Source organism: Arthrobacter sp. Z4-13 (genome assembly GCF_054792705.1).
In genome coordinates, this window is the sequence record NZ_CP096459.1 from 2,569,362 (window position 1) to 2,626,660 (window position 57,299).

General features: G+C 65.8%; 49 protein-coding genes and 2 tRNA genes (2 of these 51 cut by a window edge). 18 read left to right on the forward strand and 33 right to left on the reverse strand.

Translation table 11 applies throughout. The features are described from left to right. Both M1E07_RS13580 and M1E07_RS13585 read right to left on the reverse strand, forming a co-directional pair. On the reverse strand, positions 1–1,004 hold the 5' portion of the coding sequence (locus M1E07_RS13580) for a cysteine desulfurase family protein (protein WP_461187195.1). The gene continues 226 nt to the left of window position 1, outside the view; only the first 1,004 of its 1,230 coding nucleotides appear in the window; it begins with the start codon at positions 1,002–1,004; its stop codon lies beyond the left edge, outside the window. 55 nt (positions 1,005–1,059) lie between these two features. After that, complete coding sequence (locus M1E07_RS13585; protein ID WP_461187196.1) at positions 1,060–1,725, reverse strand: helix-turn-helix transcriptional regulator; 666 nt, start codon at positions 1,723–1,725, stop codon at positions 1,060–1,062. A gap of 129 nt (positions 1,726–1,854) precedes the next feature. On the opposite strand from M1E07_RS13585, the gene M1E07_RS13590 reads away from it, so the two are divergent. Next, positions 1,855–2,235 (forward strand): hypothetical protein, encoded by a 381-nt coding sequence (locus tag M1E07_RS13590; RefSeq protein WP_461190401.1) that lies wholly within the window; start codon positions 1,855–1,857, stop codon positions 2,233–2,235. Here M1E07_RS13590 and M1E07_RS13595 read toward each other — a convergent pair. After that, positions 2,232–2,930 (reverse strand): hypothetical protein, encoded by a 699-nt coding sequence (locus M1E07_RS13595; RefSeq protein ID WP_461187197.1) that lies wholly within the window; start codon positions 2,928–2,930, stop codon positions 2,232–2,234. The genes M1E07_RS13590 and M1E07_RS13595 overlap by 4 nt on opposite strands. Positions 2,931–3,119: 189 nt before the next feature. Here M1E07_RS13595 and M1E07_RS13600 point away from each other — a divergent pair, with 189 nt between their 5' ends. The 4 genes from M1E07_RS13600 to M1E07_RS13615 all read left to right on the forward strand — a co-directional run bounded on the left by M1E07_RS13600 (position 3,120) and on the right by M1E07_RS13615 (position 6,276). After that, a complete protein-coding gene (locus M1E07_RS13600; protein ID WP_461187198.1) occupies positions 3,120–4,064 on the forward strand; it encodes a J domain-containing protein in 945 nt (314 codons plus the stop codon). Between the two features lie 22 nt (positions 4,065–4,086). Further along, the gene (locus M1E07_RS13605) at positions 4,087–4,554 is read left to right on the forward strand and encodes a tRNA (cytidine(34)-2'-O)-methyltransferase (RefSeq protein ID WP_461187199.1); all 468 of its coding nucleotides are present in this window, start codon (positions 4,087–4,089) and stop codon (positions 4,552–4,554) included. Between the two features lie 239 nt (positions 4,555–4,793). Then, a complete protein-coding gene (gene sigK / locus M1E07_RS13610) occupies positions 4,794–5,402 on the forward strand; it encodes an ECF RNA polymerase sigma factor SigK (protein ID WP_461187200.1) in 609 nt (202 codons plus the stop codon). 1 nt (position 5,403) lies between these two features. Continuing rightward, positions 5,404–6,276 (forward strand): anti-sigma factor, encoded by an 873-nt coding sequence (locus M1E07_RS13615; RefSeq protein WP_461187201.1) that lies wholly within the window; start codon positions 5,404–5,406, stop codon positions 6,274–6,276. An 89-nt stretch (positions 6,277–6,365) separates the two neighbouring features. On the opposite strand, the gene M1E07_RS13620 is transcribed toward M1E07_RS13615, so the two are convergent. The 4 genes from M1E07_RS13620 to M1E07_RS13635 all read right to left on the reverse strand — a co-directional run bounded on the left by M1E07_RS13620 (position 6,366) and on the right by M1E07_RS13635 (position 10,858). Continuing rightward, positions 6,366–7,145, reverse strand: coding sequence for a PIG-L deacetylase family protein (locus M1E07_RS13620; protein ID WP_461187202.1), 780 nt, complete (start codon positions 7,143–7,145; stop codon positions 6,366–6,368). A 3-nt stretch (positions 7,146–7,148) separates the two neighbouring features. Beyond that, positions 7,149–8,102 (reverse strand): electron transfer flavoprotein subunit alpha/FixB family protein, encoded by a 954-nt coding sequence (locus M1E07_RS13625; protein WP_461187203.1) that lies wholly within the window; start codon positions 8,100–8,102, stop codon positions 7,149–7,151. A gap of 14 nt (positions 8,103–8,116) precedes the next feature. After that, positions 8,117–8,917: an electron transfer flavoprotein subunit beta/FixA family protein gene (locus M1E07_RS13630; protein WP_461190402.1), complete on the reverse strand. Its 801-nt coding sequence runs from the start codon at positions 8,915–8,917 to the stop codon at positions 8,117–8,119. A 270-nt stretch (positions 8,918–9,187) separates the two neighbouring features. Next, the gene (locus tag M1E07_RS13635; protein WP_461187204.1) at positions 9,188–10,858 is read right to left on the reverse strand and encodes a S1C family serine protease; all 1,671 of its coding nucleotides are present in this window, start codon (positions 10,856–10,858) and stop codon (positions 9,188–9,190) included. 286 nt (positions 10,859–11,144) lie between these two features. Here M1E07_RS13635 and M1E07_RS13640 point away from each other — a divergent pair, with 286 nt between their 5' ends. From M1E07_RS13640 to M1E07_RS13650, 3 genes are all read left to right on the forward strand, one after another. Next, positions 11,145–13,190 carry a TPM domain-containing protein gene (locus M1E07_RS13640; RefSeq protein WP_461187205.1) on the forward strand — a complete coding sequence of 682 codons (2,046 nt, stop codon included), beginning with the start codon at positions 11,145–11,147 and terminating at the stop codon, positions 13,188–13,190. Positions 13,191–13,303: 113 nt separating this feature from the next. After that, positions 13,304–14,101, forward strand: coding sequence for a PspA/IM30 family protein (locus M1E07_RS13645; RefSeq protein ID WP_461187206.1), 798 nt, complete (start codon positions 13,304–13,306; stop codon positions 14,099–14,101). Between the two features lie 87 nt (positions 14,102–14,188). Beyond that, the gene (locus M1E07_RS13650) at positions 14,189–15,619 is read left to right on the forward strand and encodes a cryptochrome/photolyase family protein (protein WP_461187207.1); all 1,431 of its coding nucleotides are present in this window, start codon (positions 14,189–14,191) and stop codon (positions 15,617–15,619) included. A gap of 34 nt (positions 15,620–15,653) precedes the next feature. On the opposite strand, the gene M1E07_RS13655 is transcribed toward M1E07_RS13650, so the two are convergent. From M1E07_RS13655 to M1E07_RS13675, 5 genes are all read right to left on the reverse strand, one after another. After that, complete coding sequence (locus M1E07_RS13655; protein WP_461187208.1) at positions 15,654–16,586, reverse strand: cytochrome b/b6 domain-containing protein; 933 nt, start codon at positions 16,584–16,586, stop codon at positions 15,654–15,656. A gap of 141 nt (positions 16,587–16,727) precedes the next feature. Beyond that, positions 16,728–16,801 (reverse strand) — tRNA-Met (locus tag M1E07_RS13660). Between the two features lie 156 nt (positions 16,802–16,957). Further along, positions 16,958–17,031: transfer RNA gene (locus tag M1E07_RS13665), tRNA-Met, on the reverse strand. A 133-nt stretch (positions 17,032–17,164) separates the two neighbouring features. Further along, complete coding sequence (locus M1E07_RS13670) at positions 17,165–20,134, reverse strand: UPF0182 family membrane protein (RefSeq protein ID WP_461187209.1); 2,970 nt, start codon at positions 20,132–20,134, stop codon at positions 17,165–17,167. A 150-nt stretch (positions 20,135–20,284) separates the two neighbouring features. Beyond that, complete coding sequence (locus tag M1E07_RS13675; protein WP_461187210.1) at positions 20,285–21,511, reverse strand: YlbL family protein; 1,227 nt, start codon at positions 21,509–21,511, stop codon at positions 20,285–20,287. Positions 21,512–21,645: 134 nt separating this feature from the next. Here M1E07_RS13675 and M1E07_RS13680 point away from each other — a divergent pair, with 134 nt between their 5' ends. After that, positions 21,646–23,142 (forward strand): zinc-dependent metalloprotease, encoded by a 1,497-nt coding sequence (locus tag M1E07_RS13680; RefSeq protein ID WP_461187211.1) that lies wholly within the window; start codon positions 21,646–21,648, stop codon positions 23,140–23,142. A 6-nt stretch (positions 23,143–23,148) separates the two neighbouring features. Here M1E07_RS13680 and M1E07_RS13685 read toward each other — a convergent pair whose 3' ends face one another. The 3 genes from M1E07_RS13685 to nudC are packed head-to-tail and all read right to left on the reverse strand — an operon-like array spanning position 23,149 to position 26,970. Then, on the reverse strand, positions 23,149–23,760 hold the full coding sequence (locus M1E07_RS13685) for a YgjP-like metallopeptidase domain-containing protein (protein WP_461187212.1): 612 nt from the start codon (positions 23,758–23,760) through the stop codon (positions 23,149–23,151). Further along, positions 23,757–25,889 carry an ATP-dependent DNA helicase UvrD2 gene (locus M1E07_RS13690; protein ID WP_461187213.1) on the reverse strand — a complete coding sequence of 711 codons (2,133 nt, stop codon included), beginning with the start codon at positions 25,887–25,889 and terminating at the stop codon, positions 23,757–23,759. The genes M1E07_RS13685 and M1E07_RS13690 overlap by 4 nt, the downstream gene beginning before the upstream one ends. Positions 25,890–25,947: 58 nt before the next feature. Beyond that, on the reverse strand, positions 25,948–26,970 hold the full coding sequence (gene nudC, locus M1E07_RS13695; protein WP_461187214.1) for an NAD(+) diphosphatase: 1,023 nt from the start codon (positions 26,968–26,970) through the stop codon (positions 25,948–25,950). Positions 26,971–27,119: 149 nt separating this feature from the next. Here nudC and M1E07_RS13700 point away from each other — a divergent pair, with 149 nt between their 5' ends. Further along, positions 27,120–28,400 carry a macrolide 2'-phosphotransferase gene (locus M1E07_RS13700; RefSeq protein ID WP_461187215.1) on the forward strand — a complete coding sequence of 427 codons (1,281 nt, stop codon included), beginning with the start codon at positions 27,120–27,122 and terminating at the stop codon, positions 28,398–28,400. Here M1E07_RS13700 and M1E07_RS13705 read toward each other — a convergent pair. From M1E07_RS13705 to M1E07_RS13715, 3 genes are all read right to left on the reverse strand, one after another. After that, complete coding sequence (locus M1E07_RS13705) at positions 28,387–31,881, reverse strand: UvrD-helicase domain-containing protein (protein WP_461187216.1); 3,495 nt, start codon at positions 31,879–31,881, stop codon at positions 28,387–28,389. The genes M1E07_RS13700 and M1E07_RS13705 overlap by 14 nt on opposite strands. Continuing rightward, entirely contained in the window at positions 31,878–35,132 is a 3,255-nt protein-coding gene (locus M1E07_RS13710) for an ATP-dependent helicase (protein WP_461190403.1), read from the reverse strand. Before M1E07_RS13710 ends, M1E07_RS13705 begins: the two co-directional genes overlap by 4 nt. Before the next feature lie 92 nt (positions 35,133–35,224). Continuing rightward, complete coding sequence (locus M1E07_RS13715; protein ID WP_461187217.1) at positions 35,225–35,641, reverse strand: MGMT family protein; 417 nt, start codon at positions 35,639–35,641, stop codon at positions 35,225–35,227. Positions 35,642–35,704: 63 nt separating this feature from the next. On the opposite strand from M1E07_RS13715, the gene M1E07_RS13720 reads away from it, so the two are divergent. The 4 genes from M1E07_RS13720 to M1E07_RS13735 all read left to right on the forward strand — a co-directional run bounded on the left by M1E07_RS13720 (position 35,705) and on the right by M1E07_RS13735 (position 39,187). Then, positions 35,705–36,415 carry an exonuclease domain-containing protein gene (locus M1E07_RS13720; protein ID WP_461187218.1) on the forward strand — a complete coding sequence of 237 codons (711 nt, stop codon included), beginning with the start codon at positions 35,705–35,707 and terminating at the stop codon, positions 36,413–36,415. Positions 36,416–36,745: 330 nt separating this feature from the next. Beyond that, positions 36,746–37,681 carry a substrate-binding periplasmic protein gene (locus tag M1E07_RS13725; protein ID WP_461187219.1) on the forward strand — a complete coding sequence of 312 codons (936 nt, stop codon included), beginning with the start codon at positions 36,746–36,748 and terminating at the stop codon, positions 37,679–37,681. A gap of 16 nt (positions 37,682–37,697) precedes the next feature. Further along, positions 37,698–38,453 (forward strand): amino acid ABC transporter permease, encoded by a 756-nt coding sequence (locus tag M1E07_RS13730; protein ID WP_461187220.1) that lies wholly within the window; start codon positions 37,698–37,700, stop codon positions 38,451–38,453. Next, complete coding sequence (locus tag M1E07_RS13735) at positions 38,450–39,187, forward strand: amino acid ABC transporter ATP-binding protein (protein ID WP_461187221.1); 738 nt, start codon at positions 38,450–38,452, stop codon at positions 39,185–39,187. The genes M1E07_RS13730 and M1E07_RS13735 overlap by 4 nt, the downstream gene beginning before the upstream one ends. Positions 39,188–39,338: 151 nt before the next feature. Here the strand turns inward: M1E07_RS13735 and hemL are convergent, their stop codons facing one another. The 10 genes from hemL to hemE all read right to left on the reverse strand — a co-directional run bounded on the left by hemL (position 39,339) and on the right by hemE (position 50,554). Continuing rightward, positions 39,339–40,670 (reverse strand): glutamate-1-semialdehyde 2,1-aminomutase, encoded by a 1,332-nt coding sequence (gene hemL, locus M1E07_RS13740; protein ID WP_461187222.1) that lies wholly within the window; start codon positions 40,668–40,670, stop codon positions 39,339–39,341. 17 nt (positions 40,671–40,687) lie between these two features. Beyond that, positions 40,688–41,824: an LLM class flavin-dependent oxidoreductase gene (locus M1E07_RS13745; protein WP_461187223.1), complete on the reverse strand. Its 1,137-nt coding sequence runs from the start codon at positions 41,822–41,824 to the stop codon at positions 40,688–40,690. Further along, positions 41,824–42,804 carry a porphobilinogen synthase gene (gene hemB / locus M1E07_RS13750; RefSeq protein WP_461187224.1) on the reverse strand — a complete coding sequence of 327 codons (981 nt, stop codon included), beginning with the start codon at positions 42,802–42,804 and terminating at the stop codon, positions 41,824–41,826. Before hemB ends, M1E07_RS13745 begins: the two co-directional genes overlap by 1 nt. Positions 42,805–42,864: 60 nt before the next feature. Beyond that, positions 42,865–43,770, reverse strand: a complete 906-nt coding sequence (locus M1E07_RS13755) for a uroporphyrinogen-III synthase (RefSeq protein ID WP_461187225.1) — start codon at positions 43,768–43,770, stop codon at positions 42,865–42,867. Between the two features lie 60 nt (positions 43,771–43,830). After that, a complete protein-coding gene (gene hemC / locus M1E07_RS13760; RefSeq protein ID WP_461187226.1) occupies positions 43,831–44,829 on the reverse strand; it encodes a hydroxymethylbilane synthase in 999 nt (332 codons plus the stop codon). After that, the gene (locus tag M1E07_RS13765; RefSeq protein WP_461187227.1) at positions 44,826–46,118 is read right to left on the reverse strand and encodes a ferrochelatase; all 1,293 of its coding nucleotides are present in this window, start codon (positions 46,116–46,118) and stop codon (positions 44,826–44,828) included. The genes hemC and M1E07_RS13765 overlap by 4 nt, the downstream gene beginning before the upstream one ends. Further along, the gene (gene hemQ, locus M1E07_RS13770) at positions 46,115–46,816 is read right to left on the reverse strand and encodes a hydrogen peroxide-dependent heme synthase (protein ID WP_461187228.1); all 702 of its coding nucleotides are present in this window, start codon (positions 46,814–46,816) and stop codon (positions 46,115–46,117) included. Before hemQ ends, M1E07_RS13765 begins: the two co-directional genes overlap by 4 nt. Positions 46,817–46,930: 114 nt before the next feature. After that, the gene (locus M1E07_RS13775; protein WP_461187229.1) at positions 46,931–47,929 is read right to left on the reverse strand and encodes a hypothetical protein; all 999 of its coding nucleotides are present in this window, start codon (positions 47,927–47,929) and stop codon (positions 46,931–46,933) included. A 106-nt stretch (positions 47,930–48,035) separates the two neighbouring features. Continuing rightward, positions 48,036–49,457 (reverse strand): protoporphyrinogen oxidase, encoded by a 1,422-nt coding sequence (gene hemG / locus M1E07_RS13780; protein ID WP_461187230.1) that lies wholly within the window; start codon positions 49,455–49,457, stop codon positions 48,036–48,038. Positions 49,458–49,459: 2 nt separating this feature from the next. Continuing rightward, on the reverse strand, positions 49,460–50,554 hold the full coding sequence (gene hemE, locus M1E07_RS13785) for a uroporphyrinogen decarboxylase (RefSeq protein WP_461187231.1): 1,095 nt from the start codon (positions 50,552–50,554) through the stop codon (positions 49,460–49,462). A 158-nt stretch (positions 50,555–50,712) separates the two neighbouring features. On the opposite strand from hemE, the gene M1E07_RS13790 reads away from it, so the two are divergent. Then, positions 50,713–52,032 carry a glutamyl-tRNA reductase gene (locus M1E07_RS13790; protein WP_461187232.1) on the forward strand — a complete coding sequence of 440 codons (1,320 nt, stop codon included), beginning with the start codon at positions 50,713–50,715 and terminating at the stop codon, positions 52,030–52,032. A gap of 252 nt (positions 52,033–52,284) precedes the next feature. On the opposite strand, the gene moeB is transcribed toward M1E07_RS13790, so the two are convergent. After that, positions 52,285–53,484, reverse strand: coding sequence for a molybdopterin-synthase adenylyltransferase MoeB (gene moeB / locus M1E07_RS13795; protein ID WP_461187233.1), 1,200 nt, complete (start codon positions 53,482–53,484; stop codon positions 52,285–52,287). 82 nt (positions 53,485–53,566) lie between these two features. Between moeB and M1E07_RS13800 the strand changes: the two genes are divergently transcribed. Genes M1E07_RS13800 through M1E07_RS13810 form a run of 3 tightly spaced genes read left to right on the forward strand, consistent with a single transcriptional unit; the run spans position 53,567 to position 54,853 of the window. Next, positions 53,567–54,232, forward strand: a complete 666-nt coding sequence (locus M1E07_RS13800) for a TetR/AcrR family transcriptional regulator (protein WP_461187234.1) — start codon at positions 53,567–53,569, stop codon at positions 54,230–54,232. A gap of 50 nt (positions 54,233–54,282) precedes the next feature. After that, positions 54,283–54,507, forward strand: coding sequence for a DUF3107 domain-containing protein (locus tag M1E07_RS13805; protein WP_306634556.1), 225 nt, complete (start codon positions 54,283–54,285; stop codon positions 54,505–54,507). A gap of 43 nt (positions 54,508–54,550) precedes the next feature. Continuing rightward, on the forward strand, positions 54,551–54,853 hold the full coding sequence (locus M1E07_RS13810) for a hypothetical protein (protein WP_461187235.1): 303 nt from the start codon (positions 54,551–54,553) through the stop codon (positions 54,851–54,853). A gap of 62 nt (positions 54,854–54,915) precedes the next feature. Here the strand turns inward: M1E07_RS13810 and M1E07_RS13815 are convergent, their stop codons facing one another. The 4 genes in view from M1E07_RS13815 to thiO are tightly spaced (at most 46 nt apart) and all read right to left on the reverse strand, a layout consistent with a single transcriptional unit that may run on beyond the window. Continuing rightward, positions 54,916–55,254 (reverse strand): 4a-hydroxytetrahydrobiopterin dehydratase, encoded by a 339-nt coding sequence (locus M1E07_RS13815; RefSeq protein ID WP_461187236.1) that lies wholly within the window; start codon positions 55,252–55,254, stop codon positions 54,916–54,918. Positions 55,255–55,300: 46 nt separating this feature from the next. Next, positions 55,301–56,110: a thiazole synthase gene (locus M1E07_RS13820; RefSeq protein WP_461187237.1), complete on the reverse strand. Its 810-nt coding sequence runs from the start codon at positions 56,108–56,110 to the stop codon at positions 55,301–55,303. Between the two features lie 4 nt (positions 56,111–56,114). Continuing rightward, positions 56,115–56,351, reverse strand: coding sequence for a sulfur carrier protein ThiS (gene thiS / locus M1E07_RS13825; RefSeq protein ID WP_461187238.1), 237 nt, complete (start codon positions 56,349–56,351; stop codon positions 56,115–56,117). After that, positions 56,348–57,299, reverse strand: partial view of a glycine oxidase ThiO gene (gene thiO / locus M1E07_RS13830; protein WP_461187239.1) — the 3' portion only. 338 nt of this gene lie beyond the right edge of the window; 952 of the gene's 1,290 nt are visible here — the last part of the coding sequence; the start codon falls outside the window, past its right edge; it ends in the stop codon at positions 56,348–56,350. The genes thiS and thiO overlap by 4 nt, the downstream gene beginning before the upstream one ends.

Sequence of the window (57,299 nt, forward strand, 5' to 3'; positions counted from 1 at the left end):
ACTCCCGCGGTACAGGCGGACCCTGTTGACGATTCCACACCTGCCAAATCCAGGAGGAACAACAGGGAGTCCCCCTCGCAGCCCGGGAAGGTGAAGTGCGCATTGCCCGGGAGCCGGCCATCCCCGACTGCCCCGCGCAGGACTGCTTCCGGCACCCGCTCCCGGACGCCGTCGATCAGGCGGTCGCGAAGGGCTGCAATCCGGGCGGATTCCGGGCCGAGGTGCGTGACGGCAGACTCGGCCGCCGCCGCGAAGGCGGCGATCGAGGCAGTGTCCAGGGTGCCGGAGCGGACATCGCGCTCCTGGCCTCCGCCGTGCTGGACCGGAGTGAGTTTCACCGACCTTCCCAACAGCAGCGCGCCCACCCCTACCGGTCCGCCGATCTTGTGACCCGAGATGGACATGGCATCCAGGCCCGAGGCTTTGAAGTCAACGGGCAGCGATCCGAAGGCCTGGACGGCGTCGGAGTGGACTGGAACACCGGCGGCATGGGCCAGTTCCACGACGCGCGCGATGGGCTGGATGGTACCCACCTCGTTGTTGGCCCACATCACCGTCACCAGGGCGATGGTGTCCGGGTCACGGGAAAGTTCAGCTTCCAGGAAGGCAGCATCCACCACCCCGTCGGCGTCCACCGGCAGCCAGGTGACCTCTGCGCCTTCGTGCCGTTCCAGCCACTCCACGGTGTCCATCACTGCGTGGTGTTCGACGGCGGAACACAGGACGCGCCGCCGGGCGGGGTTCTCACCCGCCCGGGACCAGTACAGTCCCTTGACCGCAAGGTTGTCCGCTTCGGTGCCGCCGGAAGTGAAAATCACCTCGGAAGGATGAGCGCCCGCCGCTGCGGCGAGGGCTTCGCGCGCATCTTCCACGGCGCGGCGGGCCCTGCGGCCGGAGCCATGGAGGGAGGACGGGTTGCCGGTGCGGGCTAATTCACGCGTCAGGACAGCCAATGCCTCAGGAGAAAGAGGCGTGGTGGCTGCATGGTCGAGGTAAACGGGCACCCTGCAATTCTAGCCGCCCTGCCCGCCTGGCTCCTGGGCCCGGCTTTAGCAGCGCTCAGGCCGGCGGCGTGATCCGGGCACAGCAGTGGCCGGGAAGGTCTGCAGGCGCGACGCGGTCGGCGGAAGCGTCGAAGCGCGTTGCGGCGCCCCGGAGGAACGCACCGTTCATGGTGCAGACCACGCCCGGATGCTTGTCCGAAAGACGGTGGAAAGGGCAGTTCGTCAGGAGGAAACCGCCGTCACCATCCGGCTCCGGGCGGTAGCCCGCCTGCATCAGGAAGTCCTCCAGGGTTTCCGCCGTTTCAGCGAGGGAGCAGCCCTTCCGGAATGACTCCGCAGGCAATGAATCGGCCACGGGCTCGCCTTCGATGGTGGACCGTTCAATCGCTGCGGCCATCAGTTCACCGGCGAGGTCGTAGTTCCGGTCCGGTACTGACGCACCGATCTCGCCTGCAACAGGACGGTACATCTTAGCGGGGCGGCCCGAGCCCGGACCCGACTTCCCCGGCGGCTTGTGGAACTCAACCGCAAGCAGGCCGTCCTGCACCAGCCGGTCCAGGTGGAAGGAGACGGTACTTCTCGGAATGGCGGTAGCAGCGGCAACCTCATCCCGGCCTACAGCTCCAGGGGAAGCCGCGACAAGCTCGAAGAGCTGCCGGCGCTTTTCATCGCCAAGGGAGGCGAGTGCCGCCATCCTGTTCGCCCAGGAAAGTCTGCTCATTTGCCCACCGATCCAAAGTCAAGATGCATTGATTATAGACCCCCCGGGCTCTAAAATAGCAGAACCTACTTTTAGAAGGAGCATGTTGTGAAAACCACATCAGAATTGCGTACCAGCGGCACCACAAGCATGGAACCGGCCAGGCAGGCGTTCCTGTTGCTGCGGACCGTCTTCACCGTCGCGCCCATCATTTTCGGACTGGATAAATTCACCAACATCCTGGCCGACTGGACCGTCTACCTCGCACCGCAAGCCACCGCCCTGGTGCCGCTGCCCGCCCAAACCTTGATGTACGCCGTCGGGGTTGTGGAGGTTCTTGCCGGCATCGCCGTAGCGGTCCGTCCCCGGTTCGGGTCACTCCTGGTGGCAGCCTGGCTGTTCGGAATCATCATCAACCTGTTGCTGCTAGGAGCCTTCTTCGACGTGGCACTGCGTGACTTTGGACTGCTGGTAGGTGCCCTGGCCCTCAACCGGCTCTCCCGCCGGACTGCCAGGCCCTCCCGGAGTTAGTCCGAAGGCGGCAGGACCGGCAGGAACCTGCCCACGTCAGCGCGGGCCGCGGCCAGGGACGCTGGATCGGGACACGACACGGAAACGTAGACCGATGATTCCGCCGTGCCAAAAAGCCTGGCCAGCACCGCTGTAGCCCTGCCTCCGGCCCCCGCAGCCTGTTCCAAAACCAGCACCTCAACCGTGCGGCCCGGGGAGGCATCGTCCCCTCCCCACCGCATCGTGCCGGCTTTCAGGTAGTCCTGCTGGATGGTCGGATCCAGGTATTGAAAGAGGGCGACAGTGGACTCGCGGTCGTCACCGCGGGCCAGCACCGACTGGCTGGTCCGGACCTTCGCGGCCACCAGGCAGCCATCGGCCTTGAGATACTGGCTTTCGCCGGCGACATCGTCCTTCACCATCTTCCAACCGGGCGCGCCCTTTAATCCGTCCGAGATTCCCACCGGCACTCCGCGGGCAAGGATGCCGCCGGACGCGAAGGGCAGGTCCTGCGCGGCCACGGCCTCCGCGTCATGGCCCGGAGTGATCGTGGGTGTGGCCAGGACAGGAGCGCTTTCCACGGGTTCCGGGGCGGCTGGGTCGGGAACGCCAACGCTGCAGCCCCCGGTAACCGCGGCGGCGAGCACGGCAGCCATCAGCGGCACTGTTCCCGGCCGGACCCTGCGGGCCCGTCCCGCCGTCGTCGGCTCCCTCATGTCCACTCCACTACGTTCCCTGCGGCCCTGGCGGCCGTCATCCGCTACGAGTCTAAACGCCGCCTGCCCGGACAACCCGCGTGCCGGGAACCCTGGGCGCCGGCACGATCGTTGTCAGGGCAAAGGCAGATAAGCTGGCCCCACAGGGCTGCCCCCGCGGACTGGCCATATCAACAGAAGGATGAGTGCTTGACCGAGAGCAGCTCCCACTATCAGGTGCTTCGCGTGGCAGTCACCGCCAGCGAGAAGGAGATCAAGGTGGCCTACCGGCGGGCTGCCCGCACCGCCCACCCGGACCATGGCGGGGACGCCGCCGCTTTCCGCCGGGTGACCCGCGCCTACGAAACACTTATCGATCCACAACGCAGGAAGGCCTACGACCGCTCCTACGCGGCCGGCACTGCCGGGGAGAAGCCGGATTCGGAGCCGCACTTTGACGCGCCGCCGGCAGGCAGCAGGGCTTCGGCAACCGTGCACAGGACCGGCGGCACCCGCAACACTGCCGGGGACCCTCCGGTCTACGTTCCGCCTTACGGTTCCGCGGCCGACGGCGTGGTCCCCCTGATCCCACTAGCTGACGCCAGCCAGCAGGTTCACGGGATGCCGCGAAAACGGGGGATCTTCGGGGCCGAAGCACGGATCCAGCGGGAGATGCGCACCGTCCAGCTGCTGACCCGCCAGGTGCTGCCCGCCATCCCCGCGGCGCGTCTCATCAACGGGCTCCAGTCACCGGCGGACAACAGCCACATCGACCACGCGGTACTGTCCGGCTACCGGCTGGCGCTGATCAGCTCCATGCTTTTGCCCAAGGGCGCATATGCCTGGGACGGCCGGACCCTCAACCACGGGGCACGCTCCGTGGCCCCACCGCAGCTGGCCCACGTTGTACGGGCCATGCAGGACATTTTTCCTGAACTGAACGTCACCGGCTGGACGGTGGTGCACAGCCCGGGCGGGAACCTGCACGAGCCGGTGATAGACCAGCACCGGCGCTCGGCCGGTGCCCTGGAGACCGTCAGGATCGTCAACGCGGCCGGAATGGTCCGGGGCTTGAAGGATTTCCTCGCCTCCGGCCCGGCCCCCAACACGGTCAACGTTCCGGTACTGGCCAGGTTGCTGCGCGGTATGCACTGACGGGTTTGACTAGGATGGGAGCGTGTTCCGCATCCTCTTCCATGCCCCCGAAATTCCCGGCAATACCGGCAACGCCATCCGCCTGGCAGCCATCACCGGCGCCGAGCTGCATCTGGTGGAGCCCCTGGGCTTCGACTTCTCGGATGCGAAACTCCGCCGGGCCGGCCTCGATTACCACGACCTCGCCGTCGTCACCGTGCACGGGAGCATGGAAGAGGCCTGGCAGCACCTCCAGCCGGAACGCGTTTATGCGTTCACCTCTGACGGAAGTGCCAGCTACACGGACATCGCCTACCAGCCCGGCGACGTCCTGATGTTCGGCCGGGAATCGGTGGGCCTGCCGCCGGAACTGAAAACGGATCCGCACGTCACCTCCACCGTACGGCTGCCCATGCTGCCCGCGCTGCGCTCGCTCAACCTTGCCAACGCCGCCTCCATCGCCGTGTACGAGGCGTGGCGCCAGCAGGGCTTCGCGGGCGCGCGGATCTGACGCCGGACGCCCCTGCTTCGAGCGGCGGCCCTGCCGGCGGCACCGGTGAAACGACCCGCCAGAACACTTCCGGGCCGGGCCCATCCGCACTCGCTGCTGCACCGAATCACTCCTGAGAACAATCCACAGCGACCAAGGAGCGGCAGGTGACACTTCTCCGGGCAGATTTCAGGACAGCCCACCGCAGCCCCGGTGGGACGGCTGAGGATTCTTCCCCTGGAGACTTATGCTTGGTAGTGATGGAAACTCCCAACGCGCCTCATTCCGAGGCTCCGGCCACGGTGACAGACACGCCGCCCGACATCAGCCACCGCCTCGCTGCGCTGCTTGAACAGATAGCCCAGGGCGACCGTGCAGCATTCGCTGAGTTTTACCAGCTGACCTCCCGCCGCGTCTACGGCATGGCGCGCAGAGTCCTCATCGACGCCGAGCTCAGCGAGGACACCACGCAGGAAGTATTCCTGCAGGTCTGGCAAAACGCGGCGAAATTCGACAGGGCCGCCGGCAGCCCGCTCTCCTGGCTCATGACCATCTCGCACCGTCGTGCAGTGGACAAGGTCCGGTCGGCACAGTCGGCCACCGACCGGGAAGCCCGTTATGGTGCCAGCACCCAGGACATCGACCACGACAGCGTGTCGGATGAAGTGGGCAGCAGGCTCGAAGCGGAGGCCGTGGTCCGGTGTCTTGGCACGCTGACCGAGACGCAACAGGAATCCGTCCGCCTCGCCTACTACGGCGGCCTGACCTACCGTGAAGTCGCAGAACGCCTGAACGCCGCAGTTCCCACCATAAAGTCCCGCATCCGCGACGGACTGATTCGCTTGAAAACCTGCCTGGGGGTGAGTTGAAATGACCGAAATGAATAGTGGACGCAGCGGCCGTCCGGGTGCCTTTGGCGACACCGTCTCCGCTGACCTCGCCGCCGGCCGGGCCGTTGACCTGGCCGAGCTGTATGCGCTGGATGCAGTGACGGACGAGGAACGCCGGACCATCGAGGAGTACATTTCAACGGCACCGGCAGCGGAACGGGATTCCTTTTACGAACGTGTCCGCCAAGCCAGGGAAACGCTGACACGGACGTTCAAGGCGGAGGAAGAACCGCCGTCTGGCCTTTTCGACCGGATCGTCGCCCAGTTGCCCGCTCAACCGCCGGCCTGGGACGCGGGCCGGGATCCTTCCGGCGTAACCGCTCCGTCCGCCAACTCCGCGGCCTCTGACGCGACGGGTTCGGGTGACGAAGTCGCCAGGGCCCGGCAGCGCCGGGAGGAACGACGCCGACCTGCAGGGGCCCGCCGCTGGCTGGCCGGAATCGCGGCGGCTGCAGCGATAGCTTTGGGCGGCGTGGGGGTAGGGTCCTACCTTGCGGACCGGAACGACCCCCTCAACCAGGTGGTCCGGGCAGGAGACCTGCGGGAAGCCTCGGTGAATGTGGCCGGCGGCGGCACTGCCACCGTCCAGATCTCCTCGTCCGAGGACGCCGCGGTGGTCAGGATGAAAGACGTTCCTGCTCCGCCTGAAGGCAAGGTTTACCAGATGTGGCTCATTCCCAAGGACGGTTCAGCACCCGTCTCACAAGGCCTGATGGACGCGGAGGCACTGTCCAAACCTGCAGTAGTGGAGGGCATTTCCTCTGCCGCCGCACTGGGAATCACTGTGGAGCCGGTCGGCGGATCCGAGTCCCCCACCCTGCCCACCGTCGCTGCCGCCGCCTTGGACGCGTAGCACTGGCCTAAAAGAGCATCAAAAAAGGCGCGCCCCGCGGCCTTCCGGAAGGAAAGCCGCGGGGCGCCTTTGTATGTCCGGCCGGCCGCCTAGAAACCGGCGATGGTTCCGGGCCCGTTGACAGCAACTACGTGGAAAGCCTCAGCGCTGTGCCCTGCGGGAAGCCCGGCCCGTGCAGCATTGGCGTGCATGCCCTGCCGCACTGCTGCTTCCATGGCCTCGACGTCCGGGTGCTGGCTGACATGGACATGGATGGCCTCGAGCTTGGCCTCCACGTGCGCGGTGACATCAACGAAGTGGTTTTCCCTTTCGTCCGGCCCCGCGTACAGCCAGAGCCACGGAAGCTTGTACGCCTCCAGCCCGATCTCGGCGAGTTCGGGATAGGCAAACGGATTCTCCACCGCCGGATAGACGGCGCGCGTCACGGCCTCCCCCACCGCGAGGTGGTCCGGGTGGCTTTTCTGGATCCGCCGCCAGTTCCGTTCCGGATGCATGGCAAGCACGACGTCGGGACGCAGTTCGCGGATGAGCTTTACCACCCCCGCCATCACCTCATGCGAGGGTTCGAGGTAGCCATCGCGCTGATGGAGGTAATGGATATCGGAAACACCGACCAGTTCTGCGGCGCGGCGCTGCTCGGCGTCACGCATGGCAATGATGTCCGCCCGGTGCGCGGGATCAAAACCGCCCGCGTCGCCGTCGGTCATGATGCAGTAGCTGACCTGTACACCTGACGCCGTCCAGGCCGCGATGGTGCCGGCTGCACCGAAGTCGATGTCGTCCGGGTGGGCCGCAAAACAGAGGACCCGCCCAATCCGGTCCGTGGCCGGGTTGAACGGGCTCTCTGCCTGCGCAGCGAAGGCAGCCAATAATCAGCCTTTTCGCTTCTTGATCTCTGCCGTGGCCTGCGGGAGGACATCGAAGAGATCTCCGACGATGCCGAAGTCCGCGATCTCGAACACGGGTGATTCGGCGTCCTTGTTCACCGCGACGATCACCTTTGCCGTTTGCATGCCGGCCTTTTGCTGGATGGCACCGGAGATGCCCGCCGAGATGTACAGCTGCGGCGAAACGGTCTTGCCGGTCTGCCCCACCTGGGCGTCGTGGCTGATCCAGCCGGCGTCGGTCGCTGCGCGCGAGGCTCCCACGGCTGCTCCCAGTGCGTCTGCCAGTTCCTCCACGGGTCCGAAGTCGCCGTCGAGGCCACGTCCACCGGCCACCACGATGCGGGCATCGGTCAGGTCCGGCCGGCCGCTGGCAACCTTCTGCTCCCGCGCGGTGATCCGGGCCGCGGCATCAGTGCTTCCAACGGGAACGTCCACAGTGACGGTTTCCGGGGCGCTGGGTGCGGCAGCCGGCTCCGGGGTCACGTTGTTGGCTTTGAGGGTCAGCACGGACACGGGCGTGGTGGTTTTGCACGCCGTGTTGTACGAGCCCGCGAGGACGGACTTGTGGGCAGTTCCGTCAGTGTCCACGCCAACGACGTCGGTAATGACTCCGGCGTTGAGGCGGATTCCCAGGCGGGCGGCAACTTCCTTGCCCTCCGGGGAATTGTCGAGCAGCACAACGGTGGCTCCGGTGCTTTGGGCTGCGGCCGCAAGGTACGCGGCCTTGGGTGCCACCAGGTAGTCGTCCAGGTCCTGCACTGAGGGGCGGAGGACAGCGCTGACGCCGTACTCGCCAAAGGCGGCTGTTACCTCGTTGTGCAGTTCGCCGTTGAGGGCAACAACGCTTTCCCCAAGGGAACGTGCCAGGGTCAGCAGCTCGAGGCTGCTTTTCTTGAGCCCGTTGCCGGGGTTGTCAATAAAAACAAGTACTTTTGCCATGTCGGTGTTCCCTCTTAGAGCAGCTTCTGGGCAGCAAGGAAGTCAACCAGCTTGATGCCGGCGTCGCCTTCGTCGGTGATGATGGTGCCGGCGGTGCGCGGCGGCCGCTCCTCGGCGTTGGCCACAGTGGTCCAGGAACCTGTATGCCCCACCTGGGCAGGATCCACGCCGATGTCAGCGAGGGACAGGGTGGTGATGGTCTTGCGCTTGGCGGCGATGATGCCCTTGAAGTTGGGGTACCGCGGCTCGTTGATCTGGTCCGTGACGGACACCAGCGCGGGGAGGGCTGCCTCTACGGTTTCCGAGCTTGTGTCCGCATCACGGCGGGCGACAAGCCGTCCGCCGTCCACGTCCAGCGAGGAGGCGAACGTGACCTGCGGAAGGCCAAGGCGTTCGGCCAGCTGCGCCGGCACCAGGGAGGTTTCGCCGTCGGTGGAGGCCATGCCGGTGATGATCAGGTCCACCGGCGCGTCCTGGCCCAGGTACCGGACAGCGGCCGAAAGCGCCAGTGACGTGGCCGCCGCGTCCGAGCCTGCCAAGGCCGCATCGGTCAGGTGCACGCCCTCGGTGGCTCCCATCTGAAGCGACTTTTTGACGGAGTTGACCGCACCGGCGGGACCCATGCTGAGGGCGATGACCTGGTTGCCTGCCTTGCTGCCGCCGCGCGCCTCGGCGAGCTGCAGTGCCGCCTCCAACGCATATTCGTCAAGCTCGGACAGGATGCTTTCGTCACGGTCCGTTGTATAGCCCTCCCCATTGAGGTGGCGGTCGAACTGGGCGTCCGGTACATGCTTGACCAGGACGATGATTTTCAATGTCTTCTCCACTGTATCGACAGCAGCCTTCCATGCGTGTGGACAGCCAGCCGGGTAAGGTCATGGCCGCGGAATGCCCGGCATACGGGTAGGTCCTAGCTAACCATATAGGCGCACCCGTGAGGCGACTTCCGTTAACGCCTGTGTCAGCCGCCTGGGTCGTCGGCTTCCCGCTGGTGTTGCTTATGACGACGGCGGCGTCCCCGCCGAAGTGGGGACGCCGCCGTCGAACATTCTTTGGACCCTTTGGCTTGGGCGTGATGCCAGTTGCTAGCTGGCTGCGGCGCCGAGGGTGACGTCCAGGGTCTGTTCCGCACCGCCGCGCAGAACAGTGATCCTGACCTCGGAACCGGCGGACTGTTCCCGGACTGCGGCCGTCAACTGCTCCGGTTCACCAATGGCGAGGTCGTTGAACTTGGTGATCACGTCGCCCACCTTGATTCCGGCTTTCGCAGCAGCCGAATCGGGCTCAAGGGTGGCTACCTCAGCGCCTACCGAGAACCCGGAATCGTTACTCGAGGCAGACTTCTTTTTGACGCTGACGCCCAACTGCCCATGCGATGCCTTTCCGGTGTCGATGATCTCCTGTGCAACCCGCTTGGCGTGGTTGATGGGGATGCTGAAGCCCACACCGATGTTGCCGCTCGAGGAGGACAGTGAGTTCGACCCGGCCGAGGCGATGGCCACGTTGACCCCGATGATCTCGCCGCTGCTGTTCACCAGGGCACCGCCGGAGTTGCCGGGGTTGATGGCAGCATCGGTCTGGATCACGTTGATGGAGATGTCGTTCTGGGCCGTAGTCTGCTGGCTCTGGCCGCCGCCCGGAGGGGCAAACTGGAACCCGCCCTCGTCGTCGCCCTCCGCGTTGTCTCCCTCCTCGGGAGCCGCGGCCGAGGCAACGCTGATGGTCCTATTGAGTGTTGAGACGATTCCGTCAGTCACGGTGCCCGTCAGGCCCAGCGGCGAGCCGATGGCAATGGCGGTGTCCCCCACGTTGAGCTTCCCGGAGTCGCCAAGGGTTGCAGGCGTAAGGCCTGAGGCGTTATCCACCTTGATGACGGCAAGGTCTGACAAGGGATCGGTGCCCACCAGCTTGGCGGTGAGCACCCGGCCATCGCTGGTCCGGACTTCGAGCGCTGCGTTGGCGGATTGGCCATCGAGCGTAACGACGTGGGTGTTGGTGAGGACGTGGCCCTGGTCGTCCAGGATGATGCCCGAACCTGTACCGCCGGCGCTGCCGCTTGAAGCGCTGATGGTCACCACGCTGGGTGATGCCTTCACTGCGGCCGCCGTTATGGCGTTCACGTTCTCCTGGTTATTTACGATGACGGTTCCGGGTTGGCTGTTGCTGCTGGTCGCGGCTGCAGAACCGGAATTGTCAAAGAACTCATTGGCACTAACGGTCGCCACTCCCCCGCCCACCAGGCCCGCCGCGAGGATGCTGGCCACCAGGGTGCCGACGCCGAAAGAGGCCTTCCTTCGCGGAGCGTCCTTAGGGTTTGGAGCCAAACCTGCATAACCGCCGGGGGCCGTGTGCTGGGCGTTGTGCTGGCCTTGGCCGTAAGTGCCATAGTGAGGCTGGAACCCGTGGGGTTCATGGTGCATGGGCTGACCCGAAGTGTTCTGATTGGAAGCGGACTGCCCGTAGAAGGGCTGGCGCTGGGTATACGGCTGGCGCTGCGGGTACGCCGGGCGCGCGCCGGGAAGTTCCTGGGTGGGGTTCTCCCCCTGCTGAGGCTGATCCAGCCGTTCAGTGGGGTACTGGCGTGCACCGGGCTCTTCGTTGGCCGCGGCCGCCGCGGGGCCTGAGGCTGCCGAGTCATCTGCATCCCGAACCTCGCCGGCACTGTTCCCGGCAGGGGCGGGGTGCTGCTGCCAGGGATCCTTACGGTCCGGGCCGCCGCTCTCGGGAGAGGCGCCGGGGGTTTGGTTCTCAGTCATGGGACTTCCTTTCATCCTCGTCTGTATTAACTATGGACTCCCTCCCTGTATCAAGCTCGGATGTTTGCTGAGAGCTTGCTGAAGGCTTTCCCGGCGTCCGTTTCCGCAGTTCCAAGGCCGTTTCGCTGGTGGCATATTCGGCTTGATGGACTGCCTGTGGGGTGCACCATAGAATCAAGATGATTGCCACAGCGACCTGCGGCTACACACATGCGTGGGGGCGCTGCTGCATTCTGAGACGACCGGTTCGTCCCGAATCGGTGTCAGGCGTGCTGAAGGGTTGCACATGCGGTCAAAGTTCATACGTATTCTCGCCGTGATCGGCCTTACCGGCCTGCTGGCGGTGCCCGCCGGCGCTGCTTGGGCTGAACCGCCGGTCACCTTGGATCCCGCAACGAAGATTGTGGATTCAGCCGGAGTCCTGGGTTCCCAGAAGGGCGAAGTGCAGGAGGCCATCAAGAAGCTCGGCACCGACCACGCCATGGTGCTTCATGTCGTTACCGTCAAGAGGTTCGAAAACCCGACCGATCGGGAGGCCTGGACGGACGAGGTGGCCGAAAAGGCCAGTCTTGGTTCCAATGCCCTGATTTTTGCAGTGGCCACCGATTCCAGGCAGTACGTCCTGAATAAGGGCGGCAGCAAGATCACCAACGCCCAAATCGAAAACATCAAGAGCAAAGCCATCGGCCCGCAGCTGGCGAATGACAACTACGCCCAGGCTGCCACTAATGCTGCAGCCGCAATTGGTGATGCTGCCGGCGGTGGCAGCGGCAACGTCCCCTCCGATGGGAGCGCCGGCGCAGCCGTCCTGGTGGGAACGGGGGTTGTGGCTGCCGGTGGTGCCGGTGCCTACCTGTACTTCCGCAACAAGCGCAAGAAGGCTGCCACTCAGGCGTCCAGCGCGAGCTACGGTCCGCAGGGTGCCGAAGTTGATCCGCTGGCCTCACACACCATCGAAGAGCTGCGCCGCAAGAGTGGCTCCCTCCTCATCGAGGCGGACGACGCCATCAAGTCCAGCGAGCAGGAACTGATGTTCGCCCAGGCACAGTATGGCGATTCCGCCGTCGGCAACTTCACCAAGGCACTCGACGAAGCCAAGGGCCACATGACGGAATCATTCAAGCTGCAGCAGCAGCTGGACGACCACATTCCGGACACCGAAGAGCAGCAGCGTTCCTGGCTGGGCGAAATCATCCGCCGTTCTGAAGCGGCACTTGGGTCGCTCCAGGAGCAGAAGACGGACTTCGATTCCCTCCGCGAACTGGAAAAGAACGCCCCGCGCGCACTGGCAGCCGTCAACACCGGAGCCCGCGAAGCAGACGCCAAAATTATCAGCGCCGAGCAGTCCCTCACCACACTTCGCGGCAAGTATGCGGAGAGCGCGCTGGCACAGGTCTCGGACAACATCCTGCAGGCGAAGGAGCGGCTGGCCTTCGTTCAGAACGCTTCAGCCACCGCAGAGCAGAAACTGGGTGAGGGCGAAGGAAGCCTCGCCGCCGTAGCTGTCCGCGCAGCGGAAGAGAGCCTGCACCAGACGAACGTACTCCTCGATGCGATCTCAAAGCGCTCGTCGAGCCTGGACGAGGCCCGCAGCGGCCTCGAAGCGGCAGTAGTGGACACGTCCCAGGACCTTGCCCAGGCACGGGCCATGATCCAATCCGGCACGCACCAGGAGCTTGCAGGCCCGGTGGCCGCAGTGGAAGCTGCCCTGGCCCAGGTCAAGGCTGAAATCCAGGGCGGAAAGATCGACCCCATTGCCACGCTGCAGCGGGTAGAGACCGCCCATCAGTCGCTCGACCAGGCGCTCAGCGGTGTCAGGGACCAGCAGGAACAGGCGCGCCGGGCCCAGGCATCACTGCAGCAGACCATCATGTCTGCCCAGGCCCAGATCAGCGCCACCTCCGACTACATCACAGCCCGGCGCGGCGGTGTGGGAACAGAGGCCCGCACCCGTCTCGCGGAGTCGCAGCGGAACCTGGATTACGCGCTGTCCATCGCGCGCACCGATCCCGTTACTGCGTTGACCTACGCCCAGCAGGCCCACGCTTTGGCTGCCCAGGCAGCCCAGCTGGCGCAGGCCGATGTTGACCACTTTGACGGCTACGCCAACCAGGGTTACGGCCGCGGCGGCATGTTCGGCGGAGGTGGTGGCGGCGGACTTGGCGGCGCGATCCTCGGCGGCATCCTGATTAACTCCATCCTCAACGGCGGCGGTGGCGGCGGTTGGGGCGGCGGCCACAGCGACGGCGGCGGCTGGGGCGGCGGCGATTTCGGCGGTGGCGGCGACATGGGCGGCTGGGGCGGAGACTCCGGCGGCGGCGGCGACTTCTAGTACCTGGGAGATCAAGCCCGCGCCTGAACAAACCCCGGCTAACGGATAGATGCACCACCACAACTGTTCAGTGATTTCAGTGCTCACCAAAGAGCAGTACGAAAGGTAACACCATGGTTAAACAGTCCATTTTCGGCCGCATCGCACAGCTGGCCAAGGCGAACATCAACACTCTGCTGGACAACGCTGAGGATCCACAGAAGATGCTGGACCAGATGGTCCGCGACTACACCAACAACATTGCCGAGGCGGAGTCCGCCGTTGCGCAGACCATTGGCAACCTCCGCATGCTCGAGGACGACTACAACGAGGACGTCAAGAACTCCCGCGACTGGGGCAACAAGGCCCTTGCCGCCTCACGCAAGGCGGACGAATACCGCGCCAGCGGCAATACGGTTGATGCCCAGAAGTTTGACAACCTGGCCAAGGTGGCCCTCCAGCGGCAGATGTCGGCCGAGAATGAGGCCAAGGGCGCGGAACCAAGCATCGCTTCCCAGCGCGAGGTGGTGGACAAGCTAAAGACCGGCCTGGACCAGATGAAGGGCAAGCTTAACCAGCTGACCAGCAAGCGCAACGAACTGGTTGCCCGCTCCAAGACCGCGGCTGCTCAGTCGCAGGTGCATGACGCCATCAAGAGCATCGACTTTATGGACCCCACCAGCGAAGTGGGCCGCTTCGAAGAAAAGATCCGCCGCGAAGAAGCCAAGGTCCGCGGGCAGCAGGAACTTACCGAGTCCAGCCTGGATGCGCAGTTCAACCAGCTTGAGGACCTTGGAGAGCAGGTGGAAATCGAGGCACGCCTTGCTGCATTGAAATCCGGCGGTACGGCAAAGCCGGCCATCGGCGCGGGCGCCGACGGCTCAGCAGCCTCCGAATCCACGGTGAATGAAGCTGACTTCGACAAGCTCTGACGGTTGACGGGGGCGTCTCCCCTAGGGTAAGCAAGGCCGGGGCCACCACCCCGGCCTTGCTTATGCCCTTGTGTGTAGCGTGGTGGCATGGCTTCTTCCGATGCAACTTCCGTCGTCTGGCTGCGCGACGATCTCCGCCTGGACGATAACCCTGCACTGACCGAAGCGGCAGCGCTGGGCCTGCCCATGACCGTCGTCTTCATACTGGACGAGGAGTCAGCGGAGATCCGGCCCTTGGGTGGAGCAACCCGATGGTGGCTCCACCATTCCCTTGCCGCGCTGGCCGCCGCATTGGAGAACGCAGGTTCGCGCCTCCTACTTCGCCGCGGGCCGGCGGCAGCTGTCATCCAGGATGTGGTGTCCGAGACGGATGCTGCCCACCTGTTCTGGAACCGGCGATACGGACTGCCGGAGCGCACGGTGGATGCCGCCGTGAAAACGTGGGCGGACGGGAAAGGCCTTCACGGGTCCAGCTACCAGGCAAACCTCCTGTTCGAGCCCTGGACCATTTCCACCGGCGCCGGCGGACCCTACAAAGTGTTCACACCCTTTTGGCGGGCCTGCTATGCCAGGGGCGATATCCGCGAGCCTCATGAAGCACCGCATCAGCTTCCTTCGCCTGCCCCAGGCAAAGGAGGGGCGCGCCCTTCGGGCGAAGACCTCGAAAGCTGGAACCTCCTGCCGCACTCCCCCGACTGGAGCGGCGGTCTTGCCGACACGTGGGAACCAGGAGAGGACGGTGCCCGGCGCCGCCTGGAAGACTTCCTGGACGGACCGGCCGAGCACTACGGTACGGGCCGCAACGTGCCGGGGGTGGAAGGAACCAGCCGCCTGTCCCCGCACCTGCGCTTCGGGGAGATCAGCCCGTTCAGGGTATGGCGGGAGATCCGGCAGCGGTTCCCGCGCCAAGTACCGGCCGACGTCGGAATCTTCCGTTCGGAACTCGGCTGGCGGGAGTTCTGCTGGCACCTCCTGTACACCAACCCGAAGCTGGCCACCCGCAATTACCGGCCGGAGTTTGACCGCTTCGAGTGGCAGCCGCTCAGCACCGGCGAGCTGAAGGCCTGGCAGCAGGGCCGCACCGGCTACCCTCTCGTTGACGCCGGGATGCGGCAGTTATGGCAGACAGGCTGGATGCACAACCGCGTGCGGATGGCTGCCGCTTCCTTCCTGGTCAAGAATCTCCTGGCTGACTGGCGCATTGGCGAGCAGTGGTTCTGGGACACCCTCGTTGACGCGGACGCTGCCAGCAACCCCGCGAACTGGCAGTGGGTGGCCGGTTCCGGAGCGGATGCGTCCCCCTACTTCCGCATTTTCAACCCGGTGACTCAGAGCAGGAAATTCGACTCAGCCGGAAACTACCTGCGCCAGTTCGTCCCCGAGCTTGCCGGCCTCGACGGCAAGGCCATCCACGAGCCGTGGAAAGCCGGCGATGTAACGGGGTACCCAGAACCGCTGGTTGGGCTGTCCGAGTCGCGCGAGCGGGCTCTGGAGACCTACAGCAGGCTCAAGGACTAGAGGCCTCCAGCGGGTGCCGTCAGTTTGCCGCGGACTACCGGCTGACCTTGCCCATCAGGGACGCTATCGGGCGAAGGAAGATGGGGCGGGCAAGGAACCAGGCCGCAACCATCACCACTACCGAGGCGAGGAAGATCCAGAACCCGAACCAGCTGTCGTCGTCCCGCACGCCGTACATGTGGTTGAGGTTGCGCAGGGCCCCGGTAGCGAGCACCAGGAAGACGTGCACCACGATGAAGGCAACGAAGTAGATCATCACCGGGAAATGGACAGCCCTGGCCCATTCGATGGGGTAGGCCTTGTTGAGGCCGGCGGCTTTTTTGGGCCAGGCCGAAGACATGCGCAGACCCGTGATGAAGGCCAGGGGCGCCGCGATGAAGACTGTGACGAAGTAGGAGAGCAGCTGGAGGGCGTTGTAGTTCACCCAGCCGTTCTCGGTGGGCCAGTTCAGGGAGGCGTACTGAAGGGCCGCTGAGAGCGCGTTGGGGAACACGTCCCAGCTGGTGGGGACGATCCGCATCCATTGTCCCGTGGCGAACAGCAGCACCGTGAACACCAGTCCGTTGAAGATCCAGAGGGCGTCCAAGGCGAGGTGGAACCACAGTTCAAGGCTGATCTTGGTGGGCGGGTTCTTGGTCTTGATGAATCCCTTGTTGTTGCGGGTCCAGTGGCCGCTGGGGCGTGTGGTGGTCCGGACCTGCCACCCGGTCCGGATAATCAGCAGCAGGAAGAAAGCATTCAGGAAGTGCTGCCACGCAAGCCAGGCGGGGAATCCCACCGGGGCTTCCGCCGGCAACTCGGAATGGCCCGGATAGTCAGCTACGAAGGAAGCGACGGCGGGCAGTCCCATCAGCCACTTGGCGATCAACACCACGAGGACCACCGCGGCGAGGACCGCGGGGACACCCCAGTAGAGCCGGGACCGCTTGCCCGCGGCAGTGCCGGGCTTTTTCGTGGGTGTGGACATCGAGCAACATTCCTCTCGAGAATGACTGGCGGTGTGCTCACAATCTGTGAGGCTCTGCGAAAGAGAATACTAGGAACTACCGGCATTCAAGGAAAAAGAAGACCCCGCCCGGCTTGTCTGCCGGTCGGGGCCTTCTCATAGTTGCGGGGACAGGATTTGAACCTGTGACCTCTGGGTTATGAGCCCAGCGAGCTACCGAACTGCTCCACCCCGCGTCGCTGAAACAACACTACCCTACTTTCGCGGCTGGTTTTTACACGGCCCGAATCCAGGCCGGATTCCGGGCCCTCCCCGACTGGCGCAGGCACGCGGCTGGATGCTTAAACCAAAAAGTCCCGGACACTGTTTCCAGTATCCGGGACCTCTGTCAGTTGCGGGGACAGGATTTGAACCTGTGACCTCTGGGTTATGAGCCCAGCGAGCTACCGAACTGCTCCACCCCGCGTCGCAAGAACTACTTTACCGGCCGGTGAACACCAGGCCAAATCCCGGGGGCGTGATCTCCGTCTCGCCGGCTTGGCACCCGCTCCGGATGGAACGGGCGCCAAGTGCCGTCGTCGTGATCAGCTGCCTGGTGATCAGCTACTGGGCGAAGGCGCAGCTTCAGGCGTCCCTGTGGACGCCGGCGCCGGAGTTGCCCCGGGAGCGGGGGCCGGGATCTTGCCCTCCGCCTCCACTGCCTTCTGGAGGGCAGCCGCAAGGCGTTTCTGCGCCTCGCCGTAGGCTGCGAAGTCACCGGCGGCCAGCGCAGCCTGGCCGGCCTGGATGGCGGCGTTGGCCTCGTCCAGGGCCGTCTTCAGATCTGCCTTGGCATCCGCTCCCCCTGGGCTGGCCGGGGCGGCGGGACCCGCCGGCGTCTGGCCGTTATTGTCCGAGTCGCCGGCAGCAGCCCCAGAGTCACCGCCGAAGAGCTGTTTCAGCGCTTCATCGAGGGTTGGGGCGAAGCCGACCTTGTCGCCGAAGGCCACCAGGACGCGCTGCAATGTGGGGTAGGACGTCTCACCGGTGGACTTGAGGTAGACCGGCTGGACGTAGAGGATGCCGCCACCCACGGGTAGCGTGAGCAGGTTGCCGTTCAAAACGTCTGAAGCACCTTGGCGGAGCAGGTTCAGGGCCTGCGAAACGGTGGGATCGGAGTTGAACTTGTTTTGCGCCTGGCCGGGACCGGGGACCTGGATCTCCGGCGGGATCTGCAGGAGCCGCAGCTTGCCGTAACTCTCGGCCTTCACGCCCGCCTGGTTGCCGGCATCCGAGTCGGCGGACAGGAAGCCGTAGAGCACGTTGCGTGCATTTCCGTTGACGATCTGCGGAATGAACGATGACGTCAGCTGGAAGGCGGGCTTGTCCTGGTCCGGCATCTGCAGCGACATGTAGAACGGCGGCTGCTTGACGTCTGCGTTTGTATCCACGGTGGGATCGTTGGGCACGCTCCAGGCATCCTTCGTTTGGTAGAAGCTGGACGGGTCCGTTACGTGGTACTCCCCCAGCAGCTGGCGCTGGACCTTGAACAGGTCCTCCGGGTACCGGACGTGGCTCATGACAGCGCCGGACATTTCCGAGATCGGCTTCAGCGACGTGGGGAACACCTTCTGCCAGGACTTCAGCAGCGGATCCTTGTCGTCCCAGGCGTACAGGGTGACTGAACCGTCGTAGGCGTCAACTGTGGCCTTCACGGAGTTACGGATGTAGTTGACCGTGCTGTTGGGCAGCGCGACAGCACGGCCGGACGTGGTCTGGGAATCGGCAGTTGCGTCCGAAAGCTGCTCCTGCTGCGAGTACGGGTAGTACTGGCTGGTGGTGTAGCCGTCTACAATCCACTTGACGCGGCCGTCTACCACCGCCGGGTAGGCGTTGCCGTCCACCGTCAGGTACGGAGCGACCTTCTCCACACGCTCACGGGGATTGCGCTCATACAGGATCTGCGACTCCGGGTTCACTCCGTCCGAGAGCAGCAGGTCCGAGGACTGGAACTTGATGGCGTAGAGCACCCTGTTAAAGAAGCTGCCAACGTTCGGGCCGCCGTTGCCTTCGAAGGTGTACTGGGTCTCGCCCTCACCTGAGGGCCTGTCCTGCTCACGTGCCGGGGCACCGTCAGGTGCGCCCACGATCGAGTAGTCCGGCGAGGACTCGCCGAAGTAAATCCGGGGCTCGTAGCTCGAGTCGTCGCCCAGCACACCCGTTGAGGGAATTCCAGACTGCAGGAACTCGGGCTTGCCGTCCACGGTGAACTTGTTGCCCTTGGCCGCCACCACGCCGTAGCCGTGGGTGTACACAACGTGCTGGTTGAGCCAGCCCTGCTGGTTTGTAGCCACGTTGGTCGGGTTGAGCTCGCGAACGGCGATCACGGTGTCCTGGATTTTGCCGTCCACCTCGTAGCGGTCCACGTTGAGTGCTTCGGGGAACTGGTAGTACGGGCGGTACTGTTCCAGCTGCGAGAACGCGTCCGAGATCAGGTTCGGGTCCAGCAGCCTGATGTTCGCCGTGGTCTGGGCGTCCGGCGCAAGAGCGCCGGTGCTGGCGGTATTGGTGGCGTCGTAGCGGCTGACCTGGATTGCATCCAGTCCGTAAGCCGTACGCGTGTTGTCGATGTTGCGCTGGATGAATTCCTTTTCCAGGGTCTCTTCCGAGGGCCGGACCTGGAACTGCTGAATAACCCAGGGGTAGACGCCGCCGGCCAGGATGGAAGTGATGACCAGCATGGCCGTTCCGATGACGGGGAGGCGCCAGCGGCCAATCACCGCGGCGACGATGAAGAGGATGGCGACCAGCGCTGCAGCCACCGCCAGGATGGACTTCGTGGGGATGACGGCGTTGACGTCCGTGTAGAGGGCACCGGCCCAGCGTCCGTTGTTGCTCTGCACGGCCGAATAGCGGTCCAGCCAGAAGTTGATGCCCAGGAGCACCAGGAAGCCGGCACCGGTGACGGCGATGTGGATCTGTGCCGCACGGCTGGTGAAGACACCGCGTTCCATCAGCCTGATACTGCCGTAGAGATAGTGCGTGAGGATGCCTGCAATGCCGGCAATTACCACCACGCTGATCAGGAAACCGGTGACGAAGCCCAAAAACGGCAGCGTCATGAGGTAGAAGCTGATGTCCAGGCCAAATTCAGGGTCCTGCTTGCCAAACTGTTCCTGGTTGAAGAACAGCAGGACCTTCTGCCACTGGCTCGCTGCTGCACTTCCGGCAAAGAGGCCGAAGAGGACCGGCAAGCCCACCATGACTACCCGGCGGACAGGTTCAAGCTGTGCCTGGTAGCGGTTGAGGTTGTCGCGGATTTCCGAGTCCGGGGCGTAGACCGGCCTGGACTGGTAGGCGATGCGGATGGCGAAAAAGACCGCGAGGAACATAACGGCGAAGCCGGCGGCAAAGATCGCGATCCGGGCCAGGTTCTCAGTGATAAACACTTCTATAAAGCCGAGCTGCCGATACCAGAGGACATCGGTCCAGACGTTGGCAAAGAAAATGAAGCCCACAACCACCAGGGCAACAACGATCAGGGTGGGCGTGAGCGCCCCGCGTCTTGAAGGGGGTTTACCTGTGGACATTGTGCTGGCGGGACGGGACAAACTCGGTACCTCATAGCTGGTCGTCAGATTATTCGAAGCGTGCGTGCGAGCGACGTACTCACCGGTCAAACGCTGGTTTCGTCCGTCTTAATTGCCACGAGTGGCGGTAAAGCTTAGTTCCTGCCCAGTCTAGTTGGTTGTGCACGCCGGGAGGCCGGATGTGTCCCCGCCGGAACCGGCGAGCTCGACGGCGCGCCGGGCCTCCGCGAGGTTCTCCACCTTGACCACCTGCAGTCCGTCAGGAATATGGCCCATTACTTCCCCGCAATTGGCAGCGGGAGCGAGGAACATGGTGGCTCCCGCGGACCTTGCACCCAGCATCTTCTGCCCGATGCCGCCGATGGGCCCGACTACGCCGTCAGGGGTAATGGTCCCCGTACCGGCCAGGTGTTTTCCTCCTGTGAGATCCCCGGGAGTGACGGTATCGATGATGCCGAGGGAGAACATCAGCCCCGCGCTGGGCCCGCCTACTTTCTCAAGCGAGATCTCCACGTCGAAGGGGAAGGTGAACAGGTATTTGAGCATCACACCCAGGATGAAACGCCCCTCACCGTTGTCCTTCGGGGTGATCTCGTGCGTGACCTGCCGGCCCTCCCGTTCCACCACCACCGAGGCGGCCGCACCCTTTCCCGCCGCCAGTTCCTCCTGGATAACAGTGAGGGAAGTAATTTCCTTGCCGTTGATGGTCTTGAGTATGTCCCCCGGTTCAATTTTTCCGGCGGCGGCAGAACCTTCAGAAAGGTTTGCTGCCTGAAGCTGCTGCCCGAAGGGAATGTCCAGCTCGTTCAGGGCCGAGGCAAGAGCGTTCTCCTGCGAAGTGGTCATGGCCACCGAGCTCTGTTCCTCGGCCTCTTTTTTGGTGGTGCCGGTGGGGTAAATCAATTCCTGCGGGTACACGGCTTTTGAGCGGTCGAGCCAGGCGGAGAAAACGCCCATAATGCTCACCGGGCTGTTGGGGCCGCCGCTCACATACACCGTGGTCAGGTCGAGGTTGCCCGCTGCCGGATACGTTTCCCGGCCGGTGACACTGATCACCGGGCTTCCCTGGCTCTGACCCAGGGTGTTGTACGTAGGGCCGGGTGTTTCAATGACGTATGGGACCGGCAGGGTGCCCACAGCGATTCCGAGCCCCAGGGCAGCTACTCCGGCCACCATCATGGCCGATACTTTCCTGTCCCGGCGGGCCGGACCGCCTTGAGCTGGCGCAGTCCCAGCCGCCGGAAACGTTGCGGATTCGATGTTGCCCGCGTCAGCTGACGTGCCGGCATCAGAGCCGTCTGGTTCCCCGTGCGGGGTACCGGGGGAAAGTTCGGCAGCGTGTTCCTCAGAGGGGTGGCCGCCACGGGTTGTAGTCACTGAACCAACACTACGCGGTGCCCGGGGCGGAGTTCTTTGCCTACAGCGAACGGTAACGCGGTGCGGCAGACAGCCGACCACCACCGGGGTACCGTGAAGGTTGATCAACAGTCACACCGACGATCGGCGGGATCATGACCTCCAACCCACTCAATCCGTCCAACGGCGACGACACCCCCAAGGACCCGTTGACAGAGATGCTGCAAAACCTGATGGGCGGCCAGGGGATGGAGAACTTCGACCCCGCCGAACTCGCCAAGGCTGCCGGCCTTCCCAACGACCCCAACCTGCTGGCCCAGATGTTCTCCCAGGTCCAGGCCATGATGAGCGCACCGTCCGAGGGTCCCGTGAACTGGCAGCTGGCCCATGAGAACGCCCGGCGGGTCGCAGCCGGCAGTGCGGATCCCTCAGTCACCTCACAGCAGTCCCGCGAAGTGGACGAAGCCCTGCGGCTCGCCGAACTGTGGCTCGATCCCGTCACCGATCTTCCCGCTACTGGCCTGATAGGCCGCGCGTGGTCCCGTGCGGAGTGGGTGGAAGCCACCCTTGGCACCTGGAAGAGGCTGACCGAGCCGGTCGCGAACAGCATCGCCAATGCGCTCTCATCCGCTATGACAGAGCAGATGCCTGAGGAGATGAAGTCCATGATGGGCGGAGCCTCCTCCATGCTCCAGAACATGGGCGGTGCGATCTTCGGCATGCAGCTTGGGCAGGCCATCGGCGCCCTGTCCACCGACGTGGTGAGCTCTACTGATATCGGCGTGCCCCTCGCGGACCTTGAGATGGCCCTGCTGCCCATCAACGTCGCCGCCTTCGGCGCAGGGCTTTCCCTGCCCGAGAACGACATCCGGCTCTTCCTCGCTGTCCGCGAAGCTGCCCACGCCCGCCTCTTTGTCCAGGTGCCCTGGCTGCGCGGCCACCTGCTGGGCGCCATCGAGGCCTACGCCCGGGGCATCCACATTGATACTTCCCGCATCGAGGAACTCGCGCGGGATCTCGATCCCAGCAATCCCGAGGGGATCCAGGAAGCTCTTTCGCAGGGCGTGTTTATGCCTCAGCGGACACCTGCCCAGGATCAGGCCCTGGAGAAACTGGAAACAGCGCTCGCGCTGGTGGAGGGCTGGGTGGACGAACTCACTGCTGCGGCCACCGAGAAGGTCCTGCCATCCGCTGGTGCCCTTCGGGAAACTGTCCGCCGCCGCCGTGCCACCGGCGGTCCGGCCGAGCACGCGTTCGCCTCGCTGGTCGGCCTGGAACTGCGTCCCCGCCGGCTGCGGGATGCGGCCACACTGTGGGCCACCCTGAAGGAAGAACGCGGCATTGAAGGCCGTGACGCGATCTGGCACCACCCCGACCTGCTGCCCACCGCCGAAGACCTGGACGATCCCCGCGGGTTCAGCGGACGCCGGAAACTCGCGGAAGCCAGCGACACTGAGGTGGACGACGCCCTGCAGAAGTTGCTGAGCGGCGGCTTCGACGACGCCCCAAGCAGCGGAACGGAAGAATCCGACGGCGGGCAGGACGGTAAGCCTGCTGACGCCCCGGATGCTGATGGGCAGGAATCCAGCGGACCGCATGCTGGTGGACCGGATGCTGATGCTGATGGTCCGGATGGCGGGCCCAAGAGCTAACCACGCCTAGTCGGCGTCGTCCGTCCAGTGCTCCTGCCCTGGCCGGAGGGCACCGGTTCCGTCCCCCGTTTCGCCGCCCGACAGGCCGCGGGCCATGGCAAAGGAAACGCCCTCCAGGTAGGCCTTCGCCCGCGCAGTCTCCGGGTAGGCCTCCAGCAGCTTCCAGAATGCGGCGTTGTGACCGGCCACCAGGAGGTGTGCGAGCTCATGGAGCAGCACGTAATCGATGACCCACTGGGGCATGGGACGGAGTTTGTCTGAGAGACGGATGGTTCCTTCCGCAGGGGTGGCCGAGCCCCACCTTGAGTTCTGGTTGCTGACCCAGCGTACCGACGCCGGCGCAGCCTTGCCGCCGAGGTACCTTGCGGAGAGCTGGTCCGCGTGGGCCGCCAGGGCGGCGTCCGAGGCGGGGCGCTTCCTGCCGGAAGCTGAGCGCCGCTCCCCCTGGCGGTGCAGCTTGGCCAGCATCCGCTGGACCCATTCCTTCTCCTGGGCTGCCGTGAACCGCGCCGGGATGGCCACTACAGCGGTCCCGTTCTCCCAGAACGCCGCAACGGTCCGGGTCCGGCGGGCGGAGCGCCGAACCTCAACGGGGGCGCCGCCCTCGGTGGTGATCACAGGGACGTGCTTTCCACCAGGACCCGCAGGACGTCTTCCCCGTAGCGCTCCAGCTTGGATGGTCCAACTCCGGCCAGCGCAGCAAGTTCCTCCAGCGACGCCGGCCGGGCCTCCGCAATGGCAGTGAGTGTTGCGTCCGTAAACACCACAAAAGCGGGAACATCGGCAGCGAGCGCCACCTCACGCCGCCAGGTCCTCAGGGCGTCGAAGGTCTGTTCCTCGTAGCTCGGCGGGCAGGCGTTGCACCGGCCCACCTTTCGTTCCGCTCCGGTGGCCAGCATGCTGCCGCAGACCCTGCACACGGCCGGGGCGGCCGCCTTACGGCGGGGAGCCGGCCCCTTGCCCCTGATATTTGAGCCGGCGACGGAATCCGGGCGCAGGCCGTCCAGGAACCTGGAGGGTTTGCGGTTGGCGCGGCCGCCGGGAGTCCTGGCCGTGGACCAGGACAGTGCGAGGTGTTCCCGGGCGCGGGTGATCCCCACGTAGAGGAGCCGCCGTTCCTCGTCCACGGATTCAGGCGAGTCGGCGAAGGAGATGGGCATCAGCCCTTCGCTGAGCCCCACCAGGAACACGGCGTCCCATTCCAGGCCCTTGGCGGCGTGCAGCGAGGCAAGGGTTACACCTTGCACCGTGGGTGCGTGCTGGGCAAGAGAACGTTCCTGGAGCTCGTTCACAAACTCAGCAAGGCCAAACTCCGGGCCCCGGGTCTTGACGAGTTCGTCGGCGAGGGCAACAAGCGCCGCAAGGGATTCCCACCGCTCACGGAGCGCGCCGCCGTTGTGGGGGGCTGCGTCCGTGTAGCCAAGGGAAGCGACTATGTCACGGACCAACTGGCCCAGCGGTTCCGGGGACTCCGCGGAAACTGCCCGGGTGGCTGCCCGCAGCTGGAGGATGGCGTCCCGTACCTCCTTGCGGGCGAAGAAGCGCTCGCCGCCGCGCAACTGGTAACCGATGCCGGCGGCAGCAAGCGCCTGCTCGTAAGCCTCGGACTGGCCGTTGGTGCGGAACAGGACAGCCACCTCGCTGGCCGGCGTGCCGGCGTCGAGCAGTGCCTTGATCTTTTGCGCCACCGTGGCGGCTTCCGCTTCATCGTCGGAGCACTCGGTGAACTGGGGGGCAGGCCCGGCGGGCCGCTGTGCCACGAGCTGGAGCGGCGCAGCCCAGGCGGCATCAGCAAGCGTTCCCCCGCTGCGCCTGCCCGCGAGGAGATCGTTGGCGAGCTTGACCACTTGCGGCGTGGAGCGGTAGTCCCTGATCAGTTTCACCACGTTGGCCTGCGGATAGCGGGCCTTGAACTCCAGGAGGTGCTTCGGCGAGGCTCCGGTGAACGAATAGATGGTCTGACTGGCATCGCCGACGACGCACAGCTCGTCCCTTCCTCCCAGCCACAGCTCAAGGAGCCGTTGCTGCAGCGGGGAAACGTCCTGGTACTCGTCCACTACAAAGTGCCGGTACTGCTCACGGACGGTGGCGGCAACCTTTTCGTCCTCCTGCAGGATGCCCACCGTAATCAGCAGGACGTCCTCGAAGTCGATGACGTTACGGTCCGTCTTGACGTCCTCGTAGGACTGGAAGACCCTCGCGACGGCGGTGAGGTCGAAACCGCCTGGAGCGCCCCGGTCCTGCGCATTTTCGAGATAGTTGGCGGGGGTCAGCATGGATACCTTTGCCCACTCGATTTCCGAGGCAAGGTCACGGATGGAGGCCCTGTCCGTGCTCAACCGAAGCCGCCGGGCTGCCTCCGCGAGCATCTGGGCCTTGTGGTCCAGCAGGTTGGGCAGCGTCCCGCCAACGGCCTGCGGCCAGAAGAACTGCAACTGGCGCAGCGCCGCAGCGTGAAAGGTGCGGGCCTGGACGTTTCCTGCGCCAAGGTCCCGCAGCCGGCTGCGCATCTCCGCAGCCGCCCGGGCAGTAAAGGTCACGGCCAGCAGCCGCTGGGGAGTGTAGACGCCGGAGTGCACGCCATAGGCGATGCGGTGCGTGATGGCCCGGGTCTTGCCGGTGCCGGCGCCGGCAAGAACACACAGCGGGCCGCTTAGCGTGCTTGCCACCTCGCGCTGTTCGGCGTCCAGCCCGCCGAGGATGCGGTCCTCCAGGGAAGCCGCACCGTCAAAATTTTCTGTAGTCACTTTTGCTGCTTTTTCGTCTCGACTACCGCGTGCTGGAGTCTGATGGATAAGTAGGGCTTCAGGTGCCTGCCAGGTCCTGAATACGTCCGCCGAACCAGTGCTCTATCAGGGAGCGGGCAATCGACAGCCGGCTGGAGATGGTGATCTCACCGGCGAGCACGGCGTCCTGGAGTTCCTCACGGCTGAACCAGCGCGCCCTGGTGACCTCCACGCCGTCGGGCGTTGCCTCGGCGTCTTCAGTGACGGCGGTAAATCCAAGCATAAGGGAGGCTGGGAACGGCCACGACTGCGAGCCAAGGTACTGGCACGCGGTAACCCTGACTCCCACTTCCTCATGGATCTCCCGGACCACTGCCTGTTCCAGGGATTCCCCCGGTTCCACGAATCCCGCCAGGGTTGAATAATTCCTGGCGTCACGGGCACCACCGCCGCCAAGGAGCAGGCGGCCGTCCGGGCCCACTACGGTGACGATGATAGCCGGATCGGTGCGCGGGTAGTGTTCTGACGAATCGACCGGGCAGCGGCGCACCCATCCACCGGCTTCCACCTCCGTGGGCGAACCGCAGCGCGGACAATGTGTGTGGGTGGCATGCCAGTTGGCGATGGCGCTGGCTTCAACAAAGAGGGCCGCATGCGTCGGCGTGAGCCCGGCGGCGACGTCGCGGAAGCCGGCCCAGATCACATCCTTGGGGATTCCGGCAGTACCGGGGTCCACCGCCTCCGCCAGCACGAAAAGCAGCAGTTGGGTGCCCGGAGCCAGGTCTGAATCGGGCAGGGCGGAGCCAAGGTAAACCGCCAGCTGCGGTGCCGCACCTGCCGCCGCAAGTTCATCACGGAGTGCCCGGGCCCCCGAGATGTACAGTCCGCTGCCCTGAATCAGGCCCTGCCGGCCGGAGAGGACAACCGCCTTCGTGTCTGCCCTCGCGAGGAGTTCCTCCAGCATTCCTGGTTGTGTCCTGGCGAGGGATCCGCGGTCGACCAGCGCGGGAGGCACCGGGAGTACCGTATCCATCAGGTGGTTCGCCGGCAGCCGGGCTGCCTTGCCCCGTTGGACCGGTGTTACAGACTCCGCATGGCTCATGTGTCCACCGTACTGACTGGGACCGACAATTGATATTTGGGACATGTCCCCAACGTTGGGCTCATCCGCCTACCCGGTTTTGGACTATATCTGAAGACTCGCCGTCCTTGGACCGGTGTCTTGGACGGGACGCAATCTACCGTGGAACGGTGAGAAGAAAACCGATTGAACTGGCAGCCGTTGCTACCGCGGCAGTCCCCGGACTGACCCCGACGGCCGTTAGCTCTGCCCCGGACGATCCTGCGGACTTCGATTCCGCCCTGCTGCTCGACTCCGAGGGCAAGCGGTGGCGGGTTCGCTCGCCGCGGCATGCCGAGGCGAGCGCCCGGCTTGAGACTGAATTTCTCGTGCTGCGGGCATTCGCCCCGGCCATCCGCGCCGAACTGCCCTTTCTTATGCCCACGGTTGCCGGCAGCGTGCGGCTGGGGACGTTGAGCACGTTTGTCTACTCGCATTTGGCCGGCAGCACGCGCAGCGTCGAGGAACTGACCGCAGGACCGGACGCCCTCGCCCGCGAAATCGGCGCCGCCCTTGCCGCCATCCATGACCTGCCCCGTTCGCTGGTCAGCAATGCCGACCTGCCCAGCTACACCCCCAACGAGTTCCGCCAGCGCCGGCTGAATGAACTGGATCAGGCGGCAACCACCGGAAAAATTCCCCCAGCCCTGCTGCTCCGCTGGGAGCACGCGCTGGAAGACGTCTCCTTGTGGCGCTTCAACCCCAGCGTGGTGCACGGCGACCTGCACGAGGACAACCTCCTGGTGGAAGGTCAGCGGGTGACCGCAGTGACTGGATGGACTGACCTGAGGATCGGCGATCCTGCCGACGATTTCGCATGGCTTGTGGCCTCCAATGAGCAGGACTTCGTGGACGCGGTCCTGGCTGCCTATACGGCCAGCCGCCGGGACACCCCGGATAACCACCTCCTGCGTCGGGCGGCACTTTCCGCAGAGTTCGCCCTTGCCCAGTACCTGGTGAAGGGGATCGCCTCGGATGACCCCGGCATGATTTCGGAGGCCGAGGAGATGCTGGGCACCCTTGCCCGTGATATTGAAGAGCACGGCGGTCAGCCCATCAGCGTGGAGCCGCAGCCGGCGCCGGGCGCGCCTGCTAAAGGCAGTGCGCCCGCCGTGGGCAACGTCCCGGCTAATAGCAACGTGCCCGCCATGAGGGCGGCCGACGCCGGTCCGACGGGTGCGGTGCCTTCCGTTACGGTGGTCCCGCTGCCGGTCCCGGTCCCGGCCCCGGTCCAGCCGGCGGTCCACGTCACCCCCATCCCGGCAGAGTCCCCGGCCGACGCCGGCCAAGAGGCTGCTGCGGCAGGCAACGGGACGATGAATGACAGCGGGCAGACCAAGGGGGAGGACAGGAAAGACCTGGACGACACCTCCACCGCCGCCATCTCCATCGTCGACGTCACGAAGAACTAAGGGCAGCCGCCACGATTTCCTCCAGCTCTGCGGCTGTTCCGAGATCGTGGGGGCGCACTACCTCGTTGTCCGCCACGTAGAAAAAGGCCGCCCGTACTTCCTCAAGAGGTACCTCTTTCAGCCGTGCCCAGGCCAGGCGGTACGCCGCAAGCTGCACTGACTTGGTCCTTAGCTGCGCTGCGGACGGACGCCGTCCGGTCTTCCAATCCACCAGGTCCCACCGGCCGTCGGCATCCCGAAAAACCGCGTCAACGCGGCCACGCACTACGACGTCACCCACCCGGGTCTCGACCGGAACCTCCACGAAGGCCGGCGACCGGTTGGCCCAGGGGGATGCCTTGAAAGTTGCCACCATGGCATCGAGGTCATAGGCAGCATCGATGTGGTCGTCGGAGCCCGGAGGTTCGCCGAGGTCGAGCATTCCGGCGGTACCGAAGTACTCCTCCACCCATGCGTGGAACGCGGTTCCCTTCCGGGCTGACATGCCGGGTTCCCGTGGCACAGGCCTGCGGAGCCTGCCCAGCACCGCGGCGGGGTCCTCCCGCAGTTCCACCAGGGTTGATGCCGAGATGTGCCCAGGCAGGTGCACTTCCCGGCCGGCGGTCCTCCTGGCGCGGCGTTCCAGCAGCAGCGCCGCTTCCCGCGCCCATCCCCGTGCCGCACCGCTCAGCTCCTTGCGGGGGCCGGCCTGCCCTGCGGGGGCTTCCGCCTGGTGCAACACCGGACGTGCTTCGCCGTCCCGGTCCCCCAGGGCGGCAAGAACGTTGGCGGCGGCCGTCTCCATTGCCTCCCGCCGTCCGGGTGAAAGGCGCAGGCGGTTTCCGCTGCGTGGATCAACCGGCCCCTCAAGGGGGTCGTACGGCCAGTTGGCAACTTCGGCTTCAAGGGTGAGAGGGCTTTCCCCGGGGAGGGAGGCTTCCTCCAGGGAGCCTGGGTGGAATGTCGCGGGTGACCGCGGCGCACCACCTCTCACCTGTGTGAGTTCCTCAAGCTCTGCGAGGAACGGTGACATCTCAGCGCGCACTGCCCGCGAGCCGACCCACGCAGGGCTGGACGCCCAGAGGACGTGCTTGGCCCTGGTGTAGGCCACATAGGCGAGGCGGCGTTCTTCTGACTCCCCGTGGGCCTGGACATCCGACTTGAAGTCCTTCTCCGCGTCCAGCCAGCCTTTCTGGTCCGGCTGGTCGAGGTCCCATTGCGGAAGGTCGGCGCGGTCACCCCGGAGCGGCCAGGGCAGTGCTGCTGAACCGCTGCTCCAGCGGGAGTCCCTGTCACTGGGGAAGGCCCCGGCATTGAGCCCGGGGACGAAAACCACGTCCCATTCAAGGCCTTTTGATGCATGGACCGTCAGGAGTTGCACGGCCTCCCGGTTGACGTCGCTGGCGGGTGCTTCCAACCCGTTTTCCTCCACAGCTGCAGCCTCCAGCCAGGACAGGAAAGCGAGGATGTCAACGCGCTGGGACGTCCGCAGGAATCCCGCGGCGGCATCCTGGAAGGCGTCAAGGTTGCGGCGGGCCTGGTGGATGCTGATGCCGGGCCGCGCGGCCACTTCGATGTCCAGCAGCATGGCCCGCTCGACTTCACCCAGCAGGGTGGTGAGGTCATCACCAAGGTAGCCCCGGAGCTGCCGCAACTCGGATGACAGCCGGGCAAGCCTTTCGCGGGCGCCAGCGCTGAGCGACCGGCCGTTCGTGGACGTCCAGCCCTCCCGGGGCAACCAGTCCAGGGCTTCCACCAGGCTGGCAGCATCGGTCAGGTCGCTTTCGAGGACCGTTTCACCTGCTTCCTCCAGCTGCCCTTCAAGCGACGCTTCAGAAGCCTGTCCCCGCCGGCGGGCCAGCTGGCTGGACCAGTCGCGCAGCGCCATCAGGTCGGCGGGGCCGATGCGCCAGCGGGCACCCGCCAGGAGGCGCATCAGGGAGTCCGAGCGTCCGGGGTCGGCCAGTACACGCAGAGTGGCCACGAGGTCCACAATCTCCGGGGTATCCAAAAGCCCGCCAAGCCCAACAATTTCATACGGGATTCCCCTGGCTTCAAACTGGCGCCGGATGGTTTCCATCTGCGCGCGGCGGCGGCAGAGGACAGCAAGGGCCGGCTGTACGGCGGTTCCGTCGGATTTCAGCTCGAAGTCCGTCACCCGGTACCTCAGAACGTCCTCAGCCAGCGCGCACGCTTCATCTACATCCGTCCCGAAGCGCCCCAGCACCACTGTTCCCTCGACTGCATTCGGGCTGGGCTGCAATGGAGGGACGTCAGCTGCGGCAGAGCCTCCCCCGCCCGCCGGTCCCCGCCGGGCTTCTGCCTTGCCCAGGGACTCAGACATCACGTTGGCTGCCAAGAGGATGGACCGGCCGTTCCGCCAGGCCGTCGTCAGGTAGGACGTGGGGGCAGGAGCCCACTGCCCTGCCTCCGCTGGACCGCTGCGCACGGGGAATTCGCGGACAAAGTGGAAAAGCTGCCCGGCCGAGGCTCCACGGAAACCGTAGATCGACTGGTTGGGGTCGCCCACCGCGGTCACCGCATGCCCGCCGCCGAAGAGCCGGGAGAACAACACCAGCTGGGCATACGAGGTGTCCTGGAACTCGTCGAGCAGCACCACCTTGTACCGCTGCCGCTCCATATGGGCGGCCAAAGGGACATCCTGCGCCACTTTGGCGGCGAGCGCCACCAGGTCTCCGAAGTCAAGGGCCCCCCGCGCCCGCTTCGCTGCTGCGTACCGGCCCACCATGTCGGCCACACTCGCCCGGGTCCGAAGCATCCCGGCGAGCTCGGCCGCCGCCTGGGGCGGGTTCTTCTTTTTGCCCGCCTGATACGGCAGGGACTCAAATTCGGACAGCCGCGCCATCAGCCAGGCTTCCACGTCCTCTGGCTCCTGCAGGTGCTCCGCGCATTCCCCGGCAAGCTGGATGACGGCTTTCACCAGCGTGGATTTGGCAGCACGGAAGTGGGCGTACTCGCCGTCGTAGGCCTCCACCACCTCACTGGCCAGCTGCCAGGCCTGTGCGCCGCCGAGCAGGACCACGTCCCGCTCCACGCCCAGCCGCAGTCCGTAGTCCGAGACAATGCCGCTGGCAAAGGAGTGGTAGGTGGACACCTTGGGCTCGAGGGAATCGCTGCTGGCCACCTGTTCCGGGAACAGCCGGTGTCCGGTGTCCTGGCTGGCCAGCCGTTGCAGGGCCGCCAACTTGGCCCGTATCCGGGACGCGAGCTCGCCGGCGGCCTTGCGCGTGAACGTTACCCCGAGCACTTCCTCGGGCCTGACCCAGCCGTTGGCCACCAGCCAGACGACGCGGTCGGCCATGGTGGCGGTCTTGCCCGATCCTGCCCCCGCTATGACCAGCCGCGGCGTCAGCGGCGAACTGATGATGGCCGACTGTTCCGGGGTGGGGACGTTCTTCTCGCCCAGCAGCAGCGAGAGCTCTTCCGGAGTGAACCGCGGTTCCGGGACCCCGGCATCGGGCATACCTGTTTCCCCGCTCATTCCGTTACCTGCCTTCCCCGCACACACAACGGACACACTTCTGGGAGCCGGCAGCCGTGGCCGCCGTGGCTTCCCTTCGAGGGATCGTGCCGTGCCACAAATTCACTGCCGCCCATCACCGCAGCAGCCTCCTTCACCATGCCCATGGCCCAGTTGTCCTGCGGATCAAGTGCTTCCTGCTGCTGGATGCCAGGATTTTTTGCACCCGTACCAAGCTGGGCGAGTACTGCACCACCGGGCACCGAAGGGGTGCTCCCCCCGGGGCTTTCCCTGAAGCCACCGGCGAGGACTGCGGCCTGGTAGGAGCCAAGCTGCGGATGCGTGGCGAGTTCCGCCTTGCCCGGCTGCCGTTTTCCTGTTTTGAGATCCACGATGACCAGCCTGCCCTCACTGTCGATTTCCAGGCGGTCCACCTGCCCGCGGAGGACGGCCGCACGTGGCGCATGGTGGTCCACAACCACATCCGGCAGCGCCACCTCAAAGTCCTGCTCAACGCCCAGCAGGCTCCGGCCCTCGCTCCTCATGACCAGCACGTATTGGGCAAGCTTGCGCACCATCGCCTCCGCACGCTGGAAATCAAGCCTTCCCTCCCAGTTGTCCTTCATCCCCAGTGCGGGCCAGCGGCGCACCAGTTCGGCCACGTATTCTGCTCCTGACGCATCCGGAAGTTCCTGCGCGATAGCGTGGACCAGGGTGCCCAGGCTCCTCGCGAAATCGGTGGCCGCTTCGCCGCCCGCCGCCTGCACGAACCAGTCGAGCGGCGACTTCTGGACCGTCTCGACCTTCGACGGGGACACAAACACCGTTCCGCCGGGGGGAACCACGGCATCGGACGAGGTCAGCTGTGGCAGCCCCCACCAGCTTGCGGGATGAGCGCCGGCCACAGGAGGCTCGGCGGCCGCGAGCCGCGCGAGGACCCGCACCGCTTCCTCCGCCTCAGCGGCGTGCCGTCCGTCCAGCTGGGCATGTTGCCGGAGTTCTGCAACCAGCGCCCGCAAGGTCATGGGGCGTTCCACCGGGGTGAAGGCCCGGCCGTCCTGGCCGGGTTTGAGGGGGGAGACGTGATCCAGGAAGGAGGACGGCTGGTCGTCCTCAGAGGAGACGGCAGTGCAAATCAGGAGCTCACGTGCCCTTGACACCGCCGTGGAAAAGCTCCGCAGTTCGTCGTACCGGATGTCCCGCAACCGGCTCAGCGGGTCCCTCTGCAGCGCGTAACCCGTTCCGTGCTCAACTGCGTCGGCGTACAGGGTGCTGCCCAGCAGTTCACCGCGGAGCCGGGTGTTGGGCCACACGCCTTCCTGGAGTCCGGCCACCAGGACAACGGGCCATTCCCGCCCTGCTGCGCTGGCGGGAGTCATCAGTTCCACGGCGTCGTCCAGCTGCGCCCGGGCGGCCAGGGTGTCCATGGGGAGCTCCTGGTTCAGCAGGTACTCCAGGAACTGCTCGGGACCGGCGCCAGGCATCTGGTCGACGTAGCGTTCGGCAGTGTGGAAAAGCGCCATCATGGCGTCGAGGTCCCGGTCGGCACGGGCGCCATGCGGCCCGCCGGACAGCGCGGTTTCCGTCCAGGCAGCCGAAAGGCGGGTTGAATTCCAGAGCGCCCAGAGCACGGATTCAGCGTTGGCACCCGGTTCGAATGCGGCTTTCCGCCCCGCCTGGATCATGCCCGCTGTACGGCGCGCAGCCCTGCCTTCCATGCCGAGCGAGGACAGTGCTCCCGGTTCCAGCAAGGCTTCGACGAGCAGGTCGTCGCTGGCGCGCCCGCCCCCGCCCAGAAGCTCCTCGCGCCTCAGCGACTGCCGCAGGCGGCGCAGTTCGATGGACGTGGCACCGCCGATACGGGACGTCAAAAGGGATACAGCTGTTTCGGGGGTCAGCAGGGCCGTGTCCAGCGACACGGCGAACGCATCGAGCAGGGGCCGCACCGCCACTTCGTCCCGGACGGCGGCTTCAGCCACAGGCACCCGGGCCGGGATCCCTTGGCCGGACAGATAACGCTGCAGCTCGCTGACCTGCGCCCCGTTACGCACAATCACTGCGATGTCCGCCAGGTCCCTGCCGTTGTTGATGTGCTGATCCAGGATGCGCTGTGCCACATACCGCAGTTCATGCACCGCTGACGGCACCAGATGGGCTTCCACCGCTCCCTGTTCCCGGTTCCCCGCCGGCTGATCGAGCTGCCTGGCAAGCTGCCCGCCTGCCCGCTGCGAAATACGGGAAGCAACCCCCAGCCACGCATCCGCCAGCACCCGCCCATGCCGGTGTGCGTACCGGAGCGGCCGCTCCAGGGCGGGGGCATCCGGCGACAACAGCTGCGGCAGTTCGGCCACCAGATCAGGGCGGGCACCGCGGAACCCCTGGACAACCGTGTCCGGGGAGAAGGACACGTAGCAATCCTTTCCACGGGCTATGTCGGCCAGGAGCTCAAAGACGGCCGGGTTTGCCTCCTGCACGTCATCGACGATGATCACCTGCAGCCGCTCTCGCTCGGCTGCCAGGAATTCAGGGACGTCCTGGAAAATCTGGCGTGCGGCGGTGATGATCCCGGCCGGATCAAAAGCCTCAGGCATCCGCAGGTCCAGGACGTCACGGTATTCCGCGTACAGGGCGGCGGCGGCAACCCAGTCAGGCCTGTGGCACTGCCGGCCCAGCTGGGCGAGGTCCGCCGCGGTCAGGCCGGACTCGATAACGCGGTCAAACAGTTGCCGGACTTCCTGGCGGAAGCCGCGGGTCTCCAGGGCTCCATCGAGATCGTCCGGCCACGGCAGCTCCAGCCCTGGCAGGCGGTGGCCTTCGAGAAGCTCCTTGATGATGAGGTCCTGCTCCGGACCGGAAAGGAGGCGTGGCGGCCGTGAGAGCGGCAGTACTCCCTCGGCCTTGGCCCGCCGGAGGACATCAAAGGCATAGGACGCCCAGGTCCGGGCCGGAGTGGTGCTGAGGCTTCTGTCCAGCCGGGCGGTGAACCGGTCGCGAAGGGAGTCGGCCGCCAGCCTGGTGGGGGCCAGGATGAGCATCCGTTCAGGGTCCACCCCATCACGGAATACCCGCGTGACCGCGGCCTCGATCAGGACGGTGGTTTTTCCCGTCCCCGGAGCCCCCGGAACCAGGACAGGCCCGGATCCCTGTTCCAGGTCAACCGCGGCCTGCTGATCGGAGGTCAGCGACGGGGCGTGGGCGTCAAGCCGCCGCGGTGGCAGCAGTTTGAGGCCCGGAAGGCCGGGCTGGGCAAGGTGCCCGGCCCCGTCCTGCACGTCTTCAGCTGCTTCTGCGAACCCGGCGTCAAGGCCTTCTGCTGATTCCTGCCGGTACTCGTCGCGGGGACCTGTAAAGGGAACTGTTACTGTCACGCCGACATTCCATCATCAGCCACTGACAATTTCCGGAGCCGGCGCTCCAGCTCGCCGGCAACGGCGTCAATCTGCTCAAAATCCCTATCAGCCGGCGCCCACCGTGCCGCGGAAAGGTCGACCCGCCAGGAACCCTCCCCCGTCCGCAGATTCGCCTCGTAAGCACCTGCCAGCACGGTTCCTTCCCGAAGGTACTGATGGAGTGCTTCGGCTTCGTGGCCCTCGGGCGCCTGGCCGCTGGCTTTGAGGATCCGCCACCAGGGAACACCGCTGCCGTAGTGGCTCATGACTGAGCCCACCTGCCTGGGCCCACCCGATCCCAGGAGTTCAGCGACATCGCCGTACGAGACTGCGGACCCTGCCGGCACCAGCCTCACGATGGCCAGTACCGCCTCCACATACTCAATCCGCATTGATCCAATGTAGCCGCAGTGGCGCTCCCGGGAATTGTCGGTGGCTCCCGATAGCGTTGAGCCATGAGCACCTGGACCAGACTTCCCCGCGCAGCCTTTGACCTTGAAACCACCGGCCGCAACTCGCGTGCCGCGCGGATTGTCACAGCGTCAGTCACTGTTGTGGACCACAAGGGCGAGGTCATCACAGAACATGAGTGGCTGGCCGATCCCGGGGTTGAAATACCCACCGAAGCCAGTGATGTGCATGGCATCACCACTGAGCAGGCCAGGCGCGACGGCAGGCCGGCCCGCGAGGTGACGCAGGAGCTCGCGGCAGTGCTGCAGGCCCTTTTCGACGACGGTATTCCCGTCATCGCGTTCAACGCCAGCTACGATTTCACGGTGCTTGCTGCCGAGTCGGCCCGCTACGGGGTTCCGCAGCTTACCCGGTTTCCGGTCCTTGACCCCTACATCATGAACAAGCAGGTGGACCGTTACCGCAAGGGCAAGCGCACCCTCACGGCCTTGTGCGAAGAGTACGGTGTGGTCCTGGACAACGCCCATACGTCGGCCGCCGATGCCTTGGCTACCCTAAAGGTCCTGGATGCGATGGCCGGAAAGTTCCCTAAACTGAGTATGCCCGCGAGCCAGTTGCACCAGCTTCAGGTGGACTGGGCCGTGAGCCAGGCTGCCGATTTCCAGGGCTACCTCCGCAAGACCAAGCCGGCGGCTGTCATTGAAGGCGACTGGCCCGTGCTCCCGCCGCAGGAGGCTGCCACCAGCGGTTTCTAGCCCTGGGGCCGGCTCCCGGCGTCCGAGATAAATTTCACAGCCACGGGGGTTAATAAGGCAGCTTGTTTCCGTGCTCCCAAGATTCGACGCTGGACCCTTCCCAAGTCCCGGCGGAACTGCCTTAGTGGCGAGGTACCGAATTTCCTTCGTCAGGAAGCACTTGTCACCCGCCTTTCTTCGCGACACGGCAGGAAAGGCCGTAGTGAGACAATAAAGTTTTGCGGTCACCCCTGCCTTGGCCTTGCTTGATCAGCACTGGGCAGGTGCCAGGCGCCACCAGCGCAGCCTTGCGGCCCGGTTGACTTATGACTCAATGAAAGTGACAACCTGATGAAAATCAAAGCGATGAAGTGGCTGACTACCGCTCCCGTGGCACTCGCCCTCGCTGTTTCCCTCGCAGCATGCGGCTCAGGATCCTCGGAGCCCAGCGGAACGCCCACGGACGCCCTCGCCGGCAGTGACCAGCAGACACTGGACAAGTACACCACCGCCGACGTCACCCCGATCGATCAGATCGACAAGACAAAGCTCGGCCTCAATACTGAAGGCAAACTGGAGGTGGGCACACTTTCAGATGCCCCACCGAACATCTTCATTGACCCGTCCGGCAAGTTCACTGGTTACGACAACGAACTGCTGCGGGCCATCGCCGGCAAGCTCGGCCTTGAGGTCGAGTTCGTTGCCACGGACTTCTCGGCACTCCTTTCCCAGGTGCAGACCAAGCAGTTCGACGTCGGCTCCTCCTCCATCTCCACCACGGACGCCCGTCGAGAAAACGTGGGCTTCACCAACGGCTACGACTTCGGTTTCATGGCAGTAGTTGCCAAGACCGACAGCGACGTCAAGGGCTTCGCCGACCTCACCGGCGACGTCCGCATCGGCGTCGTCCAGGGCACCGTCCAGGACGACTACGTCACCAACACCCTGAAGATGGAACCCATCCGTTTCTCCGATTACGCCACCGTGTACGCCAACGTGCGCAATGGCCAGGTGGACGCCTGGGTCGCTCCGTCACAGCAGGCCACTGGGCAGGTCAAGGAAGGCGACGGTACCGTCATCGCCGAGTCCGTCGTCAACACGCAGAACTTCACGGCCTACGCTGTGGCAAAGGACAACCAGCCGCTGATTGACGCGCTGAACTCCGGGTTGGACGCCGTAATCGCTGACGGGACCTGGTCCAAGCTGACCAAGGAGTGGTACCCGGACCGCGAAACGCCGAGCGACTGGAAGCCGGGCAGCAAGGCTGCCACGGTTCCCCAGAGCTGATTGAGCCGGGACGTTTATGGATCAGCTGGCTGACACTTTCTTCAACTGGGAGGAAATGGCCAAAGTCATTCCCGCCCTCTTCATGGTGGGCTTGCCCAACACCCTGATATTGGCCGTAGCTTCCGGCATTCTCGGTTCCCTGCTGGGACTGGGGCTGGCCATGATGGGGATCTCCCGCAACGCGGGGGCCCGCTGGGCAGCGCGCATCTACACCGACATTTTCCGTGGCCTGCCCGCAATCCTGGTAATCCTGGTTATCGGCATTGGTCTCAGTCCGATAGCCCGGGATATCACCGGGTCCCGGAACCCGTACCCCCTTGGCATCCTGGCTCTGACCCTTATCGCAGCCGCCTACATCGGTGAGATCTTCCGTTCGGGTATCCAGAGCGTGGAGAAGGGCCAGTTGGAGGCATCCAGGGCCCTCGGATTCAGCTACGGCAGTTCCATGCGCCTGGTGGTGGTGCCGCAGGGGATCCGGCGGGTCCTTCCCGCACTGGTGAACCAGTTCATCTCGCTGTTGAAGGATTCCTCGCTGGTCTTCATGCTGGGCCTGGCCGCCTCCGACCGGGAAATCTTCCGGATCGGAAATGACGCCATGGCCAACACCGGCAACCTTTCTCCGCTGGTGGCCGCAGGGGTGCTGTACCTGATCCTGACCGTCCCGCTGACCCACTTCGTGAACTTCATCGACCACCGGCTGCGTACCGGCAAGCCGGAAAAGAAGGAACCGGATGAGCTGGCAGCACCTATCGGCAAGGGGGCACAGGCATGACGGAATTCGCTTCCGGAACCCTGACCGGCAAGAACCTGCACCTCTCATTCGGCCACAACCATGTTCTCCGCGGCATTGACCTGCACGTGGAAAAGGGCACCACCGCCTCCGTGATCGGTCCTTCCGGATCAGGTAAGTCCACGCTGCTGCGGGTGATGAACCGGCTGATTGAACCCGACCAGGGCGACATCCTGCTGGATGGCCGTTCGGTCCTGAAGGACAACCCGGATGAGCTCCGGCAGCGGATCGGTATGGTGTTCCAGCAGTTCAACCTGTTCCCTCACAAAACAGTGGTGGACAACGTGTCCCTGGCGCTGCGGAAGCTCCGGAAGCTGCCGCAGGAGCAGGCCCGCGCCGAGGCCCTGGAGCAGTTGGACCTGGTGGGCCTGAAGCACAAGGCTGATGTCCGCCCGGCCAACCTCTCCGGAGGCCAGCAGCAGCGCGTGGCGATCGCCCGGGCCCTGGCCATGAAGCCGGAGGTGATGTTCTTTGACGAGGCTACGTCTGCGCTTGATCCTGAGCTTGTCAAGGGCGTGCTGGCGCTCATGACGGACCTCGCGAAGGGCGGCATGACCATGGTGGTGGTGACCCACGAAATGGGCTTCTCCCGCAATGTGTCGGACACGGTGACGTTTATGGACGCCGGCGTCGTGGTGGAATCAGGACCTCCGCAGCAGATCTTCAGCGAGCCCCGCACGGACCGTTTGAGGGACTTCCTCTCGGACGTCCTCTAGCTCGTCCCAAAGCACAAAAAGAATCCCCGGCTGCACAGCGCAACCGGGGATTCTTTTATGCTCCGCGCCGAGATGGCATGTCACGGCAGTGCCGAAGACCGGGACTGCCGCGAAGTGCCATTTCGCGCGTGGATGGGGCGTCCGACGGCGGCTAGCCTTGGGCGGCTGCTGCTGCCGTTGCTGCGGCCGGAAGTGCCTCGAAGATGCGGTTCATGGCGGCGTCGTCGTGCGCGGCGGACAGGAACCAGGCTTCAAAGACCGACGGCGGCAGGTAGACGCCGGACTCCAGCATCGAGTGGAAGAACGGCGCGTAGCGGAAGCTCTCCTGTGCCTGGGCGTCAGCGTAGTTGTGCACCCCGCGGGCCGAGGTCCCGAAGGCCACCGAGAAGAGGTTCCCCGCAAACTGGATGGTGTGGTCCACGCCGGCAGCGTCCAGGGCGCTGGACAGGGCCGAGGAGAGTTCCAGCGACCGGACGTCAATGTAGGAGTAAACGTCGCGGGTGGCATGGGTCAGCGTGGCGACACCAGCAGCCATCGCCACCGGGTTTCCGGAGAGCGTTCCGGCCTGGTAGACCGGCCCGATGGGAGCGAGGTGGTCCATGATGTCGGCACGTCCGCCGAGGGCCGCCGTCGGCATTCCTCCACCAATGACCTTGCCGAAGGTGAGCAGGTCCGGGGTCCACGGCTCGACGGCATCCGGCGCACCGCCGGTAAGTCCCCAGTAGCCGGAGTACCCGGTGCGGAACCCGGTGAGTACCTCGTCGACAATGAGCAGTGCACCGTGTTCGCGGGTGATGCGGGACAGGCCGAAGTTGAAGCCGTCCTGCGGCGTTACCACGCCCATATTGGCCGGGGCCGCTTCGGTGATGACGGCGGCGATGTTGGGTCCGTGGGCAGCGAAGGCTTCCTTCACGGCAGTGAGGTCGTTATACGGCAGCACCAGGGTTTCGGCCGTGGTGGCCTCGGTGACACCGGCCGAGCCGGGCAGGGCGAGCGTGGCCACGCCCGAACCTGCCGACGCCAGGAGGCTGTCCAGATGCCCGTGGTAGCAGCCTGCGAACTTGATGATCAGGTTGCGCCCGGTGAAGCCGCGGGCCAGCCGGACGGCCGTCATCGTTGCCTCGGTGCCGGTAGAGACCATCCGGAGCCGCTCGACGGCGGGCACGCGTTCCTGGACGATCGCAGCCAGGTTCGCTTCGTCAGGGGTAGAGGCACCGAAGGACAGGCCGCGGTCCACGGCGGCGTGGACCGCCTCCAGCACGGCCGGGTGTGCGTGGCCCAGCAGCGCCGGCCCCCAGGAGCAGACCAGGTCAACGTATTCCTTGCCGTCGGCGTCCGTCAGGTACGGGCCCTTGGCGGAGACCATAAAGCGCGGAGTTCCGCCCACGGACCCGAAGGCCCGGACGGGAGAGTTGACTCCGCCCGGCATCAGCTGGCGGGCGCGGTCAAAGAGTGCCTCGTTGCGAGGATTGCTGGAAGTCATGGTTCCTATTCTCTCAGTTAGCCGGCAAGCAGTTCAGCCACCCTGGGCGCCACCGACGTCCCCAGCAGCTCGATGGAGCGCATCATGGCGGAGTGCGGCAACGGGCCGTTGCTGTACTTGAGGTCGAAGCGGTCCACGCCCAGGTTTTGCTTGAGCAGGACAATCTTCCTGGCGACGGTTTCAGGCGATCCGACATAAAGGGCACCCTCCGGCGCGCACAGGGCGTCAAATTCACCCCTGCCGGCAGGTCCCCAACCGCGCTCGGCCCCGAGCTTGTTCCGCAGTTTCAGCCAGTGCGGAAAGAGTTCCTCCCGCGCCTGTTCATCTGTATCTGCCACGTGGCCGGGCGAATGCGTGGCAACCTGCTGCATCGGGTGGCCGTACTTGGACATCGCTTCCCGGTACAGGTCGGCGAGCGGACGGAATGCGCCCGGCTGCCCGCCGATAATCGCGAAGATGATGGGATAGCCGTACTGCGCGCACCTCAGCACTGATTCGGGCGTTCCGCCAACACCGATCCACGTGGGCAGCAGGTGCCGTTCCAGGGGCGGGTACACGTTCAGGCCGGAAAGGGCGGGCCTCGTGCGGCCTTCCCAATGCACCGGCCTCTGCCCGCGCACTTTGTCGAACAGCTCGAGCTTCTCTTCAAACAGCAGCTCATAGTCCGCCAGATCCAGCCCGAACAGCGGGAAGGATTCCACGAATGATCCACGGCCCAGCATCACTTCAGCGCGGCCGTTGGAGATGGCGTCCACGGTGGAGAACCGTTGGAACACGCGGATGGGATCGTCCGAGCTGAGGACCGTGACTGCGGAACCGAGGCGGATCCGGGTGGTGCGGGCGGCAGCCGCGGCAAGGAAAACCTCGGGTGCGGACACGGCATAGTCCTTGCGGTGGTGCTCCCCCACACCGAAGGCGTGAAGTCCGGCGGCGTCCGCCAGCTCTGCCTGTTCCAGCAACTGGCGCAGTACTTGGGCATGCGACTGGGGGCTGCCGTCCCGGTGCTCGCCGACGTCGCCAAACGTATTCAGGCCGATCAGGATCCGGCCCTCGCCCACCGGTTCGGTGGGCCCCAGGACGGCAGAACCCGGTTCAGGCGCTCGACCCGCGGCCGGTTCCACTCCGGCTCCGGCTCCGGGCAGTGGTTCACTCATCACGACTCCTTCAGCCAGCCTGCCAGTTCAGCCGCCCAGTAAGTCAGCACCATGTGGGCGCCTGCGCGGCGGATGCCAAGCACGGACTCGGTAATGGCGGCGCGGCGGTCGATCCAACCATTGGCCGCAGCGGCCTCGATCATGGCGTACTCGCCCGAGATCTGGTAGGCCGCCACCGGAACCGGGCTCATGGCGGCGACGTCGGCAACGATGTCCAGGTAGCTCATGGCTGGCTTCACCATCACTATGTCCGCGCCCTCAGCCAGATCCAGTTCAACCTCGCGAAGGGCTTCGGTCCGGTTGCCGGCATCCATCTGGTAGGTCCGGCGGTCCCCCTTGAGCTGGGAGTCCACCGCTTCGCGGAACGGGCCGTAGAAGGCCGAGGCGTACTTTGCAGCGTAGGCAATGACGGAGGTGCTGGTGTGGCCTGCCTGATCCAGGGCGGCGCGGATGGCGGCGACCTGCCCGTCCATCATGCCGGAGGGACCCAGCATGTGGGCACCGGCGTCTGCCTGCGCCACGGCCATCCGTGCATAGATCTCAACGGTCCGGTCATTGTCCACGTAGCCCTCGGCATCCAGCACGCCGCAGTGTCCGTGGTCGGTGAACTCGTCCAGGCAAACATCGCTCATGATCACCAGATCGTCGCCGACCTCTGCCCGAACGTCCCGGATCGCCTTGTTCAGGACCCCCTCCGGGTCAAGGGAGGCGGTCCCCTCCGCGTCGCGGGTTTCCGGGATGCCGAACAGCATGATGCCGCCGAGGCCCAGTTCAACGGCCTCTGCGGCCGCCCGCTTGAGTGTGTCGGTGGTGTGCTGGACAACCCCGGGCATCGACGTGATGGGGTTCGGCTCGGTGAGGCCTTCCCGGATGAAGGCCGGCAAGATCAGCTCGGCCGGTGCAAGCCGGGTTTCAGCGGTCAAACGGCGCATGGCCGGGGTGGTCCGCAGGCGGCGGGGGCGTTGGCTCGGAAAAGTCATGCTGTGTCCTTCACGATGTCTATAAATCGGGTGAGTTCCAACAGGCGGGTTGGAGGCATGTCAGGGTGGCTGCCCGCCAGCGTTTCCCCCTGGGCGGAGTGCCGTTTCGACGGCGGCCACCAGCCCATGGGGCGAGGGCTCAACGGCGGTTGCTGCAACGGTGAGGCCCAGCGCGGCGGCCTGTTCCGCCGTCGACCGTCCAATCGCCACCAGGCGGCAGCCGTGCAGTGGCGAGAGGGCTGAAATCCGCCGGACGGCGCTGGGCGAGGCAGCCACCACTGCGTGGATCCGGCCGGCCGCGATTTCCGCGGCGGCTGCTTCCGGCGTCAGTAGGGAGTACGACGGCGGCGACTGCCCCGACCCCTCTTCCTCCAGCGGGATGGCCAGCCTGCGCTCCGCTGCCGCGGGATAGTCGACGGTGCAGTAGGCGGTCACTGCCGTGACTGTGCTGCCGGCCGCCGTCAGTCCCTCGGCGAGGCGCGCGGGTGCAATGTCCGCCTGGGGAAGCAGTACCTTGCCGGCGTCGGCCGGCCACACCTCGAGCAGTCCCGCGGCAGACTGTTCGTTCCGTGGCGTCAACGCCACTGGCAGGCCGGCGGCTTCGAGGAGCCTCCGGCAGGCAGGTCCTACCGCGGCCGTCCGGGTGCCGGCAGGAATCCATTGCAGCAGCGTCAGGCCGCGTTCACGCGCCTTGGCAATGAGTACGTGGACTGTGGTGGCGCTGCTGAGCACCAGCCAGTCAAACGCGCCGGCCCCGAGCGCATCGCAGGCCACATCCAGGGAGTGCTGGTCCGCAGCACGTTCGAAGTCAATCAGAGGCAGCAGGAGCGCCGCGGCGCCTGCCTCCTCGAGGGCCGCCACGAGGGGCAGCGAGCGTTCCGGGCTGCGCGTGATCAGGACCCGGACCCCGTTAAGCCGCTTCCCGCTCCCAGGCCCGGCGCCGCCGTCGGCTGTGCTGTCTGCCACGGTCAGGCCTCCCCGCACAGGGGGTGCCGGCCGCAGCGGGAAGGCAGTCCCATAGCCGGCTCAGGAAGCCTGCAGGTCTGCGATATCGGCGGCACCCGCGGCGAGGAGGACCTCGGCGAGTTCAATGCCCAGCAGGGTGGCCCCCACTTCCGTGAGCCCGTCGGTTGCCCGCTTGTCCCGGACCGAAGCGGTGCCGTCCACGGCACAGACCACGGCCTCCAAGTGGAGCATGCTGCCCTTCCGGAAGGCGTAGGCGCCCACCGGTGCTGCGCAGCCGGCTTCGAGCCGGGCCAGCAAGGCCCGTTCAGCGGTGACCGCGAGCCTGGTGTCCGGGTCATCCAGCGCGGCGAGTGCCTGCGCAAGGACGTCCTTGGATCCCTCGGCAAAACCCGGCCGGGGCGGAGCGTCGGCCGTGCGGCATTCGATGGCGAGCGACCCCTGGCCGGCAGCGGGAAGCATCACGTCAGTATCGAGAAACTCACTGACGGCGTCCAGCCGGCCGATGCGTTCCAGTCCGGCAGCGGCGAGAACCACTGCATCCAGGTCGCAGGATTTTCCCGGAACCACTTGATCCGTAGCGTTGCCCGGCAGCCCGGGCACCCTGCCCAGGCGGGTGTCCACATTGCCGCGGATATCCACGATGTCGAGGTCGGGCCGGGCGGCGCGCAGCTGGGCGGCGCGGCGCGGCGAGCCCGTTCCCACCGTGGCGCCGGAAGGGAGATCGGCAAGTTTGAGTCCATCCCGGGCACAGAGGACATCCCGGACGTCCACGCGCTTCGGTGTAGCCGCCAGGCTGAGCCCTACTGCAGCGCCGGTGGGCAAATCCTTGAGCGAGTGGATCGCCACGTCACACTCGTTGCGCAGCAGCGCATCGCGCAGGGCGGCGACGAATACACCCGTGCCGCCCATTTGGGACAACGAGCCGGTGAGGACGTCGCCGTCGGTCCTGATGTGGACCAGTTCCACCGGGAAGCCTCCGACGGCGGCCAGCTGGTCGGCGGTCTGCTGCGTCTGGGTGAGCGCGAGCTTGCTGGCGCGGGTTCCGATCCGGACTGTCACTGCTGCGGCGCTCCCCCGGCCGTGCCTGCCTGGTTGGCCACGGGCTCGCCTGCAACGGCTTCGCCCGGGTAGGGATCGTGGCCCTTGCCTACGGTGGTGTCTGCTCCGGCGATGGTGGGCTTTTCGCCCCGGAAGTTCGCGCAGCATCCCGGCCGGCAGACGTCGTACCAGGGGCCAAGGGCGGACACGGCCGGGCGGTCGCTGATGTTGTTGGCGACGGTGCGCTCGGAAATCAGGTCCACCATGCCGTTCACGAACGTGCGGTGCGTGCCGGGTGTCGGAACGCGGGTGGCGGCGAGACCGAGGTTGGCACAGGTCTCCAGGGCTTCCGTGTCCAGATCCCAGACAACTTCCATATGGTCGCTGACGAACCCGAGCGGCACGATGACGATGCCCTTGACGCCCTGGCCCGCGAGCTCCTCAATGGCGTCGTTGATGTCCGGCTCGAGCCACGGCACGTGCGGGGCGCCGGAACGTGACTGGTAGACAAGGGACCAGGGGGCGTTAAGGCCTGATTCCTTCTCCACACGCTGGATGACGGCGGCTGCGGTGGCAAGATGCTGGGCAACGTACGCCGAGCCCTCTTCAAATTCGCGGGGTTCATCCTCGGACCGGCCTGCCGCGTCCGCGTCCCGGGTGGGAATGGAGTGCGTGGCGAACAGGATCTGGACTGGCGCGTCTGGCGTGCCCGCGGCTGCGAGCTGTTCCCGAACCTTTGCCAGGCCTGCAACGGTTCCTTCAATGAAGGGCTCCACGAAGCCGGGGTGGTCGAAGTACTGGCGCACCTTGTCCACCTCGAGCCGGCCGTCCAGGCCGGTTTCCGTCAGTGCCATGCCAATGTCCTCGCGGTACTGGCGGCAGCTGGAGTAAGAGGAGTACGCGCTGGTGGTGATCATGAGCAGGCGGCGGTGCCCGGCGTCGTACGCGTCCTGCAGGGCCTGGGGGATGTACGGGGCCCAGTTGCGGTTGCCCCACAGCACGGGAAGGTTGATGCCCCGGGCGGCGAGCTCGGCCTCAAGCGCTGCCTTCAGCTCGCGGTTCTGCTGGTTGATGGGGCTGATCCCACCGTTGGCGCGGTAGTGGTGCGAAACTTCCTCGAGCCGTTCGTCCGGGATGCCGCGGCCGCGCGTGACGTTGCGGAGGAACGGAATGACGTCCTCCTGGCCTTCAGGCCCGCCGAAGGACGCGAGGAGGACGGCGTCGTAATTCTTCGGAGCCATCCGGCCGGCCTCGGTAACGGGGTTCACGGCGGTAACTTCTGCCGGATCCCGGGCATCCAGGGGGCTCATGCCAGCACCTCTGCAACTTCTGCCGGGGAAATGCGGCGTCCGGTGTAGAAGGGAATCTCCTCACGGACGTGGTTGCGTGCTTCGGTGGCGCGCAGGTGGCGCATGAGGTCCACCAGGTCCACGAGCTCGGGCGCCTCCAGGCCCAGGATCCATTCCCAGTCGCCCAGTGCGAAGGAGGAGACGGTGTTGGAGATGACCTGCGGGAAGTCGCGGCCCAGCAGGCCGTGGTCCCGGAGCATCTTGCCGCGCTCGGCGTCCGGCAGGATGTACCACTCGTAGGAGCGGACGAACGGGTAGACGCAAAGCCAATCGGCCGGAGCGACGCCCCGGGAGTACGCGGGGGTGTGGTTCTTGGCAAACTCGGCCTCGCGGTGCACGCCCATCGCGGACCAGACAATCTCCGTCCCGGTGAAGAGGGTGCTGCGGCGGATATCGCGGATGGCCTGCTGAAGGCCTTCAGGTTTGGGCCCGTGAAGCCACACCATCACATCGGCATCAGCACGCATGGCGGAAACATCGTAGCTGCCGCGGTGCGTCACGCCGGACTGGGCGAGCCGTTCCAGCAGGGCCTCGAAGTCGGCGGCAGCATCGGCGCTGCGGATCAGCGCCTCGGAGCGCTTGAAGACCGTCCAAAGGGTGAAAAACTGCTCGGCTGATTCTTCGGTTTTAGTGACAGATTCGGCAGAAGTGTGGCTCATGGTTACAAGTTTGCCCCTTCGTACCCGTCAAGTCGAAACCATCAAGTTCTACAGCCCGTAGAAGTGCTCAATGTCACAGCAGCGTCAGCTTTCCCGCAGGCCCTGACACCTGGCCTAGGGATTCCGCAGGCGGAAGAAGACCAGTCCGGCGGCACCTGCAACCCCTACGAGCCCCGAACCAAGCCACACCAGGGCGCTTTTCGGCTCCGGCTGCACACTGAGCTTCGCGCTGGTCCGCACGCTGTTGCCCGGGATGGCTGCGGCGTACGGCGTCCACCCTGGCTGGGTCTGCGGCACGGAGTAAATCCGCACGTACGCGGCCTGTCCGCCTGCTGCCGTTCCGGCTGCCGGGGCTCCGCCTGCCGTGGCAGCGGCTGCGGACCGATCCGTCCCTGTCGCGGGACCATTACCGGCCACGCTGGATTCGGGCGATGCAGACTTTGCCGTGGCCGCGGCTGCCGCTGCGGACGCCTCCGGAGCGGCAGGGGCGGCTGGGGCGGCAGGGGCACTTGCGGCCAGCGATTCCGGGACCTCGTTGGAAGCCGGCGGCGCAGCACCGGGAGCCGTCCCCGGCGATGCTGGAGCGGAGGTCGCAGCGGCAGACGCCTCCGGGCGGGTGGCTGCCGGAGTGCTGGATGCGGGGGCGCTGGCAGTCGGCACCGGGGACGCCGTCGCCGTGGGTGTGGGCTCAGGCGTTGGGTCCGGCTTCTGCGTGGCCCTGACGGCCGGACGCAGGGCTGACGGAACTGCTGAAGCGGAAGGAGTAACAACCGGGCTGGGACTGGCGGGCTGTTTGTTATCCGCGCCTTGTCCCTTCCCGGCAGGAGCCTTGCCGTTGGCATCCTTCCGGTCGCGGTTCCGGCCGGGCGCTTCCTCGCGTGCTGCAGCAGAGTGGCCCTTGAGCCGTTCCACCACTGGGAGGGATGCGGTATCCACGGCAGGCGCCGCCGGATCACCGGGGTCCGGAGATCCTTCGGTGGCTTGGGACGCCGGGACGCCTGTGGTTAGAACCAGTACCGCTCCGATTGCCGCGGCTGCTGCCCCGCGTCGGATTCCCCCATTGGTACCGGTCCGGGACATGGAAAGCTCGGACCTGTTGTAAAGCATAATCATCGACACTAACCATCCGGCCAGCCGATGTGAAAACCAGCGGAACCTGTATCGGCGGCCCGGAACAGCGGCGTTTTACGCTTTTTGGCGTACTGACCAGCGACGATGTTCAGCCGGCCAGATTCCGGATTTCCGTCATGGTGTCGGACACCACTGCGGCGAGTCCGTTCCCGGCCACCCAGCCACCCACCACGGCGAGGCCGCCAACGGCGTTGCACGCTTTCCGGATCGCCGTGACCTTGGCACGGTGTCCAACGGCGGCAAAAGGCAGGGCGCCGCGCCACCGCACAACGTCCCACTCCACAAGGTCCTGCCGGCCGATGCCAACATTCAGCAGGGCCGAGGCATCGTGAAGCGACGCTGCCAGGAGCTCATCGTCAGTATCCGGCCCACCGGGCCGGCTGCCGCCGCCGTCAACGCGGCCGTAGGAGAGCCGGAGGACGTGGCGTCCGGGGCCTGCGGCGGCGTCCAGCCAATCCCACTTGCCGGTGGCGTGGGTAAGGGCCTTTGCCTGAATGCCGGGGGTTTGAGGTGCAACGAGGATGCCGGTGCCGCGGGGACGGCGGTCCAGTTCGGGCTTGTCCAAAACCAGGGTGACGAGCTGCACGTCAGGCCCGGAACCGGGCTGCTTCCCCGCAATCGCCGGGACTGCTTGTTCCAACAGCCCGACGGCGGCCGGGCCGTCCACTGCCACTGCCAGCAGGCCGGCGGCGAACTTGTCCCCGAGGGCGTCAACGCGCCACCCCTCGGGGGTCCGGACAACAGACGTTGCGCGCGTGCCGGGCAGGAGCGTCACGCCCCGGCCACGGAGGTCACTGACCAGTGCATTGACCAGGGTGTGCATGCCGCCTTCCAGGCCCGCGACGGCGGAGCCGGCCTTGGCTGGTCCCCTGCTGTTGCGCCGCTGGGCTGCCACGGCCGCGGCCAGCGAGCCGTGCTGCCGAAGTCCGGCGCGCAGCCCGGGGGCCACCATGTCGACGTCGAGCATTCCCGGATCAGCAGAGTGGACGCCGCCCACCACGGGCTCAACCAGCCGCTCCAGGACCCGCCGCCCCATGCGCGCCCTGACGAGCGCGGACACACTGACAACGTCCGCGGCGGTCCCGATGGACGCCGGCAGGATCCTGTCGAGGGAAGCCCGGAGCGAGCCAAACAGGCCCAGAGAGCGGCGGACTTCGGGATCCCATGGGTTGGCCGGGATGCCCAGAACCCCTGTCTTGGGAAGTTCGCGCGGGCCGTCCGGCAACTGGACCCAGGCGCCGCCGGGCCGGGGCGCAACAATCCTGTCCGCAAGGCCCAGTTCCCCGGCAAGGCCCGCGACGGCGTCGGACCGGGTAGCGAAGGATTCGGCGCCGCTGTCCAGCGAAAGGCCCGCCACGACGTGACTGCCCACGCAGCCGCCCCACTCCGCGCCGGCTTCCAGGACCGTGACCCGGTGCCCGGCTGCAGCCAGCTCCCGGGCGGAAAGCAGACCTGAGATCCCACCGCCCAGCACCAGCGCGGATTGGGCTCCAGCCGGGTGACTTGCCATGGTTACTCCGGCGAGATGGAGTGGATGAGCTCTACAACCCGGGTGAGGATGGCAGGGTCGGTCTCGGGAGGAACGCCGTGGCCAAGGTTAAGGACGTGGCCGGGTGCGCCTGCTCCGGCGGCGACAACAGAGCGGACGTGGGCTTCGAGGATTTCCCAGGGGGCCGACAGGAGGGCAGGGTCGATGTTGCCCTGCAGCGGAACCGAACCGCCCAGCCTGCGGTTGGCCTCATCAAGAGGCAGGCGGTAGTCAACGCCCACCACGTCCACGCCCACGTCCCGCATGGCCACCAGAAGCTCGGACGTGCCGGTACCGAAGTGGATGAGAGGCGCGCCCAGGTGCCGCACGTGGTCGAGGGCACGCGTGGAGGCCGGAGCCACGAATTTTGTGTAGTCAGCCAGGCCCAGCGAGCCTGCCCACGAGTCGAACAGTTGCCCCGCGGAGGCGCCGGCCTCCAGTTGGGCCTGCAGGAACATGCCGGACGCGTCGGCGGCCCAGTTGGCAAGGGCGCGCCAGGTCTCCGGGTCTGCGTGCATCATGGTGCGGGGCCCGAGGTGGTCACGGGACGGCTTGCCCTCCACCATGTAGGCCGCCAGGGTAAAGGGAGCGCCGGCGAAGCCAATCAGCGGGGTGCTCCCGAGTTCGGCAACCGTGAGGCGGACCGCTTCACGGATGGGTTCAAGCGCCTCCCAGGTCAGCTGCGGCAGGGCGGCAACGTCGGCGGCGGTCCGCACGGGCTTGTCCAGGACCGGACCTACCCCGGGCACAATGTCCACACCCACGCCCGCCAGCTTCAACGGGATAACGATGTCTGAAAAGAAGATCCCTGCGTCCACGTCGTGGCGGCGGACGGGCTGAAGCGTGATCTCGGAAGCAAGCTCCGGCCGCAGGCAGGAGTCCAGCATCGCGATACCTTCCCGGACCTTGAGGTACTCAGGCAGGGAGCGCCCGGCCTGCCGCATAAACCAGACAGGGCGGCGGGACGGCTTTCCGCCCCGGTAGGCCGTGATCAGCGGCGAGTCCGCGGTGCGGCCATCCACCAGTGGATGGTCTGCAGCGAGGGCGCCGGCAGCGGACGTGGCAGGGCTGGAAGTCATGCCTTCGATTGTGCCCAAAAACAGCAGCAAAAGATAACGACAGGCTGTCACGCGAAGGGGCACCGCCCCTGCCGTGGCAGGAATCACAGCCTCGGCGCCCCGCTTCCGCGCCGGGCAGTTGTTCTACCGAGGAACGAAAAAGCTATGATTGACCTGCTGTGGTTCTTTTCTCATTGGTGGCTACACACGCCGACATCGATCTTGAGACCGTTGCTCAGTTGAGCAACGGTGCTTCCGGGATCGCCACATCCGCTCTCTCCGGATCGCCGGCAGTGACGGGTGCGGTGGTCCTTGCCACCTGCAACCGGTACGAGATTTACGGCGAAGCCTCCCACCCGGACGACGTCGAAGCCGCCCGCGCTGCCCTCGTCGCCCAGATCAGTGACGTGAGCGGGCTGAGCGAACCGCTCGTCTCCCGCTCCTTCAGCACCCGCACCGGCCCCGAAGTAAGCCAGCACCTCTTCGCCGTCAGCGCGGGGCTGGACTCCGCAGTGGTCGGAGAGCGCGAAATCGCGGGCCAGGTGCGCCGGGCACTCATTACCGCACAGCACGAAGGAACCGCCAGCTCCGGACTCGTCCGGCTGTTCCAGGCCGCGTCCAAGACGGCCAAGGACGTCGGCGCCCAGACTGCCCTCGGGTCAAGGGGGCTCTCCATCGTGTCCGTAGCCCTGGATTTGGCAACCGATCTTTCCGAGAACCCGGACTGGTCCACCAAAAAGGTGGTGGTCTTCGGTACCGGAGCCTACGCCGGCGCCACCATGGCGCTGCTGCGTGAGCGCGGCTGCACCGATATCTCCGTCTTTTCCTCTTCCGGCCGTGCTGAAGGCTTCGTGGCCACCCGCGGCGGCACCGCCCTCGACGCCGAATCGCTCCGTCCCGCCGTCGCCGCCGCCGACGTCATGATCGGCTGCAGCGGTTCCGACACCCGGGTGGAAGCCGACGAACTCGCCCTGGTGCGCGCGAATTCGCCGCAGCCGCTGATCGCCATCGACCTCGCCCTGACCCATGACTTTGACCCCGGCGTGGGCGAGCTGGACGGCGTTGAGCTGCTGACCCTGGAGTCCGTGCGCCTCGCGGCACCGCAGGAACAGGCTGAATCACTGACGCAGGCAAGCGGCATTGTCAGCGGCGCCGCCAAAGCCTTTGAGCAGGAACGGGAGGCCCGTTCCGTGGATTCCGCGATCGTTGCACTGCGGCGGCACACCATGAATGTCCTGGACGCGGAGATGGAAAAGGTCCGTGCCCGGCACGGCTGCACCGCCGCAGCCGAGGAAGTGGAGTTCGCACTCCGGCGCATGGTCAAGCAGCTGCTTCACGTCCCCACGGTGCGCGCCCGCGAACTGGCAGCGAATGGCCAGCAGGACGAGTACGTGGCTGCCCTGGAGGCCCTCTACGGCATCACCGTCGAGCAGCCTGCAGCCCGCGCCGTCCCGCAGGCTGAATGCCCGGTGGACCACAGCGGCCTCGAGAGCGCCTGAGCCGCAACGCCCCATCAGCTCCTGCGGCATTCCCGGCAACGCCCCATCAGCTCCTGCGGCATTCCCGGCAACGCCCCATCAGCTCCTGCGGCATTCCCGGCAACGCCCCATCAGCTCCTACGGCATTCCCGGCAACGCCCCATCAGCTCCTGCGGCATTCCCGGCAACGCCCCATCACTTTCCACGAAGAAGTGATGGCTCGTTGGTCCAAAGGGTGCGAAACGTGATGGCGCGTTCGAGTGGGGTTCCGGGTCAGTAGACGGGCTTGTCGGGTTCCACCTCGCGCACCCAGGCGAGGATCCCGCCGTCGAGATGGCTGACCCGCTGATAACCAGCCTTTTGGGCCGCCGCCAGGACGTTCGCCGAGCGCGTCCCCGCCTTGCAGAGGAACACAATGTCCCGGTCCTGCGGGAGCTCCTGCCACGCCTCCCCCGCAAGGATCCGGCCCTGCGGAATGAGGACGGCGCCGTCGATGCGAACGATGTCGTATTCCCCGGACTCCCGCACATCCACCAGCTCAAAGTCCTTCAGGCCGGCATTCCGGGACGCGAGCATGGTGGCCAGCTGGGTTGCGGTAACGGTATGTTCCGTGTCCGCCTGTGCCGCCGGAGTAACGCCGCAGAACGCCTCGTAGTCGGTCAGCTCGGTAATGGGCTTCGCCGCCGGATCCTTGGAGACGCGGATTTCGCGCCAGCTGCCGCCGAGGGCGTCGAACAGGGCCACGCGGCCCAGCAATGAGCGTCCGACGCCGGTGATCAGCTTCACTGCCTCAGTCACCATGAGCGACCCCACGGCAGCGCAGAGCATGCCGAAGACCCCGCCCTCGCCGCACGACGGAACGGACCCTGCGGGCGGCGCTTCAGGGTAAAGGTCCCGGTAGGTCGGCCCGTGCTTTTCCCAGAAGACGCTCACCTGCCCGTCAAAACGGAAGATGGAGCCCCAGACGTAGGGTTTGCCCAGGATGGCGGCGGCGTCGTTGACCAGGTAGCGGGTGGCAAAATTGTCGGCACCGTCCAGGATCAGGTCATAGCCGGCGAACAGCTCCAGGGCGTTGGAGGCATCCAGCCGGACGTTGTGCAGCCGGACGTCCACCAGCGGGTTGAGGGCGGCAATGGCATCCCGCGCCGACTCGATCTTGGGCCGTCCCACGTCGGCCACGCCGTGGATGACCTGGCGCTGCAGGTTGCTCAGGTCAACGGCGTCGTCGTCAATGATTCCGAGCGTTCCCACCCCCGCAGCGGCAAGGTAGAGCAGCGCCGGCGAACCGAGTCCGCCGGCGCCGATCACGAGTACTTTTGCGTTCTTGAGCCGCCGCTGCCCCAGCGCGCCGATCTCCGGAATGATGAGGTGCCGCGAGTAGCGCTCCACCTCGTCAGGAGTGAGCGCACCCGCCGGTGCAACCAACGGATCCAGTGAAACAGTGGAAACATTTGCGGTGAATGTCGAAGCCATACTTCAATGTATGCCCCGGGATACCGCCGGGTCATATTACCCCGAAGTAGAGTGGGGGTAACGCAAGGGAAAGAAGGACAACTTGGTCCATGAAGCACGGGCTGACCGCCCGTCCGCAGCCGAACCGCAAATTGCTTCGCGCCCCGCCGGGCAACGGTCCGCCCGGCTTCCAAGGGACGAGCGCCGGGCACAACTCCTTTCCGCAGCACAGGAAGTCTTTGTTGCCAACGGCTATCACGGCGCCGCCATGGACGAAATCGCCGAGACGGCGCACGTCAGCAAACCTGTCCTGTACCAGCACTTCCCCTCGAAGCGGGAACTGTACCTGGCCCTGCTCGAAAGCCACCTGGCATCCCTCACTGATCTGATGCTGGGGGCGCTGAACTCCACCACGGACAATGATGAACGGGTGCAGGCCGTCATGCGTGCCTATTTCCAGTTCATCGCCAACGATGACCAGGCCCACCGGCTGGTTTTCGAATCGGACCTCATCAATGATCCCGATGTCAGCTCACGGCTGGAAACCTTCAACCGGACATTTGCGGATGCCATTGCCCACGTCATCGCAGAGGACACCAAACTTCCCCACCTTGAGGCCGAACTGCTGGGGCGCGGCCTTGCCGGCATGGCCCAGGTCAGCGCCCGCTACTGGCTCGAAACGGACGGCAACCTGGACCTCGATGTGGCCAGCGACCTCATCTACCGTTTAGCTTGGCGCGGAATCTCTCGCTTCCCCAAAGAGTCCTAGACTACAAATAAGACATAACCCGAGAACGTGTACTGGCTGGGAGGCCCCCTGTGGAAATTAAGATCGGTGTGCAGAACGTTGGCCGCGAAATTGTGCTGGAGTCAAACGATGATGCAGACTCAGTGGCCAAGGTCGTCCAGGAAGCCATCAGCAACGGCGGCGACCTGCGCCTGAAGGATGACAAGGGACGCCTGATCATTGTTCCCGGCAAGGCCCTGGCCTACGTGGAAATCGGTGCCGAAGAAGTCCGCCGTGTAGGTTTCGGCCAGTTCTAGCCCCCGGGCCCCGCTGAGGGGCTGGCATTTTTCAAGGAGAGCCATGCTTTCGCTGACCATCGTGGTGCTGGTGACAGCCGCCGCAGGTTTTATTGTCTGGGCCAACGACAAGCGGCACACAAAATACGGGCTGGTCCTTCCCGCCGCCGTTAGCGTGGGTGTGGGAGCTGTCAGCTGGATCGTCCTTATGGCCGCGGGTTTTGGCTACCGGCCGGGAATGACGTGGCTGCCGTGGGTCCTTCCCATGGTTCTGGGGGCAGCAGCGGCGGTTGCCGTGGTCCTCTATCTGGGGCGCACAAGGGCCAGGCATGACCTGGAACGGCTGACAGAGGCCCTGAAGCTCTAAATTGATCAGCGAGCCATAGAAGCACCCCTGTGACCACTGCCCCGGGCAGTGGTCACAGGCCGTTAAGGGCCGGCAGGATGCTTCGCAGGCTCAGCAACCGCCTGGAGCGCGGCCGCAGCTTCACGTACTGCCTCCGCCGCACCCACGTCGCGGGCTGTGACCTCTCCCCCGGCGTCGTGGGAGGTGTAGCGGAGGAACACCCGGTTATACCGCCAGTCCAGGTCAGGGTGGTGGTTTTGTTCCTCGGCGAGTCGACCGACGGCGGCAATCAGCTCAAGTGCGGCAGCCGCCGTCGGCAGCTTGTACACGGTCACCAGCGCACCCTCGCGGTACCGCCAGTCCGGCAGGACGGCCAAGGCGTCCTCGAGCCGCTCGGGGGAAAGAACGTCCTTGCCGGCCATAGCTGCTCCTCGACTGAAGTTTGGCGCCAGCGGCTCAGGGAACGGGCTACAGGAACTCGGCCCGGCCCTCCATGGCCGAGGACGCCAGTGCATGTTCACGGCGCGGTATCCTGCCGGCCGTCTTGGCCAGCCTACCGGCGATCACCGCGTGTTTGAAGGCCTCCCCCATCAGGGCAGGGTTCTGCGCCCGGGTCACGGCCGTGGCCAGCAGCACGGCATCGCAGCCCAGCTCCATAGCCAGGGCGGCATCCGAGGCAGTGCCGATGCCGGCGTCCAAAACCACCGGCACCGAGGCCCTGGACACAATCAGCTCAATGTTGTGCGGATTCAGGATGCCCAGTCCCGTGCCGATCGGCGCCCCGAGCGGCATGACTGCGGTGGCTCCGAGGTTCTCGAGCCGCAGCGCAAGGACGGGGTCGTCATTGGTGTACGCAAAAACCTTGAAGCCCCTGTTGACGAGTTGTTCCGTGGCGTCCACCAGTTCGACGGCGTCCGGCAGCAGGGTTTGTTCGTCGGCGATGACTTCCAGCTTTACCCAGTCGGTTTCCAGTGCCTCACGGGCCAGTTCGGCGGTCAGCACGGCGTCCCGCGCAGTGAAGCAGCCCGCCGTGTTGGGCAACACACGGATGCCGTGATCCACAAGCAGCTGGAAGAGCGAGCCCGTCTCCGCGGTGGAATACCGCCGCATGGCCACCGTGGTCAATCCGGTACCGGAGGCCAGGAGGGCGGCGCCCAGGCCGTCAAGGCTCGGCGCACCGCCGGTGCCCATGATGAGCCGGGAGGTCAGTGCGACGCCGTCAATCACCAGCGGATCGTCGTGGCCGGCCATGCTGGGGGTAGTGATGGTTTCGGTCATCGTGTCAGCCTCCCTGCACTGCCGTGAGGAGCTCAATGTCGTCGCCGTCGGCGAGCGCGGTGGCGAACCACTGGCTGCGCGGCACTACCTGGGAATTGTGGGCCACGGCCACGCCCAGTTTCCCGCCGTCGGCGGCCTGGCCGTCGGCTCCGAGGGGGCGCCCGGTGACCTGGCTGACGAGCACGGTGATGGAGGTACCCTCGGGCACAAGGTGCCGGCTTCCGTTCAAGGTGATGTTCATGCTGTTTCCTTTGCTGGCGGTGTGTGGCTAAGGCGGGCGGTGGGCGGGTGGCTGGTGCCGGAAAAGCGGCCTGGATTGAAGGCCGCCCATCGGGGGTCCTGGCGCCCGTCCAGGAGTTCCCGGCAGACGGCGGCGGCGGCCGGCGCCAGCAGGACCCCGTGTCTGAAGAACCCGGTGGCGATGATGAGGCCGGCAATGTATTCGGAGTCCCGGGCCTCCCCGCCCGCCACGGGCACCCGCCCCAGCAGAGGTGCGTTGTCCGGGGTTCCGGGGCGGGCCCGGGCTGTGGATTCCAGCAGTTCAAGTTCGGCGACGGCGGGGACCAGCACCTGCGCGTCGCGGAGGAGCTGGTACACGCCCCCGGCGGACACGGCATCGGCGGCCGACGGCGAATCCTCACGCTGGGTTGCCCCAATCACCACTGTGCCGTCCCGGCGGGGCACGATATAGACCGGGAAGCCGTGCACCAGCCCGCGGACGGTGGACATCACCAGAGGCTGCAAGTGATGGGGAACTGCGAGGCGCAGGATGTCCCCGTAGACGGGCCGCAGCGGCAGGTGCAAATCTTCGGGCAGTGCTTCCAGCGCTGCCGCGTGCAGCCCGTTAGCCACTACCGTTTCGGCGGCCAGCACGGTTCCCCCGCCAGCCAGGCGTACGCCGGCAACAGCTCCGTCCTGCCACAACAGCCCAGCAGCGTTGGCACGGACCGCATAAGTGTGACTGCCGTCGTCGTCCGCCAAGGCCGCCTGCAGGCAGGCCACCAGCAGCCGCGGATCCACCTGATGGTCTGCAGGGGTATCGAGCGCGCAGGCAATCCCGGGACTCAGCAGGGGCTCGCGCTGCCGCGCGGTCCGGACGGTCAGCGGTTCAACGGAAAGGCCGTTTGCCTGCTGGACTGCGCGCAGGTCCATCAGTGCCCGTCGGTCGGCGGCGTCGGCACCGACGGCA

Coding starts and splice junctions, on each gene's coding strand:
- M1E07_RS13585 (WP_461187196.1), bottom strand. CDS start 1,725: ATGAGCAGACTTTCCTGGGCGAACAGGATGGCGGCACTCGCCTCCCTT.
- M1E07_RS13590 (WP_461190401.1), top strand. CDS start 1,855: ATGGAACCGGCCAGGCAGGCGTTCCTGTTGCTGCGGACCGTCTTCACC.
- M1E07_RS13595 (WP_461187197.1), bottom strand. CDS start 2,930: ATGAGGGAGCCGACGACGGCGGGACGGGCCCGCAGGGTCCGGCCGGGA.
- sigK (WP_461187200.1), top strand. CDS start 4,794: ATGGAAACTCCCAACGCGCCTCATTCCGAGGCTCCGGCCACGGTGACA.
- M1E07_RS13615 (WP_461187201.1), top strand. CDS start 5,404: ATGACCGAAATGAATAGTGGACGCAGCGGCCGTCCGGGTGCCTTTGGC.
- M1E07_RS13625 (WP_461187203.1), bottom strand. CDS start 8,102: ATGGCAAAAGTACTTGTTTTTATTGACAACCCCGGCAACGGGCTCAAG.
- M1E07_RS13635 (WP_461187204.1), bottom strand. CDS start 10,858: ATGACTGAGAACCAAACCCCCGGCGCCTCTCCCGAGAGCGGCGGCCCG.
- M1E07_RS13640 (WP_461187205.1), top strand. CDS start 11,145: ATGCGGTCAAAGTTCATACGTATTCTCGCCGTGATCGGCCTTACCGGC.
- M1E07_RS13645 (WP_461187206.1), top strand. CDS start 13,304: ATGGTTAAACAGTCCATTTTCGGCCGCATCGCACAGCTGGCCAAGGCG.
- M1E07_RS13650 (WP_461187207.1), top strand. CDS start 14,189: ATGGCTTCTTCCGATGCAACTTCCGTCGTCTGGCTGCGCGACGATCTC.
- M1E07_RS13655 (WP_461187208.1), bottom strand. CDS start 16,586: ATGTCCACACCCACGAAAAAGCCCGGCACTGCCGCGGGCAAGCGGTCC.
- M1E07_RS13670 (WP_461187209.1), bottom strand. CDS start 20,134: ATGTCCACAGGTAAACCCCCTTCAAGACGCGGGGCGCTCACGCCCACC.
- M1E07_RS13680 (WP_461187211.1), top strand. CDS start 21,646: ATGACCTCCAACCCACTCAATCCGTCCAACGGCGACGACACCCCCAAG.
- nudC (WP_461187214.1), bottom strand. CDS start 26,970: ATGAGCCATGCGGAGTCTGTAACACCGGTCCAACGGGGCAAGGCAGCC.
- M1E07_RS13705 (WP_461187216.1), bottom strand. CDS start 31,881: ATGAGCGGGGAAACAGGTATGCCCGATGCCGGGGTCCCGGAACCGCGG.
- M1E07_RS13715 (WP_461187217.1), bottom strand. CDS start 35,641: ATGCGGATTGAGTATGTGGAGGCGGTACTGGCCATCGTGAGGCTGGTG.
- M1E07_RS13720 (WP_461187218.1), top strand. CDS start 35,705: ATGAGCACCTGGACCAGACTTCCCCGCGCAGCCTTTGACCTTGAAACC.
- M1E07_RS13725 (WP_461187219.1), top strand. CDS start 36,746: ATGAAAATCAAAGCGATGAAGTGGCTGACTACCGCTCCCGTGGCACTC.
- M1E07_RS13730 (WP_461187220.1), top strand. CDS start 37,698: ATGGATCAGCTGGCTGACACTTTCTTCAACTGGGAGGAAATGGCCAAA.
- M1E07_RS13735 (WP_461187221.1), top strand. CDS start 38,450: ATGACGGAATTCGCTTCCGGAACCCTGACCGGCAAGAACCTGCACCTC.
- hemL (WP_461187222.1), bottom strand. CDS start 40,670: ATGACTTCCAGCAATCCTCGCAACGAGGCACTCTTTGACCGCGCCCGC.
- M1E07_RS13745 (WP_461187223.1), bottom strand. CDS start 41,824: ATGAGTGAACCACTGCCCGGAGCCGGAGCCGGAGTGGAACCGGCCGCG.
- hemB (WP_461187224.1), bottom strand. CDS start 42,804: ATGACTTTTCCGAGCCAACGCCCCCGCCGCCTGCGGACCACCCCGGCC.
- M1E07_RS13765 (WP_461187227.1), bottom strand. CDS start 46,118: ATGAGCCCCCTGGATGCCCGGGATCCGGCAGAAGTTACCGCCGTGAAC.
- hemQ (WP_461187228.1), bottom strand. CDS start 46,816: ATGAGCCACACTTCTGCCGAATCTGTCACTAAAACCGAAGAATCAGCC.
- M1E07_RS13775 (WP_461187229.1), bottom strand. CDS start 47,929: ATGATTATGCTTTACAACAGGTCCGAGCTTTCCATGTCCCGGACCGGT.
- hemG (WP_461187230.1), bottom strand. CDS start 49,457: ATGGCAAGTCACCCGGCTGGAGCCCAATCCGCGCTGGTGCTGGGCGGT.
- hemE (WP_461187231.1), bottom strand. CDS start 50,554: ATGACTTCCAGCCCTGCCACGTCCGCTGCCGGCGCCCTCGCTGCAGAC.
- moeB (WP_461187233.1), bottom strand. CDS start 53,484: ATGGCTTCGACATTCACCGCAAATGTTTCCACTGTTTCACTGGATCCG.
- M1E07_RS13810 (WP_461187235.1), top strand. CDS start 54,551: ATGCTTTCGCTGACCATCGTGGTGCTGGTGACAGCCGCCGCAGGTTTT.
- M1E07_RS13815 (WP_461187236.1), bottom strand. CDS start 55,254: ATGGCCGGCAAGGACGTTCTTTCCCCCGAGCGGCTCGAGGACGCCTTG.
- M1E07_RS13820 (WP_461187237.1), bottom strand. CDS start 56,110: ATGACCGAAACCATCACTACCCCCAGCATGGCCGGCCACGACGATCCG.
- thiS (WP_461187238.1), bottom strand. CDS start 56,351: ATGAACATCACCTTGAACGGAAGCCGGCACCTTGTGCCCGAGGGTACC.